Annotated in this window: 52 protein-coding genes and 1 pseudogene (1 of these 53 running past the window's edge); 28 read left to right on the top strand and 25 right to left on the bottom strand. The window is 56.1% G+C overall.

The annotated features are described in order from the left end of the window. Both dtpD and lysS read left to right on the top strand, forming a co-directional pair. Positions 1 to 1,390, top strand: the 3' portion of a protein-coding gene (gene dtpD / locus PGS10_RS11335; protein WP_045393424.1) for a dipeptide permease DtpD. Its footprint begins 86 nt before the window's first position; only the last 1,390 of its 1,476 coding nucleotides appear in the window; the start codon falls outside the window, past its left edge; it ends in the stop codon at positions 1,388 to 1,390. A gap of 330 nt (positions 1,391 to 1,720) precedes the next feature. Continuing rightward, positions 1,721 to 3,238, top strand: coding sequence for a lysine--tRNA ligase (gene lysS / locus PGS10_RS11330; protein WP_015704650.1), 1,518 nt, complete (start codon positions 1,721 to 1,723; stop codon positions 3,236 to 3,238). Positions 3,239 to 3,296: 58 nt separating this feature from the next. Here lysS and PGS10_RS11325 read toward each other — a convergent pair whose 3' ends face one another. From PGS10_RS11325 to PGS10_RS11300, 6 genes are all read right to left on the bottom strand, one after another. After that, a complete protein-coding gene (locus PGS10_RS11325; protein ID WP_316422898.1) occupies positions 3,297 to 4,685 on the bottom strand; it encodes an amidohydrolase family protein in 1,389 nt (462 codons plus the stop codon). Between the two features lie 17 nt (positions 4,686 to 4,702). Beyond that, positions 4,703 to 5,653: a carbamate kinase family protein gene (locus tag PGS10_RS11320; protein WP_316422897.1), complete on the bottom strand. Its 951-nt coding sequence runs from the start codon at positions 5,651 to 5,653 to the stop codon at positions 4,703 to 4,705. A gap of 127 nt (positions 5,654 to 5,780) precedes the next feature. After that, a complete protein-coding gene (locus tag PGS10_RS11315; protein WP_316422896.1) occupies positions 5,781 to 7,199 on the bottom strand; it encodes a DUF1116 domain-containing protein in 1,419 nt (472 codons plus the stop codon). Then, complete coding sequence (gene fdrA / locus PGS10_RS11310) at positions 7,199 to 8,746, bottom strand: acyl-CoA synthetase FdrA (RefSeq protein ID WP_316422895.1); 1,548 nt, start codon at positions 8,744 to 8,746, stop codon at positions 7,199 to 7,201. The genes PGS10_RS11315 and fdrA overlap by 1 nt, the downstream gene beginning before the upstream one ends. Beyond that, positions 8,736 to 9,599: a DUF2877 domain-containing protein gene (locus tag PGS10_RS11305; protein ID WP_316422893.1), complete on the bottom strand. Its 864-nt coding sequence runs from the start codon at positions 9,597 to 9,599 to the stop codon at positions 8,736 to 8,738. Before PGS10_RS11305 ends, fdrA begins: the two co-directional genes overlap by 11 nt. A 39-nt stretch (positions 9,600 to 9,638) precedes the next feature. Further along, entirely contained in the window at positions 9,639 to 10,244 is a 606-nt protein-coding gene (locus PGS10_RS11300; protein ID WP_316422892.1) for an ankyrin repeat domain-containing protein, read from the bottom strand. 259 nt (positions 10,245 to 10,503) lie between these two features. Here PGS10_RS11300 and PGS10_RS11295 point away from each other — a divergent pair, with 259 nt between their 5' ends. Together PGS10_RS11295 and PGS10_RS11290 are read left to right on the top strand one after the other, a co-directional pair. Beyond that, positions 10,504 to 10,998 carry a DUF1097 domain-containing protein gene (locus PGS10_RS11295; RefSeq protein WP_047049449.1) on the top strand — a complete coding sequence of 165 codons (495 nt, stop codon included), beginning with the start codon at positions 10,504 to 10,506 and terminating at the stop codon, positions 10,996 to 10,998. 101 nt (positions 10,999 to 11,099) lie between these two features. Beyond that, the gene (locus PGS10_RS11290) at positions 11,100 to 12,038 is read left to right on the top strand and encodes a LysR substrate-binding domain-containing protein (protein ID WP_049060204.1); all 939 of its coding nucleotides are present in this window, start codon (positions 11,100 to 11,102) and stop codon (positions 12,036 to 12,038) included. A 78-nt stretch (positions 12,039 to 12,116) separates the two neighbouring features. Here PGS10_RS11290 and PGS10_RS11285 read toward each other — a convergent pair whose 3' ends face one another. Continuing rightward, positions 12,117 to 13,127, bottom strand: coding sequence for an acyltransferase family protein (locus PGS10_RS11285; RefSeq protein WP_047078623.1), 1,011 nt, complete (start codon positions 13,125 to 13,127; stop codon positions 12,117 to 12,119). A gap of 436 nt (positions 13,128 to 13,563) precedes the next feature. On the opposite strand from PGS10_RS11285, the gene PGS10_RS11280 reads away from it, so the two are divergent. The 5 genes from PGS10_RS11280 (at position 13,564) to PGS10_RS11260 (ending at position 16,957) form a co-directional block, all read left to right on the top strand. Further along, positions 13,564 to 14,205, top strand: coding sequence for a helix-turn-helix domain-containing protein (locus tag PGS10_RS11280; protein ID WP_410477089.1), 642 nt, complete (start codon positions 13,564 to 13,566; stop codon positions 14,203 to 14,205). Between the two features lie 93 nt (positions 14,206 to 14,298). Beyond that, a complete protein-coding gene (locus PGS10_RS11275) occupies positions 14,299 to 14,634 on the top strand; it encodes a DUF3302 domain-containing protein (RefSeq protein ID WP_020079414.1) in 336 nt (111 codons plus the stop codon). Further along, entirely contained in the window at positions 14,634 to 15,776 is a 1,143-nt protein-coding gene (locus PGS10_RS11270; protein WP_020079413.1) for an HlyD family secretion protein, read from the top strand. Before PGS10_RS11275 ends, PGS10_RS11270 begins: the two co-directional genes overlap by 1 nt. Positions 15,777 to 15,891: 115 nt before the next feature. Then, positions 15,892 to 16,317 (top strand): hypothetical protein, encoded by a 426-nt coding sequence (locus PGS10_RS11265; RefSeq protein WP_015367842.1) that lies wholly within the window; start codon positions 15,892 to 15,894, stop codon positions 16,315 to 16,317. A 175-nt stretch (positions 16,318 to 16,492) separates the two neighbouring features. Then, positions 16,493 to 16,957 (top strand): RcnB family protein, encoded by a 465-nt coding sequence (locus tag PGS10_RS11260; protein WP_015367841.1) that lies wholly within the window; start codon positions 16,493 to 16,495, stop codon positions 16,955 to 16,957. A gap of 89 nt (positions 16,958 to 17,046) precedes the next feature. On the opposite strand, the gene PGS10_RS11255 is transcribed toward PGS10_RS11260, so the two are convergent. Beyond that, positions 17,047 to 17,637 (bottom strand): YSC84-related protein, encoded by a 591-nt coding sequence (locus PGS10_RS11255; protein WP_015704661.1) that lies wholly within the window; start codon positions 17,635 to 17,637, stop codon positions 17,047 to 17,049. 236 nt (positions 17,638 to 17,873) lie between these two features. Between PGS10_RS11255 and PGS10_RS11250 the strand changes: the two genes are divergently transcribed. The 3 genes from PGS10_RS11250 (at position 17,874) to PGS10_RS11240 (ending at position 20,932) form a co-directional block, all read left to right on the top strand. Further along, on the top strand, positions 17,874 to 19,052 hold the full coding sequence (locus PGS10_RS11250; protein WP_108684432.1) for a M20 aminoacylase family protein: 1,179 nt from the start codon (positions 17,874 to 17,876) through the stop codon (positions 19,050 to 19,052). Between the two features lie 19 nt (positions 19,053 to 19,071). After that, entirely contained in the window at positions 19,072 to 19,848 is a 777-nt protein-coding gene (locus tag PGS10_RS11245; protein ID WP_015367838.1) for an ABC transporter substrate-binding protein, read from the top strand. 130 nt (positions 19,849 to 19,978) lie between these two features. Then, the gene (locus PGS10_RS11240) at positions 19,979 to 20,932 is read left to right on the top strand and encodes an aldo/keto reductase (protein WP_316422888.1); all 954 of its coding nucleotides are present in this window, start codon (positions 19,979 to 19,981) and stop codon (positions 20,930 to 20,932) included. A 397-nt stretch (positions 20,933 to 21,329) separates the two neighbouring features. On the opposite strand, the gene PGS10_RS11235 is transcribed toward PGS10_RS11240, so the two are convergent. The 4 genes from PGS10_RS11235 to PGS10_RS11220 form a co-directional block, all read right to left on the bottom strand. Continuing rightward, entirely contained in the window at positions 21,330 to 22,121 is a 792-nt protein-coding gene (locus PGS10_RS11235; RefSeq protein ID WP_316422887.1) for a MoaF C-terminal domain-containing protein, read from the bottom strand. A gap of 25 nt (positions 22,122 to 22,146) precedes the next feature. Further along, positions 22,147 to 22,923: an SDR family NAD(P)-dependent oxidoreductase gene (locus PGS10_RS11230; protein WP_182940720.1), complete on the bottom strand. Its 777-nt coding sequence runs from the start codon at positions 22,921 to 22,923 to the stop codon at positions 22,147 to 22,149. Between the two features lie 88 nt (positions 22,924 to 23,011). Further along, complete coding sequence (locus tag PGS10_RS11225) at positions 23,012 to 24,745, bottom strand: arylsulfatase (RefSeq protein ID WP_126338293.1); 1,734 nt, start codon at positions 24,743 to 24,745, stop codon at positions 23,012 to 23,014. Positions 24,746 to 24,790: 45 nt separating this feature from the next. Continuing rightward, positions 24,791 to 25,978 carry an anaerobic sulfatase maturase gene (locus PGS10_RS11220; RefSeq protein WP_316422884.1) on the bottom strand — a complete coding sequence of 396 codons (1,188 nt, stop codon included), beginning with the start codon at positions 25,976 to 25,978 and terminating at the stop codon, positions 24,791 to 24,793. 425 nt (positions 25,979 to 26,403) lie between these two features. On the opposite strand from PGS10_RS11220, the gene PGS10_RS11215 reads away from it, so the two are divergent. The 5 genes from PGS10_RS11215 (at position 26,404) to PGS10_RS11195 (ending at position 30,292) form a co-directional block, all read left to right on the top strand. Continuing rightward, a complete protein-coding gene (locus PGS10_RS11215) occupies positions 26,404 to 27,087 on the top strand; it encodes a helix-turn-helix transcriptional regulator (RefSeq protein WP_045393597.1) in 684 nt (227 codons plus the stop codon). Between the two features lie 117 nt (positions 27,088 to 27,204). Beyond that, a complete protein-coding gene (locus tag PGS10_RS11210) occupies positions 27,205 to 28,398 on the top strand; it encodes an MFS transporter (RefSeq protein ID WP_045393369.1) in 1,194 nt (397 codons plus the stop codon). Further along, positions 28,395 to 29,510, top strand: coding sequence for a class II histone deacetylase (locus tag PGS10_RS11205; RefSeq protein ID WP_316422882.1), 1,116 nt, complete (start codon positions 28,395 to 28,397; stop codon positions 29,508 to 29,510). The genes PGS10_RS11210 and PGS10_RS11205 overlap by 4 nt, the downstream gene beginning before the upstream one ends. Before the next feature lie 116 nt (positions 29,511 to 29,626). Continuing rightward, positions 29,627 to 29,929, top strand: coding sequence for a type II toxin-antitoxin system HigB family toxin (locus tag PGS10_RS11200; protein WP_045393363.1), 303 nt, complete (start codon positions 29,627 to 29,629; stop codon positions 29,927 to 29,929). After that, a complete protein-coding gene (locus PGS10_RS11195) occupies positions 29,930 to 30,292 on the top strand; it encodes a helix-turn-helix domain-containing protein (protein ID WP_172408062.1) in 363 nt (120 codons plus the stop codon). Positions 30,293 to 30,310: 18 nt separating this feature from the next. Here PGS10_RS11195 and PGS10_RS11190 read toward each other — a convergent pair whose 3' ends face one another. The 4 genes from PGS10_RS11190 to PGS10_RS11175 form a co-directional block, all read right to left on the bottom strand. After that, complete coding sequence (locus PGS10_RS11190) at positions 30,311 to 30,865, bottom strand: DUF3156 family protein (RefSeq protein ID WP_316422880.1); 555 nt, start codon at positions 30,863 to 30,865, stop codon at positions 30,311 to 30,313. Then, positions 30,843 to 32,342: an APC family permease gene (locus PGS10_RS11185; protein WP_316422879.1), complete on the bottom strand. Its 1,500-nt coding sequence runs from the start codon at positions 32,340 to 32,342 to the stop codon at positions 30,843 to 30,845. Before PGS10_RS11185 ends, PGS10_RS11190 begins: the two co-directional genes overlap by 23 nt. A gap of 373 nt (positions 32,343 to 32,715) precedes the next feature. Beyond that, complete coding sequence (locus PGS10_RS11180) at positions 32,716 to 33,081, bottom strand: cupin domain-containing protein (protein ID WP_025714914.1); 366 nt, start codon at positions 33,079 to 33,081, stop codon at positions 32,716 to 32,718. A gap of 13 nt (positions 33,082 to 33,094) precedes the next feature. After that, complete coding sequence (locus tag PGS10_RS11175) at positions 33,095 to 34,396, bottom strand: NAD(P)/FAD-dependent oxidoreductase (protein ID WP_015367823.1); 1,302 nt, start codon at positions 34,394 to 34,396, stop codon at positions 33,095 to 33,097. A 158-nt stretch (positions 34,397 to 34,554) separates the two neighbouring features. On the opposite strand from PGS10_RS11175, the gene PGS10_RS11170 reads away from it, so the two are divergent. The 5 genes from PGS10_RS11170 (at position 34,555) to pheP (ending at position 42,859) form a co-directional block, all read left to right on the top strand. Further along, a complete protein-coding gene (locus PGS10_RS11170; RefSeq protein WP_316422878.1) occupies positions 34,555 to 36,039 on the top strand; it encodes an aldehyde dehydrogenase family protein in 1,485 nt (494 codons plus the stop codon). A gap of 323 nt (positions 36,040 to 36,362) precedes the next feature. Continuing rightward, positions 36,363 to 37,667 (top strand): NAD(P)/FAD-dependent oxidoreductase, encoded by a 1,305-nt coding sequence (locus PGS10_RS11165; RefSeq protein WP_316422877.1) that lies wholly within the window; start codon positions 36,363 to 36,365, stop codon positions 37,665 to 37,667. Between the two features lie 368 nt (positions 37,668 to 38,035). Beyond that, positions 38,036 to 39,118, top strand: coding sequence for a YncE family protein (locus PGS10_RS11160; protein WP_316422876.1), 1,083 nt, complete (start codon positions 38,036 to 38,038; stop codon positions 39,116 to 39,118). Positions 39,119 to 39,177: 59 nt separating this feature from the next. After that, complete coding sequence (locus tag PGS10_RS11155; RefSeq protein ID WP_063414682.1) at positions 39,178 to 41,376, top strand: TonB-dependent receptor; 2,199 nt, start codon at positions 39,178 to 39,180, stop codon at positions 41,374 to 41,376. 106 nt (positions 41,377 to 41,482) lie between these two features. Beyond that, entirely contained in the window at positions 41,483 to 42,859 is a 1,377-nt protein-coding gene (pheP, locus tag PGS10_RS11150; protein WP_015367815.1) for a phenylalanine transporter, read from the top strand. Positions 42,860 to 42,895: 36 nt separating this feature from the next. Here the strand turns inward: pheP and PGS10_RS11145 are convergent, their stop codons facing one another. The 3 genes from PGS10_RS11145 to PGS10_RS11135 all read right to left on the bottom strand — a co-directional run bounded on the left by PGS10_RS11145 (position 42,896) and on the right by PGS10_RS11135 (position 46,193). Then, a complete protein-coding gene (locus tag PGS10_RS11145; RefSeq protein WP_316422874.1) occupies positions 42,896 to 43,312 on the bottom strand; it encodes an Exc2 family lipoprotein in 417 nt (138 codons plus the stop codon). Between the two features lie 131 nt (positions 43,313 to 43,443). Continuing rightward, entirely contained in the window at positions 43,444 to 44,688 is a 1,245-nt protein-coding gene (locus PGS10_RS11140; protein WP_047049418.1) for a mechanosensitive ion channel family protein, read from the bottom strand. Positions 44,689 to 44,765: 77 nt separating this feature from the next. Further along, a complete protein-coding gene (locus PGS10_RS11135; protein ID WP_045393346.1) occupies positions 44,766 to 46,193 on the bottom strand; it encodes an MFS transporter in 1,428 nt (475 codons plus the stop codon). Between the two features lie 109 nt (positions 46,194 to 46,302). Between PGS10_RS11135 and PGS10_RS11130 the strand changes: the two genes are divergently transcribed. Next, positions 46,303 to 47,172: a helix-turn-helix transcriptional regulator gene (locus PGS10_RS11130; protein WP_047078603.1), complete on the top strand. Its 870-nt coding sequence runs from the start codon at positions 46,303 to 46,305 to the stop codon at positions 47,170 to 47,172. Between the two features lie 24 nt (positions 47,173 to 47,196). Then, on the top strand, positions 47,197 to 48,234 hold the full coding sequence (locus tag PGS10_RS11125; protein ID WP_047078602.1) for a DUF2157 domain-containing protein: 1,038 nt from the start codon (positions 47,197 to 47,199) through the stop codon (positions 48,232 to 48,234). A gap of 142 nt (positions 48,235 to 48,376) precedes the next feature. Here PGS10_RS11125 and nfsB read toward each other — a convergent pair whose 3' ends face one another. The 3 genes from nfsB to PGS10_RS11110 all read right to left on the bottom strand — a co-directional run bounded on the left by nfsB (position 48,377) and on the right by PGS10_RS11110 (position 50,100). Next, complete coding sequence (gene nfsB, locus PGS10_RS11120; RefSeq protein ID WP_015367810.1) at positions 48,377 to 49,030, bottom strand: oxygen-insensitive NAD(P)H nitroreductase; 654 nt, start codon at positions 49,028 to 49,030, stop codon at positions 48,377 to 48,379. Between the two features lie 120 nt (positions 49,031 to 49,150). Continuing rightward, entirely contained in the window at positions 49,151 to 49,519 is a 369-nt protein-coding gene (locus tag PGS10_RS11115; RefSeq protein ID WP_015367809.1) for an MmcQ/YjbR family DNA-binding protein, read from the bottom strand. After that, positions 49,519 to 50,100: a TetR/AcrR family transcriptional regulator gene (locus PGS10_RS11110; protein WP_047049409.1), complete on the bottom strand. Its 582-nt coding sequence runs from the start codon at positions 50,098 to 50,100 to the stop codon at positions 49,519 to 49,521. Before PGS10_RS11110 ends, PGS10_RS11115 begins: the two co-directional genes overlap by 1 nt. Positions 50,101 to 50,273: 173 nt before the next feature. Here PGS10_RS11110 and PGS10_RS11105 point away from each other — a divergent pair, with 173 nt between their 5' ends. Next, the gene (locus PGS10_RS11105; RefSeq protein ID WP_196796509.1) at positions 50,274 to 51,389 is read left to right on the top strand and encodes an MBL fold metallo-hydrolase; all 1,116 of its coding nucleotides are present in this window, start codon (positions 50,274 to 50,276) and stop codon (positions 51,387 to 51,389) included. A 32-nt stretch (positions 51,390 to 51,421) separates the two neighbouring features. Continuing rightward, complete coding sequence (locus PGS10_RS11100) at positions 51,422 to 51,763, top strand: RamA family antibiotic efflux transcriptional regulator (RefSeq protein WP_015367806.1); 342 nt, start codon at positions 51,422 to 51,424, stop codon at positions 51,761 to 51,763. Between the two features lie 57 nt (positions 51,764 to 51,820). Here the strand turns inward: PGS10_RS11100 and PGS10_RS11095 are convergent, their stop codons facing one another. Further along, entirely contained in the window at positions 51,821 to 52,069 is a 249-nt protein-coding gene (locus PGS10_RS11095) for a DUF1158 domain-containing protein (RefSeq protein ID WP_015704686.1), read from the bottom strand. A gap of 500 nt (positions 52,070 to 52,569) precedes the next feature. Between PGS10_RS11095 and PGS10_RS11090 the strand changes: the two genes are divergently transcribed. Continuing rightward, positions 52,570 to 55,293 (top strand): cation-transporting P-type ATPase, encoded by a 2,724-nt coding sequence (locus PGS10_RS11090; RefSeq protein ID WP_047078600.1) that lies wholly within the window; start codon positions 52,570 to 52,572, stop codon positions 55,291 to 55,293. A gap of 44 nt (positions 55,294 to 55,337) precedes the next feature. Here PGS10_RS11090 and PGS10_RS11085 read toward each other — a convergent pair whose 3' ends face one another. Next, positions 55,338 to 56,066 (bottom strand): phosphodiester glycosidase family protein, encoded by a 729-nt coding sequence (locus PGS10_RS11085; protein ID WP_047078599.1) that lies wholly within the window; start codon positions 56,064 to 56,066, stop codon positions 55,338 to 55,340. Between the two features lie 48 nt (positions 56,067 to 56,114). After that, positions 56,115 to 57,230, bottom strand: a complete 1,116-nt coding sequence (locus PGS10_RS11080; protein ID WP_047068208.1) for a YbdK family carboxylate-amine ligase — start codon at positions 57,228 to 57,230, stop codon at positions 56,115 to 56,117. Positions 57,231 to 57,481: 251 nt separating this feature from the next. On the opposite strand from PGS10_RS11080, the pseudogene PGS10_RS11075 reads away from it, so the two are divergent. After that, a pseudogene (locus tag PGS10_RS11075) lies at positions 57,482 to 57,671 on the top strand (hypothetical protein); the annotation flags it as partial.

The raw sequence follows: 57,671 nt of genomic DNA, 5'->3' as shown, positions 1-57,671 counted from the left end.
CTTACTCATCCTTTATCTCACCCACCAACTTGGCTTTGACGATAGCCACGCCATCAGTCTGTTCAGCGCCTACGCATCTTTAGTTTACGTAACCCCCATTCTCGGCGGCTGGCTTGCCGACCGCCTGCTCGGCAACCGCACGGCGGTGATTGCCGGGGCGTTGTTAATGACCCTCGGCCACGTGGTGCTGGGCGTCGAATCTGATTCCACCTGGAGCCTCTATCTGGCGCTGGCGATCATTATCTGCGGCTATGGCCTGTTCAAATCCAATATCAGCTGCCTGCTCGGCGAACTGTACGCCGCTGACGACCATCGTCGCGATGGCGGTTTCTCGCTGCTGTATGCCGCCGGTAACGTCGGTTCGATCGCCGCGCCGATTGCCTGTGGACTGGCGGCGCAGTGGTACGGCTGGCATATCGGCTTTGCGCTGGCGGGGATCGGCATGTTTATCGGCCTGATGATTTTCTTAAGCGGTAGCCGCTATTTCCGCGACACCCGCGGCGTCGATAAACAGGCGCTGTGCGCGGTGAAATTCGCGCTGCCGACCTGGGGCTGGCTGGTGGTGATGCTGTGCCTGGCGCCGGTGTTCTTCACCTTGCTGTTGGAAAACAACTGGTCCGGTTATCTGCTGGCGATTGTCTGCCTGTTCGCCGCGCAAATGGTGGCGCGGATCATGATCAAATCACCGCAGCATCGCCGCGCGCTGTGGCAAATCGTTCTGCTGATGTTGACCGGGACACTGTTCTGGGTGCTGGCGCAGCAGGGCGGAAGCTCAATTAGCCTGTTTATCGACCACTTTGTTGATCGTCGACTGTTCAATATTGAAGTGCCGACCGCGCTGTTCCAGTCGGTTAATGCGGTAGCGGTAATGGCGGCAGGCGTGATCCTGGCGTGGCTGATCCGCCCGGAAGGGCGAACCCGCTCGGTGTTAAAAGTGTGGCTGAAATTCGCATTCGGCCTGCTGCTGATGGGCGGCGGATTTATGCTGCTGGCGCTGAATGCCCGCCACGGCGCGGCTGACGGTCAGGCCTCGATGGGCATGATGGTCGCCGGGCTGGCGATGATGGGCTTTGCCGAGCTGTTTATTGATCCGGTGGCGATGGCGCAGATAACCCGTCTGAACATGCCCGGCGTCACCGGCGTATTGACCGGCATTTATATGCTGGCCACCGGCGCGGTCGCCAACTGGCTGGCCGGGGTGGTGGCGCAGCAAACTACCGAGTCGCAAATCAGCGACACGGCGATTGCCGCCTATCAGCATTTCTTCTCGCAGATGGGCGAATGGACCATCGGCTGCGTGGCGGTGATTGTCGTTATCGCCTTTGCCGCAGCCTGTAGCGTGGGCAAACGCCGTGCGGCTGCGGGTGAAGTTCCCGGCGGCGGCGCCTGATGCTCATCCCGGCTCGTGGCGTAAACGCCTTATCCGGGCCGCGATTCGTAGCCCGGTAAGCGCAGCGCGACCGGGGGGATTACATCAACAGCGGAGCGCGAAGTCGTTCCTTGCAAAGCCAAGTGAACAGGAGGTGGATATTCTGGCAGGCGCGGAGGCCAACGATAAAAAATACCGTTAGTGAAGCCATAGCTGAGTGAGATCAGCTTGTAGTGAATCCAGAGTCGTTAAGATTGTTCTCTGGTGTGTTACCAGAGACAGGCCGCGCTGAATGGTGACCTGGTTCAATTTATCGAAGCTAGTTTGAAAGCAGGGTTATGAGGAACCAACATGTCTGAACAACAAGCACAAGGTGCCGATGAGGCAATTGACCTTAATAATGAACTGAAAACTCGTCGCGAAAAATTGGCTGCGCTGCGTGAGCAGGGCGTCGCTTTCCCGAACGATTTCCGTCGCGATCATACCTCTGACCAATTGCACGCTGAATTCGATGCGAAGGATAACGATGAACTCGCTTCCCTGAACGTTGAAGTCTCTGTTGCTGGCCGTATGATGACCCGCCGCATCATGGGTAAAGCCTCTTTCGTTACCCTTCAGGACGTCGGCGGCCGCATTCAGCTGTACGTCGCGCGCGATGACCTGCCGGAAGGCGTCTATAACGAACAGTTTAAAAAATGGGATCTCGGCGACATCATCGCCGCCCGCGGCAAGCTGTTCAAAACGCAAACCGGCGAACTCTCCATTCACTGCACCGAACTGCGTCTGCTGACCAAAGCCCTGCGCCCGCTGCCGGATAAATTCCACGGCCTGCAGGATCAGGAAGTCCGCTATCGCCAGCGTTATCTGGATCTGATCGCCAACGAAGAGTCGCGTCATACGTTCCGTATCCGTTCGCAGATCCTTGCCACCATGCGTCAGTTCATGGTTGCCCGCGGCTTTATGGAAGTCGAAACCCCGATGATGCAGGTGATCCCAGGTGGCGCTTCCGCCCGTCCATTCATCACCCATCACAACGCGCTGGATCTGGATATGTACCTGCGCATCGCGCCGGAACTGTATCTGAAACGTCTGGTAGTCGGCGGCTTCGAACGCGTGTTCGAAATCAACCGTAACTTCCGTAACGAAGGGATCTCCGTACGCCATAACCCAGAGTTCACCATGATGGAACTGTATATGGCGTATGCGGATTACAAAGACCTGATCGAACTGACCGAGTCGCTGTTCCGCACTCTGGCGCAGACGGTGCTGGGCAAAACCGAAGTGCCGTATGGCGACCAGGTGTTTGACTTCGGCAAGCCGTTTGAAAAACTGACCATGCGTGAAGCTATCAAGAAACACCGCCCGGAAACCAATATGGCGGATCTGGATAACTTCGACGCGGCGAAAGCGCTGGCGGAATCTATCGGTATTCAGGTAGAGAAAAGCTGGGGTCTGGGACGTATCGTCACGGAGATCTTCGATGAAGTGGCGGAAGCGCATCTGATCCAGCCGACCTTCATCACCGAATATCCGGCGGAAGTTTCCCCGCTGGCGCGTCGCAACGACGTGAACCCGGAAATTACCGACCGCTTCGAGTTCTTCATCGGCGGCCGTGAAATCGGTAACGGTTTCAGCGAGCTGAACGATGCGGAAGATCAGGCGCAGCGTTTCCAGGATCAGGTCAACGCCAAAGCGGCGGGCGACGACGAAGCGATGTTCTATGACGAAGACTACGTTACCGCGCTGGAGTACGGCCTGCCGCCGACCGCCGGTCTGGGTATCGGTATCGACCGCATGGTGATGCTGTTCACCAACAGCCACACCATCCGCGACGTTATTCTGTTCCCGGCCATGCGTCCGCAGAAGTAATCGCGTCTGATAAATGACAAAACCCCGGCTTGCCGGGGTTTTTTACATGACGCTGGCATCAGGCGCCGACGCTGCCCCAGACCATCTTACCGTTATGGAAAGTGGCGGTGCGCGGCGAAATTCGCGCCACGGCTTCGGCGGAGCAGGAGGCATCAACCAGCACAAAGCTGGCGTCGTCCTGCACTTTTGGCCATACGCGCTCGCCTTTGTCATTCAGCGGCAGCACGTCGCCGGTGGCGATGGCCAGCGCGCGCGACAGGGTCTGCTCATTGGGGCGGATATACAGCTGCGCGTAGAGATTGGCTTTCTCCAGCATGTCGCCCAGCCCGTATGGCGACCAGTGGTCAATCACGCTATCGGTACCGGTCATCGCGAAGACGCCTTTTTCGCGCAGTTGCTTGAGCGGCATGTGCAGAGTGCCGATCGGCACGGTGGAGGCGATGGTGATCTGCTGCGCCGCCATGCGGCTCGCGATGGCATCTACCTGCTGTTCATTGAGCGTCGCCAGCGCGAAAGCGTGGCTGATGGTCAGCTTGCCTTTCAGCGCCGGCGTCTTCTCCACGGTTTCCACCATATAGTTCACCGCCGCCACGCCCGCCGGGCTGGTTTCATGCAGATGAATATCCACCCCTTTGTCATAATCGAGCGCAATCTGGAACATGGTATCGAGCGATTTCTCCATCGCGCCATCGACGTTAGTCGGGTCGAGGCCGCCTACGTAGTGGGCGCCGGCCTGCATCGCTTCGCGTACCAGTGATTCCGATTTCGACAGCAGCAGCCCGTGCTGCGGAAAAGCGACGATTTCGCAATCGAAGCCTGGTTTACGCCGCGCCAGCACTTCCTGCAGATTCTCCAGGTTCTTCAGCCCGGACACCGGCTCAATATTGCAGTGGCTGCGGGCGATAGTGGAGCCTTTGGATTGAATCAGGTCGATAAGCTTCTCGGCGTGCGCCTGCGTATAAGGCTGGAGTTCCGGCAGCAGTTTCTGCTCAAGCTTGATCATATCCTGAATGGTGGTGCCCGCCGGGCGGTTCAGCGAGCGCCACGGGCCGCCGTAAAACGTTTTGTCCAGATGGATATGCATGTCGCGCATGGCAGGCAACATCAGTTTACCGCCCGCATCGTAGCGCGGCAGCGTGGTGTCCGGGTGGCTCAGATTGCTGCGCAGGGCGACGATTTTGCCGTCTTTTATTTCCAGCGTTTGCAGCTCGGTCCGGGTGTGAACCACTACGCCGTTTTCATATTCGAAGCCGCTTTCCAGCAGGACGTTATCAAGGTAGTAGTGCTTATCGGCGACCCTGGCCGCGCCTTTATTATCGCAGGCGGCCGCGGACGGCTGGCCTCCGACGGCATACGCCGCAGGCGCGCCCGCCGCCAGCAGGGCGGCGGCGGTGACCATTTTGCCGCTTTGGGTAAGAAATTCGCGACGGCTGTTGTCTTTATTCATTCTTTTTTCCTTTTGTGTCAGTCATGCACAATATGGGTTCCCGTTTCGCCGCGTAGCGCGGCTGGCAGACATTCCGGCGTAGTGATGATCACCCGCTTGCCGCCGTGTTGCAGGAACGCGAGGCTGGCGACGATTTTTGGCAGCATGCTGCCAGCCGGGAAATGTCCTTCTTGCATATAGCGGCTCATCTCGCTGATGCCGACGCGACCCAGCGCCTGCTGATCAGGCTTGCCGAAATTAACGCACACTTTCTCCACCCCGGTGGTGATCACCAGAATATCAGCATCAATTTCGCGGGCCAGCAGGGCGGTTGAGAGATCTTTGTCGATCACCGCGTCCACGCTCTGGTAGTCGCCCTGCGGGCTGCGCACCACCGGGATCCCGCCGCCGCCGGCGCCGATCACCACAAAGTCTTGCCGGGTCAGCGCCTTGATGGCTTCTGCTTCGACAATGCGTTTCGGCTCCGGCGAGGCGACTACCCGGCGATAGCCACGGCCCGAATCTTCCACAAAGCGCCACTCAGGATGCGCCTGCTGCAGTTCATCGCGCTGGCTTTCGCTGAAGAACGCGCCGATAGGCTTAGTCGGATGGGTAAAGCCGGGATCGTTTTTATCGACTTCAACCTGCGTGACGACGGTAACCGCCTTTTGCTCGCCGCGCTGGGCGAGGCGGTTATTTAGCGCCTGCTGAATGAGGTAGCCGATGCCGCCCTGGGTATCGGCGACGCAGTTGGCCAGCGGCGTCAGCGGCAGACCTTCACGCTCGTGGGCTATCTCCGAGCGGCGTAAATCCAGCCCAACCTGCGGGCCGTTACCGTGGGTTAGTACCACGTTATAGTCCGATGCCAGCATCTCCAGCACCGTACTGGCCACCGCTTTGACCGCCTCGGCCTGATGCTCGATCGACTGGCTGGCGTTATCTTTGATAATGCTGTTGCCGCCAATGGCAACGACGATGAGTTCTTTCATATCTGACTTCCGCTACAGAAGGTGATGTAGTTATTGTTATTGTGTGGTCGTGGTAGTCGCCCGGCCAGGCGTAGGGCTGCCGGGGATTTCCCGGGGTCGGCGCAAACGCCTCGCCCGGGCTACAACGTTAAACGTCGTAACGATCGCACCAGCTGAGGATCGCTTTTTCGAAACAGGCGAACGGCGGGTGGACGATCCCGGCGCCGATCATGCCGATCCCGGCGTCTTTATGGGCGATAGCGGTGTTGATCACCGGTAAAATACCGCTGCTGCTGACGCGGGTGATGTCGATAGCGGTCGGGATCCCCATAAAGCCGAGCAGCGGAATGGTGACGTTCGGGTTTTCGCCAAGGGTGATTTCACGCATCTGGCGCGAGAAATCGACCGCTTCTTCTACCGTTCCGCCGACCAGCGCGACGATAGCCGGCGCCGTCGCCATGGCGAAACCGCCGATGCCATAGGTTTCGGTAATCGCGCTGTCGCCGATATCAAGGCCGGAGTCTTCCGGTTTAAAACCGGCAAACATCGGGCCTATCACCTGCTGCGCCGGGCCGGTAAACCACTGTCCCGGCAGGCCGCTGACCCGCAGTCCGAACTCGACGCCGTTGCGCGCCATGGTGGTGACCACGGTGCTGTATTCTATGCCGTGGGCCGCGTCCATCGCCGCTTTACACATCGCCATCCACGTCGGGCCGGAGAAGTAATCGCTGCTGGCGACAAATTCGAACAACTCGCGCTGCTGCTCTACCGGATAACCGGCCTGAATAATCCCCGGCGTAAGCGCCTGAATCAGCAGGGTGGTACCGGCGTTGTTGCGGTTATGGCACTCATCGCCCATGTGTAGCGCCTGCGCCAGCATTAAGCGCAGATCGATTTCGCCGATGATCTTCATGGCGTCGCGCAGCATGGGGCCCTGCACGTCGCGCATCCAGTTCAGACGATCGATCACGCTCTTGTCGTTAGCCCCCATGCGCAGGATCTTCGCCATCTGCTCGCTCATGTTGGTATAAGCGATATTGCCGTAGGTTTTGTTCTCGACGATATGCATGAACATCGACGCCGACGTCACGCCCGCCATCGAACCCACGCAGTCGTGTTCGTGACAGGGTGAGAAGGTAATTTCACCGGAGGCGGCAAGCTCGGCCGCTTCATCCAGATCTTTCGCCAGCCCTTCAAAGACCAGCGCGCCGGTGACCGCGCCTTTCATGGCGCCGCACATGTTTTGCCATTCCACCGGCGGGCCGGCATGCAGAATGGTTTTTGGCGTCATGCCCGGCACGACGTTAATGGCCTGATCAAAACCGATCAGCACCGGGTGCGATTGAATAATACGCTCCAGCGCCTGCTGGTTGGCGGCGGCGATTTTATCCGCCAGCGGCGAGCCGGCGATGCGATCCAGCGCCTCAACCAGCTGCAAATTGCCCTGGCCCGGCGGCGTCCAGTCGAGCTGGGTGACGGCGGTGTGCTGCTTTTTCAAATCGTCGCTGAACATGGCGATACCGACGTTAATCACGTTCAACGGCTGGTTAAATAGCGACTGGCTCATCAGGCTTGCTCCCCTTTGCAGATAAATTCACGCGCCAGCAAACCGGTATTGGTGCTGCTGCTGGCCAGAATGACTCCAGCGTCAAGCAGCATCTGGCGCTGTTGCTCCAGCGACGGCGTATCGATGTCGGTACCTAACACGTAAGCGAGGATCGTCAATGGGCGGCCATCGGCGGCGGCAATGGCTTTGGCCTCTTCGATCGCCGCGATCGTCGAACCCACCGGATCTTCATGCGCCCCGAAGCCCAGCACGAAGTCCATGACGATGACCGCCACTTCGGGATCGCGCGCTTCCTGCAACAGGCGGCTGATACGGTTGGTCGGGTCGATCATCGGGTGCGGCTTACCGTTGGTGAAATCGTCATCGCCGAAATCGAGGAAGGTGTGTTTGATGCTGCGATTGATATCGCTCAGGCGATAAGCCGGATCCGGCTGAATGTTGCTATAAACATCCGCGTGTTTTTCCAGTACCGCGAACATGGTTTCATCGCACAGGGTACCGCCGCAGAACAGGCCGCGAATGTATTTCTGCTGCGGCGTGAGCTGCGCGCGCACTTCGGCGATAAGCGCTTGATTTAGCGGATGCAGATCGAGGTTCTCTTGCTTAATACCGCTCAGCAGAACGGCCTTCAGCGCCGCTTCTTTGGTGCCGCGGGCGAACTGCAGACCTTGCTCATCGGCGGGGGGCTCGGCGCGGCCGAGGAAGCACGCCACCACCGGTTTACGGCAGGCGCGGGCGCGTTCGAGCACTTTTTTCGCCACCGTCGGCGCCGGCGGTTTGGAAACAAGGACGATAATTTCCGTTTGCGGATCGGCTTCCAGCATCTGAATGGCGTCGAGCATCATCAGGCCGCCGATTTTCTCACTCAGATCGCGACCGCCGGTACCGATTAGCTGCGAGATCCCGCCGCCGAAATCATGGATACGGACGCTCAGCTCCTGGCTACCGGTGCCGGAGGCGCCGATAATGCCGATGTTGCCGCGGCGAACCGCGTTACCGAAGCACAGCGCCGCGCCGTTAATAATGGCGGTGCCGCAGTCTGGCCCCATCATCAACAATCCCTTTTCGTGGGCCAGCTGTTTCAGCGCCAGTTCGTCGTCAATAGAGACGTTATCGGAAAACAACATCACGTTAAGATCGTTTTGCAGCGCCTGGCGCGCTTCGCGAGCGGCAAACAGGCCGTTGACCGAAATAATCGCGAGGTTACTTTGCGGAAGATGTTTTTTGGCGCTGGCGAGGGTGGCGTAGCGCGCTTCGTGCTGGCCGCTTTCGGCCTTTTTGCTGAACAGCGCTTCTATTTCACTGAGTATCTGTTCGCTATCGGCGCCGTCTTTGCCCTTGATGACGATCATCAGGTCGCCGTTTTTCGCCGCTTCCAGCTCCGGCGTCAGCAGCCCCAGGTTATTCAGCACCCCTTTGTTCATTTCCGTCGCCATCGCCACAAATGCCTGCTCTACGCCATCGAGCTTATTAGCGCGGGTGGAAATCGACATTAATGAGACCGAATCAAAATAGGTATTCTTCTTCACCACTATTTTAACTGACATTATTCCCTCCATACGTTTGGCTCAGCGCGCAGGCATCCGCCATGCCCAATAGCATGTCGCTGCCGGAACTTGAGCCAATATTTTTAATATCGGCAATAGCCTCAATAGAAAAGGTTGTCGGTTGATTAACCATCAGGTTAATCAACACGGCGATACTTTCTCGATAATGCTGATTAATCGCCGCCTCCAGCGTAATCGCGCTGAGCGGCGTAGTATTTTGTTGGGCGCTCTGCAGCGCGGTTATAAAAGCATTCCGGTATTGGTTAGCCGGGTGTCCCTTTATGAATAAAATAACGCTTAGACCTAGCAAATAATCATCCGCCGATGGCGTCAGGCCAATGCCTAATCCGATCATGTTCGCCACGGCGGCGCTGATATTTTTATTTTCGTGAAGTGCTTTAAATAATATTTCCCGTCGCTGCTGTAATTCACGACTCATTGCGTGATAAAAGGGATTGTCGCCGCGATAGAGAAATAACGTATCATCCTCATGTAACTGCGTAACGATAATGTTGTACCATCGTCGCCAGGCTATCTGGTTGAATGTTGCCGCGTTTAATACCGCTCGCGGCGTTTGCCAGCGCTTACACCGGTGGATCTCTATCCATTTATTATCGCCAATGTAAATTCCTGAATCGGTAAACCGGACGCTTTCCCCTGGCCGGAACAGGTTGTCAAAGTGGGTGAGTGCTAACCTACAGCTATTGGGCGCATTGTCAGAGGTTTCGCACAGCAGCGTCAGAAGCCCTGGTTTGCCCGGGGTAAGCAGGTTTACCGCATGGGTGAAAACCTGCCCGACCCGTCCACCGCCGCGCTGTGCGAGAAAGCGGGTATCCGCAGTTAGCGCTTGCACACACCACCGCGAGGAGGTGTTAATGGCGATTCTCCTTCCTCAGGCTCCGACGGCGACCAGCAGGTGGGCGATTTCACTGAATCCCTTATCCCATGCCAGCTCCAGCGGCGATTTACCATACTTATCGGTCATATGCGGGTTGGCGCCGTGATCCAGCAGCAGTTTGACGATCTCCTGCTGCGTCGCGCCGCCGTCGTTTAAGACAATCGCTTCCAGCAGCGGCGTCCAGCCGACGAAATTGGTGTGGTTCACGTTAATATCCGTTTCCGTCAGCAATATTTTCACGATTTCAAGATGGCCTTTTTCACAGGCCGGCGTCAGACCAACGCCGCCGAAACGCGTTAATCGTTCGAGGTCGGGATTTGCCGGCAAAATTAAGCGCAGTAGTTCGGCGTCGTTATTCAGACAGCTGATTAAAAACGGGTTAAAACAGGTCTGGTCCTGCTTATTAATATCTACGCCAGCGGCAATAAGAATAGAAACACAAGCATAATGTTTATTCAGGCTGGCGAGGGTAATGGCGGTTCGCCCCTGGCGATTACTGGCATTAATATCGATGCCGCTTGCTAAGCAGGCTTTTAATTTCGCGATATTTCCCTGCTCTGCAGCCAAAAGATAGTCAGCAATAATATTTTCCGTCGCCATCACCTTGCTCCTGTTGTTGCGGCTGAGACTTTCTTGATGGCTTGAGCATAGCAACCAGAAATAGATAAAAGAACCCGCTTAAATTTTATTCGCCATAATCCGGGGGATTATTGAATAAATTTCAATAATTGATGCAGACTGTGCGGCAGAGCAATGTTTACTTCTTTTATGCCTTTGTCCTTTAACGCAATCGGGTTTTCTTTCGATATAGTTGCCGTCAGAAAGCAATATCATCGATCTTTTTTCAGAGGGGAAAGAGATGAACGGACTCACCGCTACGGGGATCACCGTCGGTATTTGCGCAGGCGTTTGGCAGCTAATTTCCTCGCACGTCGGGCTGCAGCACGGTTGGGAATTATTGGGAACCATCGGCTTCGTCGCGTTCTGTAGTTTCTATGCGGCAGGGGGCGGTAAAAGCGGTTTTGTGAAAAGCCTGTGCGTTAACTATTCCGGGGCGGTGTGGGCGTGGCTGGCGGCGCTGGCCGCCGGCGCTCTCGCCTCGGCCAGCGGTATGTCGGGGTTCTGGGCAAGTGTCATTACCACGGTGCCATTTTCGGCAGTCATCGTCTGGCAGGGGCGTTTCACGCTAACCTCGTTTATTCCCGGCGGCTTCCTCGGCATGACGCTCTTTTTCGCCACCGGTCTGAACTGGACGGTGACTCTGTTGGGATTTCTGGCGGGCAACTGCGTCGGCTTTATTTCAGAATATAGCGGGCGCAAACTCAGCGAGGCGACCAGTAAGGAGCGAGCCTGAATTCACTACGGGTGTTAAGCATTGTTCAAAAATGATTGCCCCTCGCCACAGTAACCAATACATTCAGCTTACGTATGGTTTAGCGGAAGCGGGAAGGGCGCATGAACTCGATTTTTACTGAAGAAAATCTGCTGGCATTCACCACCGCGGCGCGTTTTGGCAGCTTCAGCAAGGCGGCCGACGAGCTGGGGTTAACCACCTCAGCCATCAGCTATACCATCAAACGGATGGAAGCCGGGCTGGACGTAGTGCTGTTTACCCGCAACACCCGCAGCATTGAACTGACGGAATCCGGCTACTATCTGTTTCGCAAGGCCACCGATCTGCTTAATGATTTCCACGCGATAAAGCGCAGCATAGATACTATCTCGCAAGGCATCGAAGCGCGGGTGCGGATCTGCATTAACCAACTGCTATACACGCCTCGCCATACCGCCCGCCTGCTGCAGGTGCTGAAAAAACAGTTTCCCACCTGTCAGATAACCGTCACCACCGAGGTGTACAACGGCGTCTGGGATTCGATCATCAATAACCAGGCGAATATTGCCATCGGTGCGCCGGACACGCTGCTCGACGGCGGCGGTATCGATTATACCGAGATCGGCGCGATCCGCTGGGTGTTTGCTATTGCCCCGGATCATCCGCTGGCGTTTATGCCCGAGCCTATCTCGGAAAGCCAGCTGCGCCTTTACCCCAATATCATGGTTGAGGACACCGCCAGCACGATCAATAAAAAGGTCGGTTGGCTGCTGCATGGCCAGGAGGCGATCCTGGTTCCTGACTTCAATACTAAATGCCAGTGTCAGATCCTCGGTGAGGGGATCGGTTTTTTACCGGACTATATGGTGAACGAAGCGATAGCCGAGAAACTGCTGGTGATTCGTCAGATCCACAATCCGCGTCAGGATTCCGGCATGCTGCTGGCGACGCAGCATGCCGCAACCGGCCAGGTGACGCAGTGGATTAAAAAGCAATTTCGCCCCGGCGGGATTTTAACGGCGATATATGCTGATTTATTGCATCGCGGAGAGGGAAAGTAAGTACCATTCAACGATGATCATTTATCATTTTGATATTACTGCATAAGTTGTCGCCATTAATAAATGGCGACAACTTGGTTAGTGATGAATTTTCTTTTCAATTAACTTATATAATATTAGTCCGAATGGAATGCATATTGCGATTGTAATAGCTCCGCCAATGGTACAACCCCAAGGGTTTGGGAATTTTTTGACAAATATCCCATATGCCATCACGATAAAATTATGCGTTAAATATATAGTATAAGAAGCATCACCGATTTTTAAAAGTAAGTTGTGTTTTTTTCTTACGGGTAATACAAATATTAAAATAGCTGCGCTTATTAAACAATCGATATATACAGGTTTTTCGATATAAATAGCTATACAAACAAGAAAAGCAGCCAAGGCCCAACATATTGTATCACTGAGTTTTGATGTTAAGTTTTGTAAGATGTTTTCGTTTCGCTCAATAAACACGCCAATTATAAATAGGAATATAATCCATTTGGAAAAGAATGCATTGGCTTCAGCAGTTGGTAGAGCATTCAGTGATGAGGTAATAAACAGTAAAGTGAAAATAAAAATTAGGCTTGCTATAATTCTTTCTTTTTTAATGCGTATAGAAATTAACAGAGCAAAAGTGAAATAGAAAAACATTTCATACGATAATGTCCAGCTTTGTGACATTACGGGGGTGTCGATCTTATTATCAGTTGCACCAAAAGGAATTAGTAGATATGAGAAGAATATTTTTTCTGCATTGATATCTTGTGATCTTAGCGCTATACCTGCAGCCCATAATATAACTAGTAAAGTAAAAAATATCCAATAAATAGGATAGATTCGGAGGAGGCGTTTTTTTATGAAGGTTGATGCATATTCAACCCCAAAATCTTTGTTTTTAGTGGTGTAAGACATTATGTATCCACTAATGACAAAGAAAACATAAACCCCAAGGTCACCTAAATGTGTCGTTCTCCGTATTATTTCATCAAATAATTTATTACCTGTGGTGCTATACATGTAAAATTGATTAACAGTATGAGCTATTATGACAAATATAGCGGCAAATGCTCTCGCATATTGTAATGAATCAAGCTTTTTCATTCATAACCCTGTTAAATTATTGAGCCCATATAATCGTTAAAATATTAAATTTGCTAATTTGCATAATAGCTTACTAGCATACTCAAGGTTTGAGTATATAACATAAAATTCACAAAAGAAATCAACTTGCAAGCTTTGTTTCTGAGTCAGAAAAATCCTTCAATCTATTTATGTAATTGGATTCTTCTGATTTAGTGCTTGAGTATGGAATAGAACTAGTCACTACGTCATATCCATTGCAATGTTGTGGTTTTTTGCGAGTACATACTATTTAGTTATAGCTAACCAGCATCAGGCAGTCGTCCGGTTAAGTTTACGACCCTCAAATGTTAAAAAAACGCCAAAACTCCAGCTGTGGACTTTTCCCCTCGCTTTGCCTTATATATATTTGATGACGTCGGTGATACGGGAAAGTACGGCAATGGATACGGGGAAGTTGAATAGCAGTTTTGGTCGTATTCATGCGTGCTACCAGAAGCTGCAGTTAAATGCGCATCTCCCACACGTCATCGCCTGTAGCGAAAACGTCGAGTGCGCCGCCGGCGAGCGTTTTCATCCGCAGGATGGGTTCATTTACTTTCTGCTGTCCGGGCAAATCACCCTCGCAGTCAACGACCCTGATAACCTGTTGGGGATTGTGATCGAGCATATGCCGCTGGGGCTGCTTGAGCACTACTGTCCGGCGGTAGAGCTGCTATATCAATGTCTCGATCGCTGCTGTTTTGCCAGAATCAGCGTGGAGGATTTCGAGCGTATCTTCTTTTACTCTTCGCCGGAGTATATGAAAGAGCTGACGACTATTCTGGCCTACATGGGCATTTTTGCTCTCGATGCGCACAACGAGCGCGGCAACCTGTCCGGTTTTCAGACCATAAAATCGATGCTATCGCGTTATCTGTACCGTAACGAGATCGATTGTGGAAAACGTGAAAGCCTGTCCGCTTTTATTATTAAACGGACCAATCTTTCGCGCAGCTATGTTTATCAGGTTTTAGCGGCGTTAAAAGAAGGCGGTTATATCACGGTGAAAAAAGGTCAACTGATTTCTATCAACCGAAAAATACCGGATAAATTCTGATTAATATGGTCAGTTGTCAGGGCGATTATGCCCGGCTTGCTGACGCCTGTATAAAGTGAATGTGAAATACGTCACACATTCTGGAGTTATTTTATGACCCTGGATTATATTGCTTTAGCCATCCTGATTGCGGTGGTGCTGATTTTATTTTATGGAATTATCGTGATCCACGATATTCCTTATGAAATAGCCAAAAAAAGAAATCATCCGCACCAGGATGCGATTCATTACGCTGGCTGGGTGAGCTTGTTCACCCTGCACGTGCTGTGGCCGCTGCTGTGGATCTGGGCCACGCTGTGGCGAGAAGACCGCGGCTGGGGAATGCAGCAGTTAAAGACCGACCAGCACGATTTACATCAGCGTCTGGATGCGATGCAGGCGGAATTAAACCGTCTGAAAAATAGCGCCGTCAATCAGGAGGGGAAATAATGGAAACGTTATTACTGCTGTGTTATGCCGCCTTGTGTATCGTGATATTTAAAGTATTCCGTATTCCATTAAATAAATGGACGGTTCCCACTGCGGTATTAGGTGGCGTGATACTGATTGGCATGTTAATCCTCGGTATGAATTATAACTTCCCCTATAGCGAAGTCGGGAAGCAGGTTTATCGCACGGTGCCCATTGTTTCGCAAACCCGCGGTCGAGTCACCAGCGTGCCGGTGAAACCAAATCAGATGCTGCATGAAGGCGACATCTTGTTCACCATCGACCCAACCCCGTTCCAGGCGAAGGTGGACGACCTGACCGCACAAGTGAAAGCGGCCAGCCAGGATGCGTTGTCGCTGGATGCGGGGTTAACCAGCGCGCAGGCTGATTTAAGCAAAGCGGTCGCCGAGCGCGACCGGGCCCAGCGTGAATACGCCCGCTTCCAGGCCGGTCATGATAAAGGGGCTTTTTCCGATCAGATGGTCGATACGCGTCGCCAGAACTGGAAAGCGACGCAGGCGGCGGTTGACGCCGCCCGGGCAAAGGTCGCACAGGCGCGTAACGATCTCAATTCGGTGGTGCACGGTGAGAACACCAAAGTCGCTTCGCTGCTGGCGCAGCTGCGCGAGGCGCAATTTAAGCTCGATAACACGGTGGTACGCGCGCCGTCTGACGGCTATGTCAGTACCGTCGGCCTGCGTCCTGGGACCATGTCCACCGCGTTGGGGCTGAAGCCGGTAATGACGTTTGTGCCAACGGATAATGCGAATTCACGTGAATACGTCGCCGCATTCCGTCAGAACGCGCTGCAGCGTTTGCAAAAAGGTGAACAGGCTGAATTACTGTTCCCCTCTATTCCGGGAACCGTATTTAAAGCGCAGGTCGCGGAAGTGCTGCCGGCGATTGGCGAAAGCCAGTTTCAGGGTCAGGGGACGTTGCTGACGGCCACCGATCTGGCGGCGCGCGGCCGAGCGCTGGTGGTATTAAAAGTGACCGACGATCGTCTGGCAAATTATCAGCTGCCGCAGGGCGCGGATGTCGAAGCCGCCGTCTATTCGGAACATTTTGAGCACCTGTCGCTGATAAGAAAGATCCTCATCCGTATGAAAAGCTGGGAAAGCTATCTCTATCTCGATCACTAAAACGACGGAATAGCGGTCAGGCAGTTTTAAGAACTTTTCCTAATGCCAAGCGCAGAAGCTTATGCCATGCTGAATGTGACTCGTAACATAAAGCACGCGTTAAGAGAGGAAAAATATGAAAAAAGCAATGATTGCACTATCCGCTATTCTGGTCGCTTCTCCGGTATTCGCGGCAACCACTACACATGCAACCGATGATACCGTGGCCGCAGCCCACGAAAATGCCAACACGGCAAAAGAAAAACTGCATCAGGCGCAGAATCAGGGCGAAGAGATGAAGCTCAAGTCCAAACATGCTGCTGAAGGGAAAAGCGATAGCGTCGGCAGCCAGATAAGCGAAGGCACGCAGAAAACCTGGAATAAAACCAAAGAAGGCGCCGAGAAGGGCTGGGATAAGACCAAAGAAGGCACTGAGAAAGGCTGGAACGCCACTAAAGAAGGCGCCAGCAAAGGTTGGGATAAAACCAAAGAAGTCAGCGAGAAAGGCTGGGATAAAACCAAGCAAGGCGCTGAAGAGTTAAAGAATAAAGTCTCTGAGTAATACTGACTCGCTGAGAACAAAAAAGGTCGCGTTAGCGGCCTTTTTTACGTCTGGCGCTCGCTGAAATTATTGTTTGCTGTCCTCCTGAATTAGCCAGGAATAGTCCTGGATAGGTTGCTAATCACTATTTCTCCACATTTGCAGGGTAAAAAAGAGATATATCAGGAGGTGTACTATGAAAAAGATTATTTCTCTGGCGGTTATTTTATCTTGCGTGCTGAGCGCTCAGGCTTTTGCCGATGGCCCAAATGACGGTCATCGTCCGGGGCAACAGCAGGTATGGCAGAATGGCCCGAAGCAGGGTGACCAGAATGGACACCACCAGTCGGGCGGTCCTGGAGATAACCATCAGGGCAACAATGATAGCCGCGGCCCGGACCGAAGAGGTCATGACGATCGTCGCCAGGAACGCCATGAACAGGACCATTTCGCCTGGAGGGGTAACGATTTCCGTAAAGGCCATCCGGCGCCGGAGCATTATCGCGGTGATGAATATCGCGTCAGTAACTGGAACGAGCGTGGCCTGCCGCGCCCGCCGGAGGGTCATCACTGGTCTTATATCGATGGCAATTACGTGCTGATCGCCGCAGCGACCGGAATTATTACTTCAATTCTGGTAAGCGGCGCCCTCGGTCATTAAATAATGATACTTGCGGCATGGCATTCGCGCCGGGTCAGGCTAACGTCTGACCCGGCTTATGGATGCTAACTTGTACGGACCGCAGTGGATCACCTTTTATTCAGCTCGTCATCCGGCCAGTATTTATAACCGTTGACCATTGCCTGAGCCGCCAAACCTTTCTCGGTGATTTCATAAACGTTGACTTTTGACGGCAGCGAAGAGGTATCTTTCGCCACGCCGTTGGCTGACGCGCCTATCGGGGCGATGCCGTTGTCGTCATATTTCGCTGCCGCGTTGGCATCCGCGCCGACCATATAGCCTTTAGTAATGAAAGTATTCAATGCGTCTTTATCGTGGAATACCAGTACGGTACGCAACTGTTTCACGCCCATACCCACACCGGCGCCGCCCTGGGCCATTTTCATATAGGTATCTTTGCCGGTGGCGCTATTTTTCACCACGCCGTAACCGCTACCGAATCCAAAGACTAATATCTTGCTGCTGTTACTGGCGAAGACCGCGTAGCCCTTTGAATGCTGGATATCGCTACGCGCTTCCGGGTACAGGCTATAGAGTTTACTGAGCGTGTTGGTACGCATCTTTTGGATGCTGGCGCGTTGCTGGCTGGCGGTGTCGCCCTCAGCGCTGCAGCCTGTTAGCGTCAGCGCGCAGGCAAGTAAAAGTAAATGATATTTCATGGCTGTTTATTTTTATTTAAAACTGAATTAAAGCGGGGATAGTAGAGTAAGTGTTGGTGTGTAACCCATAAAATAAACGTTTATATTTAAATTTTGCCAATTTTAATGGCTATTGTTCTGCGATTTGTCTGTATTAAAAATATGATGGATGGCGTTCCAGCAATTAGAAATGCTACTTGCATAAACTTTGCGCCAGGATAACTTGTTAAGTTCTTAATCTATTCCCGGAGAACGGCATGTCTGATTGTGTAATTCCAGAAATTAAAGCCACGGAAGATGAAATGATTTCTATCCGTCATTATTTACATGCCAATCCGGAATTAAGTCTGGAAGAGTTTAATACCAGCGAGCTGGTTGCCGGTAAGCTGACAGAATGGGGCTATCAGGTGACCCGCGGCCTCGGTAAAACCGGCGTCGTCGGCAGCCTGAGCAAAGGCGACTCGCCGCGCACTATTGGCCTGCGCGCCGATATGGACGCATTACCGATTTATGAAACCACCGATTTACCCTGGGCCAGTACCGTACCCGGAAAAATGCACGCCTGCGGCCATGATGGCCACACCACGATTTTGCTCGCGGCGGCGAAATATATCGCCTCGCCGGTCTGCCAGTTCAACGGCACGGTGCATCTGATTTTCCAGCCCGCGGAAGAAGCCATCGGCGGCGCGGATCTGATGATTAAAGATGGCCTGTTTGAGCAGTTCCCCTGCGAACGCATCTTCGGCCTGCACAATATGCCGGGGCTACCGGTTGGCAAGCTGGGCTTCTATGCCGGCAACTTTATGGCCTCGGCGGACACGGTCAAAATCACGATTACCGGCTACGGCGGCCACGGCGCGCATCCGGAACGCACCGTCGACCCTATCGTGGCCGGCGCGGCGCTGGTGATGGCATTGCAGAGCATCGTCGCGCGCAACGTGCCGCCGGGTGAAACGGCGGTCGTCAGCGTGGGGACTTTCCAGGCCGGCATCGCCTCGAACGTGATTCCTGAGAGCGTGGTGATGGAGCTCAGCGTGCGGGCGATGAAACCGGAAATTCGCGATCTGCTGATTAAGCGTATTCAAGAGCTGACCGAGTTTACTGCCAAAAGCTATGGCGCCAGCAGCGAAGTCGAGATTTACGACTCTTACCCGGTATTAACCAACAGTAGTGAAGAGACCGATTTCGCCCAGGCGCTGGCACTGGAAGTCTTTGGCCGCGAAGGGGTGCTGGAGTCGGTATCGCCAATGAACGCCAGCGAAGATTTCGCTTTTATGCTGCGCGAGCGTCCGGGCTGTTACTTCCTGCTCGGCAACGGTGAAAAAGGTGAGAAGGGCGGCTGCATGGTGCATAACCCCGGTTATGACTTTAACGATGACATTATCAGCACCGGCGCGACGCTGTTCGCGCGTTTAGTGCAAGCGCACTGCCGTTAATCCCTGGAGAAAATCTCGAATGAAAAAATCACTGTTGTTGTGTTTGGCATTAATGGCGTCGACGTCGGCGCTGGCCGCCGGGGCGAAAGAGATCCGTTTTGGCGTTGACCCGACCTTCGCGCCGTTTGAATGGAAAGATCCGCAGGGCAAGCTGGCGGGATTTGATATCGATTTGGGCAACGCGATTTGCCAGCAGCTGCAGGCGAAGTGCGTGTGGGTGGAAAGCAACTTCGACGGCATCATTCCGGCGCTGAAGGCACGTAAATTCGACGCGATCCTCTCAGGGATGTATATGACCGAGAAGCGTAAAGAGCAGATTGCCTTTAGCGATAAGCTCTACAACGGGCCGGTATTTCTGGTGGCGCGTAAAAATACCCTCAAAGGCAATACGCCGGAGCAGCTGAAGGGGAAAACCATCGGCGTCGAGCAGGGGTCGGCACAGGAAACTTATGTGAACCAGTACTGGCGACCGCAGGGTATCAACATTGTCGCCTATCAGGGCGCCGATAGCGTGGTGCGCGACCTTGAATCAGGCCGCCTCGATGGCGCGGTGCTCTCCGGCATGATGGCCGATTACAGTTTCCTGCAGCAGCCGCAGGGCAAGGATTTCGCCTTTGTTGGCGGACAGCTGCAGGATAATAAACTGTTCGGCGCCGGGGCGGCGATTGGCCTGCGTCAAGGCGACGATGCGCTGCGCGAAGAGATAAATGGCGCGATTGCGAAAATGCTTGCCGACGGCACCTACAAAAAACTGGCCGGGAAATATTTTAGCTTTGACGTTTATTCCGGGACATAATGTCAGAGTGTACCCTGCGGGCATGGACTGCCCGCCGCAAGATTCCTTTTCTGATTATCCACTCGACATCCTCTTCAGACCCCCTGCGGTTATCTGAGGGAAACAGAATATAAGCTAAGGAGTAATCGGCATGATGACACGTCCATTGGGCAAAAGCGGATTTTCCATCGCCCCATTAGTATTTGGCGGCAACGTCTTTGGCTGGACCATCGATGAGAAAACCAGTTTTGCCATTCTTGATGCTTTTGTTGACCACGGTTTTGATGCTATCGATACGGCGGATGTTTATTCCCGCTGGGCGGAGGGCAATCAGGGCGGCGAATCCGAAACCATTATTGGCCGCTGGCTACAGGCGCGCCCTGGCATACGCGATAAAGTCAAAATCTTCACTAAAGTTGGCTCTGATATGGGGCTACCCGGCCATAAAGGATTGAAAAAAGCCTGGATCCAGCAGGCGATTGACGACTCGTTGCGCCGCCTGAATACGGATTACGTCGACCTCTATTTCTCCCACTGGCCGGATCCTGAAACGCCAATCGATGAAACGTTAGAAGAATTCCAGGCGCTGCAGCAGGCCGGCAAGGTGCGGGCGATTGGCGCTTCAAATCTTGATGCCGGACAGCTGTCATCGGCGCTGGAAGTGGCGCGTAAAGGCGGCCTTCCTGCCTGGCAGGTGCTGCAGCCGGAATACAACCTCTATCACCGCACCGCCTTTGAAGGGGCGCTACGCGATCTCTGCGTCAGCCGCGATATAGGCGTAGTGACCTACTACAGTCTGGCTTCCGGCTTCCTGAGCGGCAAGTATCGCCAGCCGTCCGATTTAGCGCAAAGCCAGCGCGGTAGCGGCATCGCTAAATATCTCAATCCACGCGGAATGCGGATTATTGACACGCTGGTCGCGGTGGCGGAAGAACAGCAGGCGAAGCCCGCAGAAGTGGCGTTAGCGTGGTTGATGAGCCGGGAAGGCGTTACCGCGCCGATTGCCAGCGCCACCAGCCTGGCGCAGGTGGAAAGCTTCGCCCGCGCGGCGGCGCTGAGCCTTAGCAGCGAGCAGTTGGCGCGGCTCGACAGCGCCAGCGCCTGAATCAGTCGCTCATCCCCGGAGGCGGCGCGTTGCGCCTTGTCCGGGCTACCAAATCGCACAGTGCCGTAGCCCCGGTAAGCGGTAGCGCCACCGGGGATTTTGCGGCCCCCAACCTCGGCAGTTTCAGCCACCATGGTGAATAAATTAACGGCGGGCCCCACGAACGGTAGGCCGGATAAGGCGCAGCCGCCATCCGGCGCAAAGCTGCTCCTTATCCGCGGATGTTGCCCGGCGTAGCGACACATGACCCCCTTTACTCATCAGGCTCACCCGCCGTTTCTGCTCCTGAACATGCATTTCCGTCAGTGCCTGATGCCGAAGCACCCGCGCCCGCAGCGCCCGTTCAACCGGATGGGGCGCTTCCGGTTGAACGGGCGCGTCTCCCGGCCACGCAATATTATTCCTGATGGCGGGTGACGTTGAGGATCTTCGCGCTCGCGCCGACCGGGAAATTACTCAAGGCGCCAAAATCACTGCCCTGATAACCCATGATCTTACCGTCGGTGCGCATCTGCTGAAGATCGATCAAGATAACCCCCAGGGTGGGAATGATTTTCTCCCGCCAGACGAACAAATAGAGATCCTCCGCCACCTGTACGTAATGGCAGCGGTCGACATCCGCCAGCCCCTTTTCCACGCCGTCCAGACACTGCCAGGCGTAAAAATTATCGTTGAGATAGATGTGTTCATAACGCTCGGTCGGGCTATAGGTGTACTGATTGCGCATGCCGACCAGCGCGGTGGTAAAGTCCGGCAGCGGTCCCGGCTGGGTATCCAGGCGGGCGAAGACAAATCGCGCCTCGACGGCGGTCAGCGGCAACCCTTGCTCTACCCGGCTGAAGGCGTCCAGCCGCGCGGCGGCTTCGTCCGGTAGCTGGCCGTATACCAGCGTGGCGTTGCGCTGCGTCAGGTTGCATACCGCGCTGATACTGGCGTTATCGCGCTCCGGGTCAAGAAAATCGATAAACAGAATATCGGGGCGCAGGGCGGTTGCCCGCCAGGGCGCGCGGTTGCCGTTCCAGAGCAGTGTCTGGTCATTTTCGATAACCAACTGCTGCAGCTCGCTCCCGTCGGCATAAAAGGTAAAGCGTTCGCCTGCGGGCAGACTGGCGGTGGCCAGCAGGTTGCCGTGCGGGGCGAAACCATCGGCCAGCGCGCCGACCTGGATAAATACGGCTTCTGAAGTCATGTGAGCTCCTGAGTAGAGTAGGGCGTTAAGTAAACGCCAGCGTTGGAACATCGACGATGCTGGAACCGCCATCGGCGACCAGCGTCGCGCCGCTGATGATGGCGGCCTGCGGAGAGCAGAGAAACTGACAGGCCTGGGCTATCTCCTCGGGGCTGGCGGGGCGGCGTAGCGGAACGTCGCGGCACACCCGTTGATAGGCCTCGGCAAGCGACAGCCCGTGTTCCTGCATCAGTGGGATCATCTCTTCATCCGCCATCGGGGTGGTGACCCAGCCGGGACAAATCGCATTGGCGCGGACGCCTTGTGGGCCGTAATCACGGGCGATGGAGCGCATCAGGCCAATTAACGCGTGTTTGGCGGTGACATAGCCACAGGCCTGCGGCCCGGCAGCGAGCGAGGCGATGGAAGCGACAAACAGCACATTGCCGCGGCAGGCAATCAGTGAAGGCAGGCAGGCACGCACGCTGACGAAAGCGCTGTTCAGGTTCGCGTCCAGCGCCTCGCGCCATTGGCGATCGCTGGTGTCGGCGGCGGCGCTATTGCCCATGCCGCCGGCGCTGCAGATGAGTACATCAATACCGTGAGTCTGGTCGAGAATCGGCGGTAGCAGCCGTTCCCGCCAGACGTCGCCGTCGGCGGCATCGCCCACCAGCGCCGTCGCACCGGTTTCAACGGCGATCTTGTGTAGCGGCGCTTCACGTCTGCCGGTAATAAACACCCGATCTCCCGCCGCGCTCATCAACCGAGCGCAGGCGGCGCCGATCCCGCTTCCGCCGCCGGTAATCACCACGACTCTCGCCATCCGCTCTCTCCTGTAATGGGGTTCAGGATTACCTTAGAAAGCGAGTCTACTTCCGGCTATCGCCCGGAAGAACGATAACCGGGTTCGTTTATTTGCCCTCGCTCACAGGAATGGCTTGCGGCGCGGGCACCGGCTTCATGGTCGCCGGATCGACCGCCAGGTAGCGTCCGGTTTTGCTATCGATGCCGACATAATCGATCATCTTGCCCTGCGCTTTGGTAACCATGGTGCGCTTAGCAAATGCCTCGTAGGCGTCGCTCATGGCTTTGACCCTGTCGGCATGTTGGGCCGCGATATCGTGCGTTTCCAGCGGATCGTCATGCAGGTTAAACAGCTGCCACGGCGCGTCGCCGGCGCTGAGGCCGAGCTTGACTAAGCGCCGCAGCTTCCAGTCGCCATCGACCCAGGCCGCCTGATTATGCAATTCGACCCCGTACTTCGAGCGCGGTGGCGTCTGCGTTTCACCGGTCAGATAGCGCTTAAAGCTGACGCCAATCATCGGCAATACGGGTTTCTTAGCCAGCGATTTGTTGGGATCGATGCCGGCGAATTCATATAGCGTCGGCGCCACGTCGTACACCGCCATCGTTGAGGCGTCGATTTTACCGCGCCGGGTAATGCCGGGGCCGGAGATCATAAAGTCGGTATTGATGCCGCCCTGGGCGCTGGTGGTTTTGTGATAATTGGCGTAGGGGGCGTTGCTGACGTTGGCCCAGTGGGGACCGTAGGAGACAAAGGATCCTTTGCGGCCCACGTTGTCATAGCTGTTATCGAACTGCTTCCAGAATTCGGGGGTAGATTCGTAATAAAAACCCTGTGCCGGGTTGGCGCCGTTATCGGTTAAAAACACCAGCAGGGTATTTTTATCGCGCCCGGTTTGTTTCAGCGTCTCCATCAGCGTGCCGATTTGCGCGTCCATATTGGCGATCATCGCCGCATATACCTGCATCACTTTCGCCGTATATTTCTGCTGCTCTGGCGTTAGCGCTTCCCACTCTTTATCCAGCTCCAGATGCGGCAGCGGGGTGTCGTCATGAATAATTCCCAACGCTTTCAGGCGGGCGATGCGCTGGCGATAGACCTCGGCGTAACCCTGCTCATACTGGCCTTTAAAGCGCTTAATCCACTCGTCCGGCGCCTGCAGGGGGTCATGAGGGGCGGTGAAGGCGAGCCAGGCGAAGACCGGCTGCTCCTTTGGCGTCGCTTTAATCCAGCTATTCATCTGGCGGGCGTAAGCTTCGCTGGAGTAAAAATCATCCGGCAGGGAGATGCGCTCGCCATCGCGGGTATAGTAAGTGTGGAACGCCTCGACGGTTCCGAGCGGAATCGCATCGTTAAAGTGGCTGGTGCCGCCGCCCATAAAGGCGAAGGAGTGGTTAAAACCGCGGTCCTTCGGCGTGGCGCCGGGAACAAAACCGAGATGCCATTTGCCGGCCATCAGCGTGTTATAGCCGGCATCTTTAAAGCGTTCGGCCATGGTGGTGACGCGGTCGGTCAGCCGCAGTTCGTAACCCTCTTTGCCAATGGTGCTGTCGTACCACCACATGCCGCCCATCCCGGCCTGCTGGTTACTGTTGCCGGTCAACAGCATCGAACGCGCCGGGGCCGACATCGGTGAGGTGTAATACTGGCTCATGCGGATACTTTGCTCCGCCATGGCCTGCAGGTTGGGGGTGGGGATCTCACCGCCGAAGGGGCTAATATCGGAATAACCCATATCATCGGCGATAATCACGATGACGTTTGGATGCTCATTCTGTGCGCCGTGCGCGCCGCCGGCGAGGATCATGCTGACCGCCGCGGCCATGGCTTTTTTGTTCACGACTGACTCTCCTGTTCATAGTGGGACAACCATCAGGGCAAAGGGCTACGCGGGATGCGCGGCCCCAACAAACGCGGCCCGCCAGGCTTTCAGGCCGTTAAGGTCGCGGGAAAAGGGACGTAATGGCGCGAGGATTTCGCTAAAGAAACGGTAATAACCGCCGCATAGCCGATTGTTGCCAGCGGCGTTGAGATGCGCGGGGCAGCCGCCCTGGCAGACCATTTTTACGGAGCAAGTCTGACATTCGCGGCGCAGGCTTTTTTGCTGGCCGAAAGGGAGCTGAACGGATGCGTCGACCGCGGCGGCGAGCGTCTGCTCGTCAAGGCGGCCCAGACGGTGTTCGGCGTTGATCAGATGATCGCAGGCGTAAAGCTGGCCGTCAGACTCCATCACCAGATTGCTGCCGCAGCGGGCGCTATGCACGCAGCTGCCGCTGGTATGGGTAAAGTACTGCGCCCACGCCTGTTCGATATTGATGACGAACACCCGCCCCATATCGCAGCGCTTTTGCCACTGTCGCCAGATTCCGACCATAAAACGCCCCCAGTTTTCGGCGCTGAGCTGATAACCCTCGCGCAGCGCCGCTCCTTCGCTCATTAGCGGCTGGAACTGCAGATAACGTGCGCCAAGCGTGACCACCCGGTCATAAATCGCCGCCGCGTGGGCGGCCATCTCGTTATGCACCACCACCAGCAGATTAAACTCCACCTGATGCTGGTGGAGCAGGGCGATACCGCGTAGCGCCGCCGACCAGGAAGCCTGCCCGCGTTTATCCGGTCGATGGTGGTTTTGCAGCGCTTCGCTACCTTCGAGGCTGACGCCGATAATAAAGCGATGTTCGCGAAACAGCCGGCACCAGGCGTCGTTGATAAGCGTCCCGTTGGTCTGCAGGCTATTGCTGATGGTTACGCCGTCAGGGGCGTAGCGCTGCTGCAGGGCGAGCGCTTTTTTATAAAAACGTAGCCCGGCCAGTAGCGGCTCGCCGCCCTGCCAGACAAAGTTGATTTCCCGCGCGCTGGCGGGCTGGGCGGCAATATAGCGGCGGATAAACTGCTCCAGTCGCGCCTCGTCCATCTTCCTGACCGGCGTTTCATCCTGCGGGTAGTAGCAGTAGCGGCAGGCGAGGTTGCAGGCGGGGCCAATCGGTTTCATCAGAATATGAAACGGCAGCGATGAGCGCGGTTCGACGGCCAGCGGAATTTGCTGCTGGCGTAAGGCGGCGATATTCAGCATCGGCTTATCCTCTATTAATTGCTGGCCTGGGGCGGCATATTTGGGCAATAGCAAGTCAGGCGTAATCCGTTGATTAAGCCGCGGCGTTAAATTATCGACATCCTTTTTAGGGTATAAATGAAAAAATGCAAAAAACTATCGTTCTTAAGGATGAGATCGGACCTGCCAATATAAGGGTTTTTAATCCTCACGAGAAAATAACGCGTGATGTTAATAACTTTTGTTTATGTTTTAACACCGCTACGTTAACAGATAGCAGGGTGATTTTTAAATGCTTTAAATAACAATGTATTGATGAAAAGTTTGTAATGGATATCACATTGTTAACATGTTAATGATTGTGTTACTTAAATGTGAAATGTATGCTTCATCTTACTCTGGTAATCCGCGTGTTACGCACCACCACCTTGACGGGGGAAAATATCATGTCTGCTTTATTAAAAGCCAGTCGTAATGATGCGATAATAGCCCGTTGTTTACAGACTATTTCACAGTTAATTCCACTGTCTTCAGCGGTTTTTTATCGAGTAAATAATCGTTTAAAACCTGAAAACTATATATTGCATAATATTTCGGATAATACACACCAACAATATCTGGAAAGCTTCCAGCCGTTGGATCCGCACCTGCCGGCGCACTTTAGCCACCAGAGTACGACCATGGCAGCGATGACGCCGCGACTCTGTGACCGCAACCGCCACTACTATCATGAATTTATGTTGCCGAATAACGTACGCGACATGACCGAAATCTTTATTCGCCGCGAACGGCGGATCGTTGCCGGTATCTCGCTGATGCGCGACGTGCCTTTTTCCAGCGAGGAACGCCTCCGGGCCCAGGCGGTACTGCCGCTGGTGGAGCTGGCTATTCGCGATTTCCTGCAGGAAGAGGATCAACTCCCTGCCATCCTGACGGCCAAAGAGCGCGAAATCGTCGGCATGGTGCGTGAAGGCGCCAGCAACAAGCTGATTGCCCGCCAGCTGGATATCTCGCTCTCGACGGTGAAAACCCATCTGCGCAATATTTTCGCCAAGACTGAAGTCGTCAACCGGACTGAACTCGTTTCCCGAACCTGGATGCCTGCCGCTCAGCGTACGCTGCATCTGTAATCTGACTATCGCATCCCGCGCGCGCCGTGGCAGCACGGCGTTTTCCTGATGCCTGTGGGTATCACTCCCTGGATAACCGTCCGGGGGGAGGCTTTTTTGACTGGAGCACGCCCTACGATGTCGAGTACACCTCTTTCTGAAAATAGCCTTTCCCGGCCTGGCGGGCTGGTGGTGTCGCTGCGTTTGCTGGCGGCGATTGTTATTTTCGCCGCCATTGCGCCGGGGATATTAATGACCGCGCCGGCGGTGGCGGCGCAGCTGGCCAGCGAATGGCACCTTAAACCCGGACAGATCGGCTGGCTATTTTCGGCGGAGCTCGGCGCGATGAGCCTGGCGACGCTCCCGGCGTGGTGGTGGATGAACCGCCTCGACTGGCGGCGGGTGGCACTCGTCGCCTGCGCGGTATTTCTGCTCGCTAACCTTGCTTCGGCGGTAGTCACCCAGTATGCGTCGCTGCTGGCGGTACGCTTTATTGCTTCCCTGGCGGGCGGCACGCTAATGATTTTGTGCATCAGCTGCGCGGCGGGAACGCCGAATCCATCGCGGGTGTACGCATTTTGGGTACTGGGGCAGCTGCTGTTAGGTATGCTTGGCCTGCTGGTGTTGCCCGGCCTGTTCGTGACCTTTGGCCTGAAGGTCGTTTATCTGCTCCTCGCCGCCATCATGCTCTGCTGTTTGCCGCTGGTTTCTGCCTTCCCGTCGCGTTTTCAAGCGCAATCGGCTTCCCATCGCCAGCCACCTGCGGCGTCGTGGCGTAAGGCGCTGGCGGTACTGGCGGTTCTCACCTTCTATATCAGCCTCAGCGCGGTATGGACCTTTATCGGCACCATCGGCAGCGGGGCAGGGTTGAGTCCGACAGAGGTCGGTCTGGTGCTAGCGGCGGCGACGGTGTTCGGCATTATCGGCGCCGGCGGCGCGGCTCTACGCGGTACCCAACGTCCGGACCGGCTGGCGGTGTGGCTGGGATACGCGCTGCTGATCGCCAGCGTGCTGTTACTGACGGGCCATCCGCTGCTGGTGCGTTACGCCATCGCGGCGCTGCTGTTTAAGTTCACCTGGACTTTCGTGCTGCCTTTTATCCTCGCTCGCGTGGCCGCGCTCGATAACAGCGGCCGGTTGATGAACAGCATCAATCTGGTGATCGGCGGCGGAATGGCAGCCGGCCCGGCGCTCGCGGGGGCCTTACTGCAACATTTCGCCAGCGCCAATCCGCTGCTGGCGGCGGCAGGCGCCTGCGCGCTGCTGTCTCTGATTTTGATTGCGGCGGCGTCGTCCGCCGGAAAAGGTTTAGCCAACGGGAGGATAGAGTGAAAAGAAAAACCGGTTTCTTCTTTGATGAACGTTGTTTCTGGCACAGTACCGGCCTGCACGCGGTAACGCTGCCGGTCGGTGGCTGGGTACAGCCGCCCGCCGGCGGCGGCCATGCCGAGTCGCCGGAGACCAAACGGCGGATGAAAAACCTGATGGACGTCTCCGGGCTGACGCCGCAGCTGGAACTACGCAGCGCGGCGGCGGCGAGCTTTGAGGACCTGCGGCGGATCCATCCTGATAGCTATCTTGAGCGTTTTAAGACAATCAGCGATAACGGCGGCGGCATGCTCGGCAAAGAGGCGCCGCTGGGACCGGGGAGTTATGAAATCGCCTGCCTTTCCGCCGGACTGGCCTGTGCCGCCGTCGAGGCGGTGCTTAAGGGCGAACTGGATAACGCTTATTCGCTGTCGCGGCCGCCAGGACACCACTGCCTGCCGGACCAGTCGATGGGGTTTTGTTTCCTCGCCAATATTCCCATTGCCGTTGAACGGGCGAAAGCGTTGCTGGGGCTCGGCAAGGTGGCGATTATTGACTGGGACGTTCACCACGGTAACGGTACGCAGCATATCTATCTGCAGCGCGATGACGTGCTGACTATCTCATTGCATCAGGACGGCTGCTTCCCGCCGGGCTACTCCGGCGAGGACGATCGCGGCGTTGGCGCGGGCGAAGGTTACAACATCAATATTCCGATGCTGGCCGGGGCGGGCGACGACAGCTGGCGCTATGCGCTGGAAACTATCGTCATTCCCGCGCTGGCGCGTTTTGAGCCGGAACTGATTATTATCGCCTGCGGCTATGATGCCAACGCGATGGATCCATTAGCGCGGATGCAGCTACATAGCGACAGCTTCCGGGCGATGACCGAACAGGTCCAGCAGGCGGCGGATCGCCTGTGCGGCGGGAAACTGGTGATGGTGCACGAAGGCGGCTACGCCGAGTCCTACGTGCCGTTCTGCGGCCTGGCGGTGATGGAAACGCTGAGCGGCGTGCGCACCGAGGTTCAGGATCCGCTGCTGGAATTTATTCAGCAGCAGCAGCCGCGCGCCGCATTCGCGCAGTTCCAGCGCCAGGCCATCGATCGGCTGGCGCAGCAGTTCGGTCTGCTATAAAACGCCTCAGCTTCCCCGCTGTGATGGCGGGGAAGGGCAAGACGCAATGTGACTCAAAAGTCCCGTTTTGGGACTTTTTTCTTTACCTGGTCCCGAATTGGGACTAATATCCGTCCATGAAGATAATCTCAGTGAAAGTACTCAGGGATTTCTGGGCGGAGAATCCCGACGCGGAACAACCGCTAAAGGCTTGGGTGGACGAGGCAATAAAGGCTGACTGGAAAACCCCGGCGGAGATTAAGGACCAATACCGCAGCGCAAGCATATTGAAAAATAAGCGGGTGGTATTCAACATAAAGGGAAATGATTATCGGTTAATTGTAGCTGTTGCTTATCTGCGGGGATGGATGTTCGTTAAGTTTATCGGAACGCATAAGGAATATGACGTGATAAACGCTGAGACGATAGAGAGGAAGTAAATGATGAATGTTAAGCCTATCCGCACTGAACAAGATTACGAAGCCGCGTTAAGCGCGGTTGAACCTTTTTTTGATAATGAACCAGCGCCTGATACGCCAGAGGGCGATTTTTTTGAGGTGATGTGCTTGCTCATTGAAGAGTATGAGAAAAGGCACTATCCCATCGAGCCGCCCACCCCCATTGAAGCCATAAAATTTCGCATGGAGCAGCAGGGGCTTACCGTAAAAGATCTGGAACCAGCGATTGGTAAATCTAATCGCGTTTATGAAATTCTCAATGGCACGCGTAACCTGACGCTCCCGATGATTCGCCGGCTTCATGCACAGTTCGGCATTCCTCTGGAGAGTCTGATCGGCGCGTGATGTCATGGCAATATGGTCTTAATCATTGGTTTTCTCAGCCATCCACTGACTTACCGCCTGATTAATCATCGCCAGCACGCTGAGCAGCAGCATCCGCTGCTGCGCTTCGAGCTTCAGATAACGGCGCAGCGGCGGCATTTTACAGACCACTTCGCTGGCGGCCCAGGGTTCAATGCAACAGCGCCAGCCGCTATCGTCAAAGGTCAACGAAAAGCGGCGGTAGTCCAGCTCGCTTAAGGTGTGCTGGAGATTAGGAAAACCGTTGAGATAGCCGGCGAGTTCCGCGCTCTCTTTACTGCCGATAAAGCGGATGGGCTGACGTTTCAGCCAGCCGGATTGGTGGGCGCGGATCTTGCCGCGAGCGGGCCGGGTAACCGGCCCCTCGACGACAAACTCGCAGCTGTGAATGCTGGCCATAAATAGCCGCTTCTGGCGCACGCTGAAGGTGACGGCGGTGACGTCGTTCAACCGCAACATCGCGCTGCGTTCGCTGAGTTTTTCGCTCGGCCAGCCCGCTAAGTCACGCTGCACCGCGTTCATTAATGGCGTTTCAAACCAGGGGACGGAGGACATCAGGCGTCATCTCCCCGCGGGTCTGTTTCTCATAATTGCCGATAGCGCGCTCGACCACCTCTTCCACCTCCAGCGGCTTGAACGGATTAACGCGCTGTACGCATAGCGTCCAGAACAGGGCATAGGCGGCGGTCAGGCCGAGCATAATCCCGAACGGCACCAGCACCTCGCGGCTGTCCATCCCCGGTGGGGTAATATTCACAATCGCGATGATAATCCCGACGCTGGAGATAATCTGCGGTAGCGGGAACCACGGCGAGCGGTAGGCGCGCGGCAGGTCAGGGCGGCGAATGCGCAGCATCACCACCGACAGCGTGACCAGCAGATAGGCCACGCCCCAGGCGCAGACCGCGGCGAGGATCAGCGGTACGATACGGTCCAGATCGCCGTTCAGGTACCAGGCGTGCAGGCAGGGGATGGCCACGCCGATGGCAATTGCGATCACCGGCGTTTTGAAGCGTGGATGCAGCCAGGTAAGAAAACGCGGCAGCGCGCCGTCCAGCGCCATACCGTAAATAATACGCGGCACCGCGGCCATCAAGGTATTAATCGTGGCGCAGCCCGCCAGCAGCAGGCCGACCCCGAGCCAGTACTGGCCGGCGTGGCCCATCACCCGCTCGGCGAAGGCCGGGATCGCCATCGGCGTGTCCAGCAAATGGACGTTATTCGCCGCATCGATCACCACGTTTTCCACCTGGCGGTTAATCGCCGCGCCATAGATAAACATGCAGCTGGCGACCACCAGCAGACCCAACGCCATCGCCCGCGGAATGGTGCGATGGGCTTTTTTGATTTCCGGCGCCATCGGCGTCACCAGTTCGCAGCCGACGAACATAAACATCGCCATGCCGATATAGCCGAACAGGCCGGAGATATCGCTAACGTTCAGCGGCGTGCCGAACCAGCCGGAAAGATGAGTCACCGGCGCCATAAAAATGCCGCACAGGCCGAAAATGGTCAGCGTTGTCCACATGCCAAAGGTAAGCACCACTTCGACCTTGCCGAAAATTTCCACGCCAATGGCGTTGAGCAGGCCGAAAATGACCACCATACCGACGCCCACCATCCAGGTGTTTTGATGGGCGGCCATCTGCGCGTTGACCGATTCGAAGTTCACCAGCGCCATAATGCCGGCGAGAATGGTCTCCGCGGTGCCGGCGAAGATATGGACGATAAGATAGGCGCACAGCGCGCCGGTAATGGCGAAGAAGCGGCCCATACCGCAGGATATATAGTCGTACACCGAGCCGGTGGTAGGGATTAACGTTGCGGCTTCGGCGAAGGTAGTGACCTGTGCTTGCATCATAATAAAAGCCAGCAGTACCGCCAGCGCGAAGGTGTCGCCGCCCATGCCGAATCCGCTGGTGACCGTCAGGATCACCGGGCTTGCCATAATCAGCCCAACCGAGCTGGCGAGGGTCGTCGGAAAGCCGACGACGCCGCGTTCAAGATGGCTGGCGAGTCTGTTACTAAACATAGTCAACCTCTGCACAATGTAGGGGAGGGCAGGGAATAGCCAGCGCCACTCCCGGATAGTCATAATTTAGGCGGGCATCCTGCTCAACGAATATCGTCCGGAAGGTGGAGAGCAACGGGTGAATCTGTGACGTAGTCCATGAATGTGGCGGTTGATAAACAAGATGGCCCCGGAAAGCGGGGCCATCTGTCTTGCCACGTTGCGCGTATTTCTACCGGGTGGCGGCTAGCGCCTTACCCGGCCTACGGTCCGTGCGGCCTGCCTTTAATTTGGCCTCAAAACCCCGGTAGCGCCGACGCTTATCGGGGCGACAGCGCTGTGCGATTTGGTAGCCCGGAGAAGGCGTAATGCGCCGCCGGGCATTATCAGCGTGTTAGCGCGTCTCGACGTTCGCCAGATAGTGTTTGACGAAACGTGGGGTGAGGATTTTCCACTCCACTTCGGTGCCCTGTTTGACAAACCAGCTGTCCCCCGGCGCGAAGCGCTGCGGCTCGCCGCCGGCGACGGTCAGTTCAACTTCGCCCTCCAGCACGGTGGCGTGTTCGGTAAACGGGTAGGTCATGGTGAAGCTCCCTTCGGTGGACGAAAACAGTCCGCAGGTAAAGGCGTCCTGCGGCTCGCCGTATATCATCGCGCCCGCTACCTGCGGGTCGCCGGCGGTCGGCGTCGCGCCGAGCAGGCTGACGCTGCCGATCGGCTGTAGTTCAGGTACCGGGTGTTTGAGTTTAAAAGCGTGCATAGCGTTCTCCTGATTAACTCCGGCCTTTCCAGAAACCGGCGGTTTGATGCATCAGTTTTCCGGCGGTGACTAATAGCAAGCGCAGGCTGTCACGGCCGTGGATGGTCGCGTGGGGAATGCTGCTTAGCAGACGATAGCGGTCGGAACCGCCATTGATCCCTTCGGCGAGGATTTTGCACACGATGTGCGAGGGGGTGACGCCGAAGCCGGAGTACCCCTGGACGTAAAAGACGTTGTTATGGTCGCGTAAGGTGCCAATCTGCGGGAACAGGTTGGCGCTACAGGCCATCGGCCCGCCCCAGGCGAAATCGATCTTCACATCTTTCAGGTATGGGAAGACCTCCGCCAGCAGCGTACGGTTCCAGGCGGCGAAATCGTTCGGCGTATACTCCACGAAGCGGGTAGCGCTGCCGAACAGCAGGCGGTTTTCGCGGGTGACGCGGTAGTAGTTAATCACCGGGCGAATATCGCTGAAGGCGCCGCGCAGCGGGCTGATACGCTCGATCAGTTCATCGGAGAGCGGCTCGGTCGACACCTGATAGGAGTAGGTGACCAGCGTTTTGTTGTAGATCTCCGGCTCCATATTGTTGAGGAAGCTGTCGCAGGCCCACAGTAGTTTGGCGGCTTTAACGCTGCCCATCGCGGTGCGCACCCGTACCTGTTTGCCGTAATTCACCTCCACCACCGGCGAGGATTCGAAAATCTTCACCCCCAGCGAATGCGCGGCCTGCGCCGAACCAAGCAGCATATTGAGTGAATGGATCTGCCCGCCGCCCATATGTTTCAGCGCGCCGCAGTAAACTTCGGAGCCGACCACCTGCTGCACCTCTTTCCCGGTATACAGTTCGATTTCTTCATCGGGGGTGGCGGCTTTAAACTCCTTCTCCCACTGGCGTAGCGTTTTAAGCTGCCGCTGGTTATAGGCCAGGTAGCCGTAGCCGGGGACGAAATCGGCGTCGATGTTGTATTTGCGGATGCGTTCGCGAATGATACCCGCGCCGAGGTTGGCGATTTTAAATAGCGTCTCCAGCCCCTCTTTGCCGACGTGTTTTTTCACCGCTTCGATATCGTGGCCGATCCCAGCCATCACCTGACCGCCGTTGCGCCCGGTGCCGCCATAGCCAAGATGGCGCGCTTCCAGCACCACCACGTTGGTGATCCCCTGTTCCGCGAGTTCGAGCGCGGTGTTAATGCCGGAAAAGCCGCCGCCGATAATTACCACATCGGCTTCGATATCTTCCCGCAGCGCCGGAAAATGGAGCTGGTATTTCTTCGTCGCGCCGTAGTAGTTCAGCGCATCGATTTTAATATTCATCGCGTTACCCTGTCGTCTTGCCTGGCTCAATGTCCTCATCACAGCACGCCGCGCGGGCGCTGAATATCGTCCGGAAGAATGACGTTCTTTAGAACGATGGGCGGTGCGGCGCAACCGTGCTGTGATGGGCTAACTTTGCTAAAAAACGGGTGCTGACGATGAGCGAGATAACCTTACTGGCGGAAGTGACCGCCTTTTTACGCCAGCCGCACGGGCAGTTTATTGCCGGTCATCGGGAGGCGGGCCACGGCGCGCCGTTCGCGGTGATAAACCCAGCGACCGGACAGGCGATTGCCGAGGTCACGGCGGCGGATGTCGGCCAGGCGGACCGCGCGATGGAGAGCGCCCGCCTGGCGTTTAATCAGTGGCACGAGATACCGACGCTGGCGCGCGGCGCGCTGCTGCTGAAACTGGCGGACACGCTGGCAGAGCATCGCGAAGAGCTGGCGCAGCTGGAAAGCCTCTGCTCCGGTAAGACCATCACCCTGGCGCGGATGCTGGAACTGGATCAATCGGTAGCGTTTTTGCGCTACTTCGCCGGCTGGGCGGGAAAAATCACCGGGGAAACCCTGGATGTGTCGCTGCCGTCGATGGCCGGGGAGAAATATACCGCCTTTACCCGCCGCCAGCCGTTGGGCGTGGTGGTCGGCATCGTACCGTGGAACTTCTCGATTATGATTGCCATCTGGAAGATGGCGGCGGCGCTGGTCTGCGGCTGCACTATCGTCCTCAAGCCGAGCGAGTATACGCCGCTGACGCTGCTGCGGGTGGCGGAACTGGCGAAAGCGGCGGGTATCCCGGATGGCGTCATTAACGTGGTCAACGGCGCCGGAGGCGAAATCGCCCAACGGCTCATCACGCATCCGGCCTGCGCCAAAGTGAGCTTCACCGGCTCGGTGGCGACCGGGGAAAAAGTCCAGCAGTCGGCCAGCGGGTCAGGTAAACGGGTTACGCTGGAGCTGGGCGGTAAAAACGCCGCGCTGTTCCTCGATGATCTGACGCCGGAGGCCATGGTGAACGGCATCATTGAAGCCGGTTACCTCAACCAGGGGCAGATTTGCGCCGCCGCTGAGCGCTTTTATCTGCCGCAGGGCAAGCTGGATGCGGTACTGGCGCTGCTGAAAGACAAGCTCAGCGCTTTCGCGCCGGGGTCGCCGCTGGATGAACAAACGCTGATGGGGCCGCTGGCCAACCGCCAGCAGTATGACAAAGTCTTGCGGCTCATTCAGACCGCGCGCGATGAGGGCGATACCATCGTTTGCGGCGGCGAAGCGCTGCCCGGCGAGGGCTATTTCCTGCAGCCGACGGCGGTTAAAGTGCGCAGCGAAGAGAGCACCCTGATGCGCGAAGAGACCTTCGGCCCGGTATGCAGCTTTATTGGCTATCGCAGCGAAGAAGAGGCGCTGGCCCGAATTAATGCTTCGCCGTATGGGCTGGCGGCCAGCGTCTGGTCGGATAATATCCGCCAGGCGCTGCGCTACTCGCAGGCTATTGACGCCGGGATCGTATGGGTCAACATGCATACCTTCCTCGACCCGGCGGTGCCGTTCGGCGGCATGAAAGGATCGGGTATTGGCCGTGAGTTTGGTAGCGCGTTTATTGATGATTATACTGAACTTAAATCGGTGATGATGCGTTATTAAACCGCGGTAATACGTTGCTGCCGCTAATCCCCCTTCATTAAATATAAGACTTAATAGTTATTATTATCTAATCCTTACCCTGGCCGCTAAATAATAATTTAGTGGCCTTTTTGTTTACCTCGAATATGCGTGCAAGGAAATTGCCTGAAAACTTGTACAATAATATCCCGATTAAAAATTGCCGCCAATTAAATTTGCGATTACCAATATGCATCCCGTAATCATCTAATGGATGACTGGCATTTTATTGTTTGAATTATTGTTAACTAAAAATTATCTGAGAGTTTTTAATTAACATTTAATTAATTATTTTGGAGTTCACCTTGACTACGCCATTAAAAGAGATCGTTATTGTCGGCGGCGGCGCCGGCGGGCTGGAGCTAGCGACCCAACTGGGACGTAAATTAGGGCGTCGGCGGAAAGCGAATATTACCCTTGTCGACCGCAGCCAGAGTCATCTGTGGAAACCGCTATTGCATGAAGTCGCCACCGGTTCGCTGGATGAAGGCGTCGATGCGCTGAGCTTTCTCGCGCATGCCAGCAAGCATCATTTTTCCTTTCAGCACGGTTCGGTGATGGATATCGATCGGCAGAATAAAACCATTACTATCGCCGCACTGCTGGATGAGCAGGGTGAAGTGCTGGTGCCGGAGCGTAAGCTGAGCTGGGATACGCTGGTGATGGCGTTGGGCAGTACGTCTAACGATTTCAATACGCCGGGCGTTAAAGAGCACTGTATTTTCCTCGATAGCTCCGAGCAGGCAAAATTATTCCATCAGCAAATGCTTAACCAATTCCTGCGTTATTCAGCCGATCCAGATGCCACCGGTAAAGTTAATATTGCTATCGTCGGCGGCGGCGCGACCGGCGTTGAATTATCTGCCGAATTGCATAATGCGGTGAAAGAACTGCACAGCTATGGCTATAAAGATCTGACTAACGATGCGTTAAATGTCAGCCTGATTGAAGCCGGCGATGGTATTTTACCCGCGCTACCAAAACGAATTTCCAGCGCCGTCCACGATAAGTTGAGCAAGCTTGGCGTTAATGTAATGACCAACACCATGATCACCGGCGTTGAGGAAAATGGTCTGCATACCAAAGACGGCCAGTTTATCGAGGCGAATTTAATCGTTTGGGCGGCCGGGATTAAAGCGCCGGACTTCATGAAAGAGATTGCCGGACTGGAGACCAACCGTATCAATCAGCTGGTGGTGGAGCCTACGCTGCAAACGACGCGCGATGCCGATATTTTCGCCTTTGGCGACTGTGCGGCGTGCCCGCGTCCGGAAGGCGGATTTATCCCGCCGCGCGGCCAGGCGGCCCATCAGATGGCGCTGTTCACCGCCGATAATATTATCGCCCGCATGAAGGGGCATAAGCTGAAAGCGTTCTCCTATCGCGATCGCGGTTCGCTGGTTTCACTGTCCAGCTATACCACCTTCGGTAGCATTATGGGGCATCTGCCGATCGGCCCGCTGATGGTCGAAGGCCGTATTGCGCGCATGGTTTACGATTCGCTGTATCGGATGCATCAGGTGACGCTGCACGGTTATTTCAAAACCGGCCTGATGATGCTGTCCGGCGGGATTAACCGTATTATTCGCCCGCGCCTGAAATTGCATTAAACGTGCTAAGCCGCCCTTCGCCAGAAGCGTGCGGCTTAGCCTCCTGTCGCCCGGATAAGGCGTAATGCGCCGCTTTCCGGGTATGTATCGATCCCGCAGTTCTTTTCTCCCCCTATCAATCCGCCATCCCACGTTAAAAAATCAGCAGATAATCTTTTTTGCCCGCCGAGGCTTGTTTGACATTCGATAATGAGTATAGTTCTCATTCTCTTTTTTGTTCGCAGACTAAGCAGGGATCGATCTGCGCCAGTGAGTCGTTCACAAGGAACAGCGAAGGCGTAGGGTGACGCAAAGACAGCAGGCCGGAAACACACAATATCGGCCGCTGCGCGACCACCGGGTCATTGATTTTTTATAGGGTTGTTCCAATGAAATACACTCTTCCGGCGTTGGCGCTGGCCATCAGCGCGACGTTAGGCGGCTGCGCGACCCACCATTCCGCTGCCGTCGCTCAACCGGTTGTTAACTCTCCTGCGGCTAACGTGGCGCAACCTCTGCAGCGCCAGCTAGCGGAAGGGTTGTACGAGATGGCGCTAAGCCCGCAGGGCGATGCGCTGTACGTCGCCAGCGCCGAGGGCTTTAAAGATGTGCAGGGCGGAGCGGTTTACAAGCTGGATCCGCAAACCCTTAATACCATCGGCCTGACGCATACCGATCTGAAAAACTTCGCTTTACAGCTCTCTGCGGATGGTAAAACGCTATACGTCAGCAATTCGCTCGACGGCGGCATCAGCGCTATTGACACCGCCACCGGCAAGGTAAAAAACCGCCTGCTGTTCAGCGAGCGCAATGAAAAAGGGCTCCCCTATGGGGCGCGTCAGCTGCTGCTGTTAAATAATACCCTCTACGTTGGGGCGGTCGCCGACCCGGCGCAAATCTGGGTGGTTGACGCCACTACCCTGAAGCTGAAAACGCGGATTAAAAACACCGGTAAATGGATGACCGGCCTGCACTATTCTGCACAAACCGGGCGCGTATACGCCGCCAACGGCAGCGGTGAAATTCTGGTGATCAACCCGCGCAACCAACGCATTGAACAGCGCTGGAAGCCGCTGGGCGACAAGCCGGCGCTGCTGCTTAATATGGCCGAAGATAGCGAAACCGGTCGTCTGTTCGTGACCGATAACTCGAAAGCGAAAACCACCCTGGTGTTGGATATCCACAGCGGCAAACTGCTTAAACAGCTCGATGTCGGCGATTCGCTGGCGGTGCAGTTCAATGGGAAACGCCACGAGATTTATATTTCACAGCGTGAATCCGGCAAGGTTATCAGCCTTGACGCCAGCCGCTACACGCTGAAGAAAAGCTGGGCGCTGCCGGCCAATCCCAACAGCCTGCTGCTTTCCGCCGATGGTCAGACGCTGTTTGTCACCGTCAAACAGCCCTTCAATAAAGACCACTCCACTAAAGGCCCGGACAGCATCGTACGTATCGACCTGAACGCGCAATAAAAATAACTGGCCCGGCGACGGGCCCTTTGATCCATTTATCCTCATCCATGGGGCAAATTATGCACACCACGCACTATTCATCCTTCCCGCTGCGTAAAACGCTGCTGGCCTTAGCCATCAGCGCCGCCAGTCAAACGGCGATGGCCGCGGACGCTGCCGCCGCGAAGCAGCCTGGCGAAGAGACCATCATCGTCGAGGCTAACGAAAACAGCGATTTTAAATCCGGCGGCGACCTGGTAGTTCCGGCATTCCTCGACGGCCAGATCGCCCACGGCGGCCGTCTGGGAATGCTTGGCGAACAAAAAGCGATGGACGTCCCGTTTAACGTCATCGGCTATACCTCGAAGCTGATTCAGGACCAGCAGGCGAAAACTATCGCCGATGTCGTCAGCAACGACGCTGGCGTGCAGGCCGTACAGGGCTACGGCAACTTCGCCGAGACCTATCGAATCCGCGGGTTTAAGCTCGATGGCGATGACATGACCATGGGCGGACTGGCGGGCGTGGTGCCGCGTCAGGTGATGGATACCCAGATGCTGGAGCGCGTTGAAATTTTCAAAGGGGCTAACAGCCTGCTTAACGGCGCGGCCAGCAGCGGCGTCGGCGGGATGATTAACCTCGAGCCGAAGCGGGCGGAAGATCTGCCGACCGCACGCGTTGGCGTCGACTATACCTCTGATTCCCAGGTTGGCGGTACCCTCGACCTGGGGCGCCGTTTCGGCGATAACAACCAGTTCGGCGCCCGGGTCAACCTGGTGCATCGCGAGGGCGAAGGCGCTATCGATAACGATAAACGCCGTACCACGCTGGCTTCGCTGGGGCTTGATTACCGCGGCGATCGTTTCCGCTCCTCGCTCGATTTCGGCTATCAGAAGAAAACGTTCCACGGCGGTACGATGGGCGTCAATATCAGCGGCGTGGATTTCGTCCCGGCGCTGCCGGACAACAGCAAAAACTACAGCCAGAAGTGGGGCTATAGCGATATCGAAAGCGAGTTCGGCATGGCGAAGGCGGAATATGACCTGACCGATAGCTGGACGGTATACAGCGCCCTCGGCGGTCAGCATTCGCATGAAATCGGCACCTACAGCGCGCCGAAGCTGCTCAATAAAAACGGCGATGCGACGGTTGGCCGCCTTGATACTAACCGCATCATCGACGCGATCAGCGGCATGGGCGGGGTACGCGGCGATTTCAATACCGGCGCGATTTCGCATAAGGTGAATCTCGGCTATGCGGCGCAGGTGCATACCGATGCGACCGCCTGGCGGATGTCGGCGAAGAACCCGACCACCAATATCTATGACAACCGCGATGTGGCAATGCCGGATAACGCCTATTTTGGCGGCAACTACCACGATCCGCTGGTCACCTCGCGCAGCCGTACGCAGGGCTGGCTGCTGAGCGACACCCTCGGCTTCTTTAACGATAAGGTGCTGTTTACCGCGGCTGCTCGTCATCAGAAAGTGGTCGTGCGCAACTACAGCAACGCCACCGGACTGGAAGATACCTCGTCGCGTTATACCCAAAGCCGCTGGATGCCGACGTTTGGCCTGGTGTACAAGCCGTGGGAGCAGCTGTCGCTGTATGCTAACCATACCGAAGCGCTGCAGCCGGGCTCTGTGGCGCCGACTACGGCGGCCAATGCCGGGCAGAGTACCGGGATCGCGCACTCGAAGCAGGACGAAGTGGGCGTCAAGATCGACTACGGTACGATCGGCGGATCGCTGGCGCTGTTTGAAATCAAAAAACCGAACGCCATTTCCGATACCGCTGGCAATTACGGCCTCGACGGCGAGCAGCGTAACCGCGGCGTAGAGATGAACGTCTTCGGCGAGCCGATGCTGGGGCTGCGTCTTAACGCCAGTACGGTGTGGCTGGATGCCAAACAGACTAAAACCGCTAAAGGCGCAACCGACGGTAAAGATGCCATTGGGGTGGCTAACTTCTACGCGGTGCTTGGCGCCGAGTATGATATCAAGCCGGTGGAAGGCCTGACCGCGACCGCGCGTGTCAATCATAGCGGCTCGCAGTATGCCGATGCGGCCAACACCAAGAAGCTGGATAGCTACACCACCCTGGATTTAGGCCTGCGCTATCGTATGCGCCTGAACGCCGACCAGAACGAAATGACCTGGCGCATCGGGGTGACCAACGTGACCAACGAGAAGTACTGGTCCGGCATTGACGATACCGGAACCTATCTGTTCGAAGGCGATCCGCGTACCGTTCGCGTCTCAATGAGCTACGACTTCTAACGCTAAAAAAGCGGGGCGGGCGGCTGATGCTTGCCCCGCGCAACTTGCGACAATCCCCCCTAAGTGATAAAAGGTGCCCCTTCACAAAAACACACAGGGGAACGACGTGAAAGACGCGTCAACGTCGTCGGATGCCGTGGAAGAGAGCGGCCCGACGCTTCATCGCGGTTTACAAAACCGACATATTCAACTTATCGCCCTTGGCGGCGCGATTGGTACCGGCCTGTTTCTCGGCATTGGTCCCGCGATTCAAATGGCTGGCCCGGCGGTATTACTGGGTTACGCCGTGGCCGGTATTGTCGCTTTTTTGATTATGCGCCAGCTTGGCGAGATGGTGGTGGAAGAGCCGGTATCCGGTTCCTTTGCCCACTTTGCCTATAAATACTGGGGCCCGTTCGCCGGCTTTCTCTCCGGCTGGAACTACTGGGTCATGTTCGTGCTGGTAGGGATGGCGGAACTGACCGCCGCCGGGATTTATATGCAGTACTGGCTCCCGGACGTGCCCACCTGGGTTTGGGCGGCGGCCTTCTTCATCATTATTAACGCCGTCAACCTGGTCAATGTACGCCTGTATGGCGAAGCAGAATTCTGGTTCGCGCTGATTAAAGTGCTGGCGATTATCGGCATGATCGCCTTTGGCCTGTGGATGCTGTTTGGCGGCCACGGCGGCAGCAAAGCCGGTTTTGATAACCTGTGGAAGCATGGCGGTTTCCTTGCCACCGGCTGGCATGGCCTGGTGCTGTCGCTGGCGGTGATTATGTTTTCTTTCGGCGGGCTGGAGCTTATCGGCATTACCGCCGCGGAAGCGCAAAATCCGGAAAAGAGCATTCCGAAAGCGGTCAACCAGGTGGTTTACCGTATCCTGCTGTTTTACATCGGCTCGCTGGTGGTGCTGCTGGCGCTCTATCCGTGGGTGGAGATCAAATCCGATAGCAGCCCGTTTGTGATGATTTTCCATAATCTTGACAGCAACGTGGTGGCTTCCGCGCTGAATTTCGTCATTCTGGTGGCATCGCTGTCGGTCTATAACAGCGGCGTCTATTCCAATAGCCGGATGCTGTTCGGCCTGTCGGTACAGGGCAATGCGCCGAAGTTTCTCGCCCGCGTCAGCAAACGCGGCGTGCCGGTGAATTCGCTGCTGCTGTCAGGCGTCATTACCTCGCTGGTGGTGGTGCTGAACTATCTCCTGCCGCATGAAGCGCTGGGGCTGCTGATGGCGCTGGTAGTGGCGACGCTGCTGCTGAACTGGATAATGATCTGTATGGCGCACCTGAAGTTTCGCGCCGCGCAGCGTCGTAAAGGCCGCGAATCGAAGTTCAAAGCGTTACTGGCGCCAGCCAGCAACTACTTCTGCATCGCTTTTCTCGGTTTGATTCTGGTACTGATGTGCACCATTGACGGGATGCGTCTGTCGGCGATATTGCTGCCGGTGTGGATTATCTTCCTGTTTGCCGCCTTCAAACTGCTGCGCCGCCCGGCGTAAGGCTTATCGCCCCGCGGACTGGCGGGGCGACACAACTTATTTTATCCCGTGGAAGCCGTCCAGATAGGCGCCAGCCAGCTCATTACCAAACAGACGAGCATCTTTCGCTTCCATCGTTTCGCTCCACCGATCGCTCGCATTACCGTTGAAGGAGTGTTGTGACTTCACCCCTTCCAGCGCCTGTTGCTTAATGGCGTCGGCAACCCGCTGCGCATCGCTTTCACCCACCCCTTTTTTCCGATCTTCTTGCCCGCGGGCATAAATATCGCGGAAGTTAGGCAGGTTCATCTGATAATTTTGCTGACGGTTAACGGTGAAATTACCGCCGACGAAATCTGAACGGTGAGACACGAAGCTATAAGCATGGCGTTCTGGCGAGGTCTTCGATGAGGTGCAACCGGAAAGGAGTGCTAAAGCGCAGCCAAGCGCGACAAACGTTGTGGTTAATTTCATTATGCAGAGCGTCCTTTGGCGATAATCCATGTTGGTGAAAAGATCATCTGCTTAAACTGTGTCGACGGCTAGCCCTGAGAAATGATAGTGGAGTGAGAGTACGCTGGCGCGCAATGCGCGCCAGCCGGGAATCAGGACGACAGCGCGCCCGACAGTGAACGAATGTCGTTGCCGGTTGGCGTCTGGTGTATACGCAGGCCGAACTCGTCAACCACGGCAAAGATATGGTCGAAGATATCCGCCTGAATGCCTTCATACTCCGCCCACACCACGGTATTGGTAAAGCAGTAGATCTCAATCGGCAGGCCGTTAGCGTCCGGCGCTAACTGGCGCACCATCATGGTCATATCCTTGCGTAGCCGCGGATGGTTACGCAGATACTCCTGCAGATAGGCGCGGAAGGTGCCGATATTGGTCATTTTGCGCAGGTTGAGCACCGATGGCGCATTGGCGTGCTGTTGGTTCCACTCGTTAATTTCCTGATGGCGCGAGTCCATATAGGGCTTCAGCAATTTGGCCTGAATCAGGCGCTGTTGCTCCTGCTCGTCAAGAAAATGGATGCTGGTGGTATCGATGTTCAGGCTGCGCTTAATGCGACGACCGCCGGAGGCCGACATCCCGCTCCAGTTTTTAAACGAATCCGAGACCAGCGACCAGGTGGGGATTGTAGTGATGGTGTTATCCCAGTTGCGCACTTTTACCGTGGTCAGACCGATATCAATAACCGCGCCATCGGCGCCATATTTCGGCATCTCCAGCCAGTCGCCGAGTTTGAGCATGTCGTTGGCGGAAAGCTGGATCCCGGCCACCAGGCCAAGAATCGGGTCTTTAAATACTAACATCAGCACGGCGGCCATCGCGCCAAGGCCGCTAATCAGAATCGCCGGCGACTGGCCAATTAGCAGCGATATGATCAGAATGCCGATAATAATCGCCGTAACCAGCTTAATGCCCTGGAAGATGCCTTTTAACGGCAGCTGCGAGGCGGTGGGGAATTTTTGCGCCAGATTGAAAATCACGTCCAGCAGTGAGAAGAAGGAAAGCATGGCGTAAACCATTACCCACAGCTGCGCGCAGGTGGATAAAATTTCCGCCGCTTCGCTGCCTTTCTGCAGCCAGAGCACGGCCTGAACGTTGACGATAATTCCCTGTAGGGTGAACGCCAGGCGGTGAAAGAGTTTATTTTGCGTGATGATTTGCAGCCATAAATGGCTGCTGGCCTGCGCCCGCTTTTCGAAGGTGCGCAGTACCACTTTGTGCAGAATGAGATGAACGACAATCGCCGTCAGAAAAATAATGCCAAAGGTAATGATGAGCGAGGTGGTAGGGGTGATTTTGATGCCTAATGCGGCGATTTGCGATATTAATTCCTGCATAACGTCTCCTGTACATCCAGCGGTTATGATGACCGCTGGATGACTATTATGCAAATCAGAGGTTACACAGTTGTGAATCAGGACGCCGTCGCCGCCGGCTGCAGGTTCAGGTGATGGCGCAGCCAGAGGGCTATAGCGCCCAGCAGCAGCATCATCGCCACCTCGACCAGCAGGAAGACGATCAGCGCCTGCGCATAGTCGCCACCGCCGCGCTGGGCCAGGGTCAAGAACAGCGAGCCAAGAATGGCCGGCCCCAGGCCCAGCGTCGCCTGCTGCAGGGTACTGAGGATGGCGCTACCGGCTCCGGCGTCGCAGGCGCGAATGTCCCGCATCCCGATACGATAGAAACTGTTGACGATTAACGCCTGACCATAGCCGACTAGCGCGGTGGAGGGCACCAGCGCCAGCGTCGTGGTCCGCAGGCCAAGTTGATAAAAGGTGGCGCTCAGCAGCAGCAGGCCGCTAATCTGTACCGCCAGGCCTATCAGCAAAATGCGCCCCATGCTGTAGCGGGCGATAAGCTTCGGCGCGTACAACGCGGAGATAAAATAGGCCACCCCGAGAGCGATAAAACTGTTGCCGGACTGCCACGGCGCCATCCCAAGCCCGGCCTGCATGGTCAGCGCCATACAGAACATAAAGCCGGACCAGGCGCTGAAGAACAGCAGCGCGATAGCCATCCCAAAGCGGATACTGGTGAGCTTTAACAGCCGCGGCGGTAGCAGCGGTTGCTCGCCGCGCTGCTGTTTACGCAGCGCGCTCAGGCGCATCCAGCCGAGCAGGGGGAGTACGGCCAGCAAAAGCAGCTGTAGCTCCCATGGCCAGTGCAGTTCCGGCCCCAGCGCCATCGGGAACAGCAGGCAGCAGAGGATTAACGCCAGGCTGAAAGTTCCCTGCCAGTCGATGCTGGAATGGCTTTCGCGGCGGGTTTCCGGCACATAGCGGCGGCTAAAGGCCAACACCAGCAGGCAGATAGGCACGTTGATAAAGAAGGCGTTGCGCCAGCCGAGCCCGGCGATATCGGCGGAGACCAGCCAGCCGCCGCCCATCTGGCCGACGATAAACGCGATGCCGCCGATACCGCCGTAGAGGCTGATCGCCCTGGCGTGAGCGGTGCCTTTCAGGGTGACGTGCAGGGTGGCGAGGATCTGCGGCACGATCAGCGCCGCGCCGGCGCCTTGCAACGTTCGTGCGGCGAGTAGGGCGTTAATGGAGTTAGCCATTCCGCATAGCAGCGAGGCGATGCCGAATACCGCCACGCCCCAAAGAAACAGGCGGCGGCGCCCATAGTTATCGCCCAGTTTGCTGCCCATCGCCAGGCAGACGGCAAAGGCCACGCCGTACAGCGCGACGATAAGCTCCAGTTGGGTGGCGCTGGCGTCGAGGGAGTGGGTGATCGAATCCAGCGCCACGTTGGTTATCGAGGTATCAATTAACGGCAGCATCTGGCCGGTCAGTAACAGCAGTAAGCCGGCGCGGCCGGGTGAAACAGCAGACGAATTCATCGGATCTCTCCATTGCGTCATTCAGCGGATGGCCGTAGCATCTCCGATTAATTAAACGGGTACCAGTTCCTGTCTATACTGGTATTGGTACTACCATGTTGGAGGAATAATGACGCTAATACTGCAACGTGAGGCGCTGAATCTCGCGCCCGATGATAGCCGTAAACAGCTGGGGGCATTTCTGCGCGCCCGCCGCGAAAGCCTTGACCCGCAGCGTCTCGGCCTGCCGCGCGTCGGGCGGCGGCGGACGCCGGGGCTGCGCCGGGAGGAAGTGGCGATGCTGGCGGACGTCGGCGTGACCTGGTACACCTGGCTTGAGCAGGGGCGGGAAGTGAATCCGTCGGCGGCGGTATTAAGCGGCGTGGCCAGCGCGCTTCAGTGCAGCCCGCTGGAGACCCGTCATCTGTTCGTTCTGGCAGGCTTAACGCCCCCAGAGAATACGCAGGCCACGGTCTGCGAGGGGATAAGCCCCGGAACCCGACGCATGCTTGATAGCCTGATGCCGCAGCCCGCCAGCATTCAGAAACCGAACTTTGATATCGTCGCCTGGAATGACAGCTTTTGCCGTCTGATGGGCGTTGATTTCGCGACGATTGCCGAAGAAGACCGCAATTGTATCTATCTCTATCTCACCTGCGAAGCCTGGCGTAGCCGCATTGAAAATCGCGACGTGTTGCCGACTTTTGTTTCCTATTTTCGCGCGGCGATGGCTGAGCATCGCGGCTCGCCAGAGTGGGAAGATAAGCTGGCGCGTTTTTTCGCCGCCTCGTCGGAGTTTGAAGCGCTATGGCACCAGCGCTACGAGGTGCGCGGCGTCGAAAACCAGGTGAAAAATTTTAACCATCCGCAGCTCGGGCGCTTTAGTCTGCAGCAAATGTACTGGTATTCCGCGCCGCGCAACGGTTCGCGTCTGCTGGTCTATTTACCGCTGGATGAAACCGGAGAACAGGCGCTGGCCTGGCTGGATCAACAGGGCTAAGCCCGCAATGGACAAGGAACGCTTATGAACGTCACCCGCAAGCAGCAGCGGATTATTCAACGTGCTATCGAGCAATGGCAGCAGGAGGGGATCCTGAACAGCAGCGACGGCCAACGGCTGTCAGCGTCGCTATCTGTCCGTGCTTTCGACTGGCAGCGCCTGAGCCGCTATGCCTTCTGGACCGCGATAGCCTGCGTACTGATTGCGCTGGGCAGCCTGTTCGCCGATGCCGAACTGATTGCCGCGATTATCAATCTGTTCAGCGACTCCGCTGTCGCGCGCATTATCCTGCCGACGCTGCTGGCCATCGCATTTTATTATTGGGGGTTCCGCCGTCAGCGTCGCGAAGCGCAGTGGCACTATAGCACCGAGGCGATTTTGTTCCTCGGCGTGATTTGCACCGCCATTGCCTTGTGGCAGCTAGGCGATCGGCTGGACGACGGCAGCGGCCACGTGGCGCCGCTGATACTGCTCGGCTGCGCGATTTACGGCCTGATAGGGTATTTCGCCCGTTCCGGGCTGGTGTGGCTGTTCTTTCTGCTGGCGCTGGGGAACTGGTTTGGCGCGGAAACCGGCTACGTATCAGGCTGGGGGGCCTACTGGCTAGGGATGAGCTTCCCGATTCGTTTCGTGCTGTTCGGCGGCGTGCTGCTGGCGCTGTGCTACTTGATGCAAAATGTATTACACCAGCGGCAGTTGTTTACCGTCAGTAAGGCGATGGGGCTGACCTGGCTGTTTGTCGCGCTGTGGATCCTGTCGATATTCGGCAACTACGATTCCGAGAGCTGGTATGGGGTCAGTCAGGCGCAACTGCTGCCGTGGGGACTGCTGTTTGCGCTGGCGGCGGTGATCTGTATTTATATCAGCCTGAAAACCGACGATGGCATGCTGCGTGGATTTGGCCTGACGTTTCTCGCCATCAACCTTTACACTCGCTTTTTCGAATTCTTCTGGTACAGCCTGCACAAGGTGGTGTTTTTCCTGATCCTGGCGGCATCGCTGGCGATGATTGGCCGCTACGCCGAGCGGATCTGGCACGCCGGCGAGGGGGAGAAAAAGTAACGGTTTTTCCCTGCTAAGCGTAAGCGATCGCCGCCGTCCTCCCCGGATGGCGGCGCGTTGCGCCTTATCCGGGCTACGATCCGGCACTCGGTTGGTAGCCCCGGTAAGCGTCAGCGCCACCGGGGAGGGCAGTGCGCGGAGATTAGATCTCGGTGATGGTTGTGGACTGCGGCAGGCGGGATTTCGGCAGTGCGGCGTTGAAGTCCTCCACGCTGTGATGACCGACCGGCACCACAACTACGCTGGTATAACCTTGCGCTTTCAGGCCAAACTCTTCGTCGAGGATAGCGAAATCGACGCCTTCGATCGGCACCGCATCCAGCCCCATTGCCGCCACGCCGAGCAGGAAGTTGCCCACGTTAAGATAAACCTGTTTCGCCATCCACTGATCGTCATCTTTCAGCTCTTTGCGGTGCATATCAGCAAAGAAGGTGCGGCCTTTGTGGTTGCCGGCTTTGGCTTCCGGAGTGGCAAAACGGCCATCAGCGTCTTCCTGATCAACGACTTTTTCCAGCCACGCATCGTCCATCGCGGTTTTCGCACAGAACACGACAACGTGGGAAGCGTCGAGGATTTTACGTTCGTTGAACACGTAGGTGCCGCTGGCCGCTTTCGCGACGCGGGCTTTGCCTTCATCGCTGCTGGCGACGATAAAGTGCCACGGCTGGGAGTTGGTGCTCGACGGGCTATATTGCAGCAGCGTTTTCAGGTTTTCCGCCTGTTCGGCCGTCAGCTTTTTCGCCGGATCAAAGGCCTTAGTGGAGTAACGTTTTAAGGCAACTGAGATAATATCCATGACTCTTCCTCACAATTTTCAGCCCCTTACGGGCACATTTCGTGGGAGGAAGAGTACAGCGATGCGCGGGAAATGATAAGAGTGAAAAATGCGATAACACTTATCGCATTTATTTGAAAATCAGCCGGGACGCAGCCGACGTTGGTCTTTTTTCGCCAGCTTATCCACCACCAGATTCCACGAGTCGTCAATAAGCTCGGCAAGTAAATCCTCGCTGATATCCTCGCCCGGCACGACGGTGATCCAGTGCTTTTTGTTCATGTGATAGCCCGGCTCGATACTGCGGTAAATTTGCTGATTGAGCAGCGATTTTTGCGGATCGGCCTTCAGGTTGACGATTGCCCGCCCGCGAAGGGTCATGGTTAGCATGAAGATACGCCCGCCGACTTTAAACACGTCATACTCCGGGCCAAACGGCCAGCAGTGCTCAGTGAAAGGGTAGGTCAGCGCGATACGCTGCGCGTGATGGTGTAGCGCTTCGTTATCCATTAATGCTCACTCTCATGCAGCGCATTCCACATCGCCTCAAAACCGAGAGCGATAAGCTCACGGGCGCGCTGCGGATCGTGGCTGGCGAACTCGATGGTGGTCTCGGCCAGCGACAGGAACAGGGCATCGCCGAAAGCGCGATAGGCGTCGCTAAGGAAAACCGCTTTCACCGATAGTTGGCACATCTCGTTAAGCTCGGGAAAACTCTCTTTGACCAGGCTGCGGGTTTCATCGGTGATGCGTTCGCTCAATGCCATACGGCGAATGGCGCGATATTCCATAGGGTTACGCATCCCCCAGTCGATATAGCTGTTCCAGATATTGCGCGCGTTTTCCTTTGGGCGTTTTTCGTCAGGGTTGAGCCCGGCGATCATCGTCTGCACCAGGCGCAGCTTAATAGCGAGGTATAACTCGTTGAGCAACTCATCTTTGGTGGCGAAATAGCGAAACAGCGTCCCCTCGGCAACCCCCGCGCTGCGGGCTATCGCCGATGTTGAAGCGGCAATGCCGGACTGGGCGAAAGCGGCCGTAGCGGCTTCCAGTAACGCTTGTTTTTTATCTTCACTCTTAGGACGAGCCACTACATTTTACCTCGCTGAAAGTTAAACCCCGATCTAATCACGGCGGACCGCGCAACTGCAACGGCAGATGTCAAAAATTGAAAATAGGCTTGACGATTTTCTACTCCTTCCTAATAATGAGTGCTTACTCACTCATAATCAAGTTATATCATAAAGTCCCCTGGATGGGGCTTTTGTCTGGTCAGGATATGAACCGTGTCACCTTTAGCGTGGTCGCCATTATGTTATTAGCAGCAACAACGACATTGCCGTTTGTTCTCAATGCCGGTTTTGGCAAAGCGCCAAAGGGTGCGCAGCTTAGTCTTGTCGAACAGTCGCCGAATTACCGTGACGGCCAGTTCCATAATCAACTGCCGACGCCAGGATTCACCGGCCAGAAAAACATGCTGGCCGCGTGGTGGGATTTCCTGGTGACTAAGCGAGAAAACGCACGCCCGCTGCAGCCGTTGCCGCTGGTGAATACCGATCTTGCCAGCCTGCCGTCTGGCGAAGACGTGATGGTCTGGCTTGGCCACTCATCGTGGTATCTGCAGCTGGCGGGGAAACGTATCCTGATCGATCCGGTATTTAGCGATTATGCCGCGCCGTTCTCTTTCATCAATAAGGCCTTCCCCGGCGACTACCCGTGGAACGCGCAGCGGATGCCTGAGATCGATGTGCTGATAATTTCCCACGATCACTATGACCATCTCGACTACGCCACCATCAAAGCGCTGATGCCGAAAGTTAAACGCGTGGTGACGCCGCTCGGCGTCGGCTCGCATCTGCGCTACTGGGGAATGGATGCGGCGATTATCAACGAAGTGGACTGGAACCAGACGGTGATAATCAGCGATGAACTGACCGTACACGCGCTGCCGGCTCGCCATTTTTCCGGCCGCGGGCTGAAACGCAACCAGACCTTGTGGGCCAGCTTCCTGTTCGTCACCCCGCAGCAAAAGATTTATTACAGCGGCGATAGCGGCTATGGCCCGCATTTTAAGGCCATTGGCGAGCAGTTTGGTCCTATCGACCTGGCGATCATGGAAAACGGTCAATATGACCAGGACTGGAAGTACATCCACATGATGCCGGAAGAAACGGCGCAGGCCGCCGATGATTTACGCGCCCGGTCGGTATTACCGGGGCATGCCGGACGCTTTGTGCTGGCAAAACACAGCTGGGACGATCCGTACCAGCGGCTGGCGGCAGCCAGTGAAGGACGTGAGTGGCGTTTAGTCACGCCAATGCTGGGCGAACCGGTGTGGGTCGCTGATAAGACACAATCATTTAACGCCTGGTGGCGCTAACCGCCAGAGTGGTTCAGGAGGAGAGAAGAGATATGAATATATCCGCTCAGGTGATTGACACTATCGTGGAATGGATTGATGACAATCTGCATCAACCGCTGCGAATTGATGATATTGCGCGCCATGCCGGGTATTCGAAATGGCATCTGCAACGGCTGTTTTTACAGTACAAAGGGGAAAGTCTCGGGCGCTACATTCGCGAGCGTAAACTGCTGCTGGCGGCGCGCGACCTGCGAGATACCGACCAGCGGGTTTATGATATCTGCCTGAAATACGGCTTTGATTCGCAGCAAACCTTCACCCGTATCTTTACCCGTACCTTCAATCAGCCGCCGGGCGCGTATCGCAAAGAGAACCACAGCCGTGCGCACTGAGCGCCGGCCGCATACCAGTCCGCCTTTATCGGCGGGCTTTTTTTTCTCTCTTACTGCTTAATCTGCCAGTGAGAACCAGCGGCGCCATACCCAGCGTAATACCAGGTACTCGACGACTCCCAGCGCTAAGAACCACAGGCAGAAGATCAAGGTATAGAGCTGGTTGAGATCCATCAGGTGGAAGGATGTGACTAGCTTTTGCGCCAGCGTCAGGCCGAGCGAGGGCGCCGGCAATAGCAAGCAAGAAATCAGGGCTAACAGCAAAATGCCGGCGGCGGATAATAGCGTTTCCAGCGGGTGTTTCATTATGATGTTAATCTTCAGTTAAAAAACATATTGTCCGGTAAAAAGTCCGTTAACGCAATATGCTTTATCCGCTGATTAATTTACGTCATTCATATTATTTCTAATACTATTAATTAAAACCCCTCTGTTAATTTATTGAGTAATATTTGTGATTAAGTTAATTGCATCGTGATGTAAATTACCGTCATTTATTACCCCAGCATTTTTACAAAAGTATAAGTACTATATCCCACAATTGTGGCGATAATGATTGCCAGTACGACATACAGCGCCAGACGGCGCCCGCGGTAGATTCCAAACATGTTTTACCTCGTTTAGAAATGGTTTAGAAATACTCTGTAATATTTGTTTTCAGAACCAACTTACCATGTATTTTTAAATTTGCGAGTAAATAAATGTTGTGGCTGGATAATTTGATCTTGCTCGCAAAACGCATTAATTCATTGGCCAGAAATGATTTCAGGCTTTCCGATTCACGGAATTTAAAAGGAAACTTTATTTTGACCAGCATGATTAATCCCCACAACATCACGCCCTCGGGCGACGTCGCGCCGCAGCAGGCTTATCAGCAAACAGTCGAGGCGGTACTGGCGCAAAAAAAGAGCCATGCCGACGGTCTCAGCACCGCTGAAGCCGCCGGTCGCCTGAAATCATACGGCCCTAACGCGCTGCCGGAAAAGAAAGGCAAACCGGCATGGCTGCGTTTTCTCGCCCACTTCAACGATGTCCTGATTTACGTCCTGCTGGCCGCTGCCGCGCTCACCGCGGTGATGGGCCACTGGGTCGATACTCTGGTTATTCTCGGCGTTACCGTCATTAATGCGTTGATCGGTCATATTCAGGAGAGCAATGCCGAAAAATCGCTGCAGGGGATCCGCAACATGCTCTCCAGCGATGCCCGCGTGCTGCGCAACGGCAAGCATGAAACCATCCCCACCCGTGACCTGGTGCCGGGCGATATTGTTATTTTGCGCGCCGGCGACCGCGTTCCGGCGGATCTGCGCCTGATTGAAAGCCACAATCTACGGGTCGAAGAGGCGATCCTCACCGGCGAGTCGACGGTGGTGGATAAAACCACCGTGACGCTACAGGGCGAACTGCCGTTGGGCGACCGCACCAATATGGTCTTCTCCGGCACCACTATCAGCGCCGGCAGCGGCGTCGGTGTGGTTACCGCTACTGGTCAAGAGACCGAGCTAGGCCACATCAATCAGATGATGGCGGCTATTGAAAAGCACCGTACTCCGCTGCTGGTGCAGATGGATAAACTGGGGAAAGCGATTTTTGTCATCATCCTCGCGATGATGGTGGCGCTGTTCTTCTTTAGCCTCGCACTGCGCGACATCCCGCTTGGCGAGCTGCTGCTGTCGCTGATTAGCCTCGCGGTGGCGGCAGTACCGGAAGGACTGCCGGCGATTATCTCGATTATCCTGTCGCTCGGCGTACAGACGATGGCGCGTAAGCGGGCGATTATCCGCAAGCTGCCGACGGTTGAAACGCTTGGCGCGATGACCGTGGTGTGTTCGGATAAGACCGGCACCCTGACCATGAACGAGATGACGGTGAAAGCGATCATCACCGCCGACTGCTGCTACCGCGTTGAAGGCGACAGCTATGAGCCGCAGGGGCACATTTTCCAGGAGGGCAGCGACGAGCCGGTGGTGGTCCAGCCGGGCAGCGTGCTGGAAACCTACCTGCGCACCATCGATCTGTGCAATGACAGCCAGATCGTTCAGGACGAACGTGGTCTGTGGAGCATCACCGGCGGCCCGACCGAAGGGGCGCTGAAGGTATTAGCGGCGAAAGCCCAGTTAGCGCCGGTCGTCACCCGGCTGGTGGCGAAAATTCCGTTCGACTCGCAGTACAAATACATGGCCACCCATCAGCAGATTGGCGATGAGGAGCGGGTACTGATTACCGGCGCGCCGGATGTCATCTTCGCCCTGTGCGGCCAGCAGATGAGCAAGCAGGGGCCAATGCCGTTTGACCGTCAGTACTGGGAAGACGAAATGGCGCGCTTTGCCCGCCAGGGGTTACGGATGGTTGCCGCCGCCTGCAAACCGGCAGCCGTCGGCAGCGCCGCGTTGACCCACGATGACCTGAGGGAAGGGCTGGTGTTCCTCGGCATCGCCGGAATGATGGATCCGCCGCGTCCGGAGGCGATTGACGCGATCCACGCCTGCCAGGCCGCCGGGATCCGCGTGAAGATGATCACCGGCGACCACCCGCAGACGGCGATGAGCATCGGTCAGATGCTGGGGATCGCCAACAGCCGCCAGGCGATGACCGGCTATCAGCTTGAGCATATGGATGATGCCGAGCTGGCGAAGGCGGCGGTGGAGTTTGATATTTTCGCCCGTACCAGTCCGGAGCATAAGCTGCGTCTGGTAAAGGCGCTGCAGGATAGCGGCGAAGTGGTCGGCATGACCGGTGACGGCGTTAACGACGCCCCGGCGCTGCGCCAGGCCGACGTGGGCATCGCCATGGGCATTAAAGGGACCGAGGTGACCAAAGAGGCCGCCGATATGGTGCTCACCGACGACAACTTCGCCACCATCGCCAGTTCGGTGAAGGAGGGGCGTCGCGTCTACGACAACTTGAAAAAGACCATCCTGTTCATCATGCCGACCAACCTCGCGCAGGGGCTGTTGATCATCATCGCGCTGCTGGCGGGCAATATTATTCCGCTGACGCCGGTGCTGATTTTGTGGATGAACATGGCGACCTCGGCCACGCTCTCCTTCGGCCTGGCCTTTGAAGCCGCCGAGCGCAACGTGATGAACCGTCCGCCGCGTAAGACCGGCCAGCACGTGATGGATGGGTTCGCCGTCTGGCGCGTCGCTTTTGTCGGTTCGATGATTGCCGTCGCTGCTTTTATTCTCGAAGCCTGGCTGGCGCCGCGCGGCCACAGCGCCGAGTTCATCCGCACCGTGCTGCTGCAGATGCTGGTGACCGCGCAGTGGGTCTATATGATTAACTGCCGCAGCAGCGACAGTTTCTCCCTGAACAAAGGGTTGCTGCGCAACAAAGGTATCTGGCTGGTGACCGGCGTCCTGTTGCTGATGCAGCTGGTCATCATCTATGTACCGCTGATGCAGAACATGTTCGGCACTGAGGCGCTGCCGCTGCGCTACTGGTTCGTGACTCTGGTGATTGGTGTGGCTATGTTCCTGGTGGTTGAAATTGAGAAGCGGCTGACCCGCCGTTTCCGTAAAGCTGCCTGATCCCCTCCGGCGCCCCTTCAGGATTGAGCGGGCGCCATTTTCCTTTAGCCTGGTTTTTTGATTTCCACCGCGATCATGGTGACGAACGGATGGTACTGCCACGGTATGCTGCCGCCCTTTTGATACATTTTTGAGATGGTGCCGTCGAGGTAGAGCATCTGGCGCACGTGGAGTTTGGACTGCGCGTAACAGGCGAAATCGTAGAAATTGGTTTCACGCTCGCTAAGCATAAATACCACCCGTCCCTGCTTATCAATGCCGACGCCGTTGCGCAGTTTGCGCGAGCTGGCGGAGGGCTTCAGCCGCCAGTTGATGGCGCCGTTTTCAATCAGCATTGGCCCGGACTGCACGGCGTAGGTTATCTCAGGCGATGGCTTAAAGTTGTTGATAGGCGTTATTCCCGCCCGCTGGCCCTTCAGCCAGAATACGCCGCCGGGGCGGATGAAAAAGTTGCCGCCGCCGGAGGCGCGGTTGATCGGCTTTAGCAGCTCGCCGTTTTCGATATACAAGCCCAGCGGTTCGTAGGCCTTATCGTATATCCCGCCGTTCATCGCCATCTGGACGCTGCCGTCTTTATCGATATCGGACAGCAGCGAGCGCAACGATCCCCAGGCTTTACCATTTTGCTTTTGCCAGTACATCACGATGCGCTCCTGCTGCGGATTAACCGTATAGCTTTGCAAGGTCAGCGTCGGGTCGGTGAGCGTACAGGCGGCATGGGTAAAAGCGGTGAAGGGAAGAAGCGCAAGAGGGATCAGGCGGCGTAATAACATGAACATTCCTTTTAAATATCCTGCGCCGAGTATACCCGTTTCGCTTCCTTATGCCGCCCAAATCTCGCAATGCTTTTGTACCAGACCAATCAGCGAACCGCCGTTGGCGATGAATTCGCGCATCTGCTGCGCTTCGCTGATGGGGGACCTGGCCTGGCGCACAACCGACTCCAGCGCCGCGCTGGCATGCACCTTGTGGGCAAAAGGCGCCAATCGGTCGGCCAACTGCAGAATGTTCGCGCGGATGCTCTGCTGTTCGCCGGACCAGACATCGGTTATCACCCCGTCGAGGCCGTAGCGACAGGCCTGATAGCGGTTGAAAGGGTAGAGGAGGTAATCCTCCGGCTGATGTTTAAATGGCCGTTCGCTTAACAGCCAGCAGGCCAGCGTCTGGATAAATCCGGCGATATTCACCGCCTGGCCTATCGTCAGCGGCGTATCCATTACCCGCACCTCGACGGTACCGAACACCGGGCTCGGGCGGATATCCCAGTGCAGATCCTTCATGCTGTCGATCATGCTGGTGTAGCTCAGGCGGCGGAATAAACGCTGAAAGGCCTGCCAGTTCTCAACCCACGGCATTGGCCCGTTATCGGGATAGGAAGAGAAACGATTCAGACGCGAACAGGCAAAGCGGCTGTCGGTGCTGTCGAACCACGGCGAGGCGGCGTTGAGGGCAATAAAGTGAGGTACAAAGCGTGACAGCCCGTGCAGCAAATAGATGGCGTCATCGCCGCTCTGACAGCCGACGTGAACGTGCTGGCCAAATACCGTCGCCTGCTTTGCCAGATAGCCGAAGTGCTCGACGGTTTTCACATAGCGCGGATTATCGCTGATTTGCTGGCGCTGCCAGGCGTGGAAAGGGTGCGATCCGCCGCCGCAGATCTGCAGATGGTGACGGAGAGCGGCGCGCTGTACCGCCTGATGGATGGCGCCGAGCTGTGCGGTGGCGTGGCTAATATCGCGACAGATGCCGGTGGCTATCTCCAGCATGCTTTCGGTGATGTCGTGTTTAGCCTCTCCCGTCGTTAGTTCACTTTGCACATCGGCAATCAGCGTGGAGGCATCCTGGCTGAGGTCGTATCCCGGCGGGTTGACGACCTGTAGCTCCAGCTCAATACCAAGCGTAAAAGGCGCTGAGACGTGAAAATCGGGTAGCGTCATCGTCTTTCTCCTGTCCCCGCTTAAACTGCAAGTATAGGTGAAGCGCAGAGAGTGCGGGCGGGATGAGAAAACCCCGGTGGCGCTGTCGCTTACCGGGGCTACAGCGTTGTGCGATTTGGTAGCCCGGATGAGCGTAGCGCAATCCGGGAAGGCCGGGTGGCGTATCGCTGACACCGGTGCTGGTGGCTTCAAAATCCCCGGTAGCGCTGTCGCTTACCGGGGCTACAGAGTTGTGTGATTTGGTAGCCCGGATGAGCGTAGCGCAATCCGGGGAGGGCGTATCGCTGACACCGGTGCTGGCGGCTTCAAAATCCCCGGTGGCGCAGTCGCTTACCGGGGCTACAACGTTGTGTGATTTGGTAGCCCGGATGAGCGTAGCGCAATCCGGGGAGGGCGTATCGCTGACACCGGTGCTGGCGGCTTCAAAATCCCCGGTGGCGC

This window comes from Klebsiella sp. 141153, from assembly GCF_032601995.1.
Lineage (GTDB): Bacteria > Pseudomonadota > Gammaproteobacteria > Enterobacterales > Enterobacteriaceae > Klebsiella > Klebsiella aerogenes.
This window is presented reverse-complemented; position numbering and strand designations above follow the sequence as displayed.

What these genes read in the sequence shown, in the direction of transcription:
- lysS (WP_015704650.1), top strand. Translation starts at nt 1,721, where the DNA reads ATGTCTGAACAACAAGCACAAGGTGCCGATGAGGCAATTGACCTTAAT.
- PGS10_RS11325 (WP_316422898.1), bottom strand. Translation starts at nt 4,685, where the DNA reads ATGAATAAAGACAACAGCCGTCGCGAATTTCTTACCCAAAGCGGCAAA.
- PGS10_RS11320 (WP_316422897.1), bottom strand. Translation starts at nt 5,653, where the DNA reads ATGAAAGAACTCATCGTCGTTGCCATTGGCGGCAACAGCATTATCAAA.
- PGS10_RS11315 (WP_316422896.1), bottom strand. Translation starts at nt 7,199, where the DNA reads ATGAGCCAGTCGCTATTTAACCAGCCGTTGAACGTGATTAACGTCGGT.
- fdrA (WP_316422895.1), bottom strand. Translation starts at nt 8,746, where the DNA reads ATGTCAGTTAAAATAGTGGTGAAGAAGAATACCTATTTTGATTCGGTC.
- PGS10_RS11300 (WP_316422892.1), bottom strand. Translation starts at nt 10,244, where the DNA reads ATGGCGACGGAAAATATTATTGCTGACTATCTTTTGGCTGCAGAGCAG.
- PGS10_RS11295 (WP_047049449.1), top strand. Translation starts at nt 10,504, where the DNA reads ATGAACGGACTCACCGCTACGGGGATCACCGTCGGTATTTGCGCAGGC.
- PGS10_RS11290 (WP_049060204.1), top strand. Translation starts at nt 11,100, where the DNA reads ATGAACTCGATTTTTACTGAAGAAAATCTGCTGGCATTCACCACCGCG.
- PGS10_RS11285 (WP_047078623.1), bottom strand. Translation starts at nt 13,127, where the DNA reads ATGAAAAAGCTTGATTCATTACAATATGCGAGAGCATTTGCCGCTATA.
- PGS10_RS11275 (WP_020079414.1), top strand. Translation starts at nt 14,299, where the DNA reads ATGACCCTGGATTATATTGCTTTAGCCATCCTGATTGCGGTGGTGCTG.
- PGS10_RS11270 (WP_020079413.1), top strand. Translation starts at nt 14,634, where the DNA reads ATGGAAACGTTATTACTGCTGTGTTATGCCGCCTTGTGTATCGTGATA.
- PGS10_RS11265 (WP_015367842.1), top strand. Translation starts at nt 15,892, where the DNA reads ATGAAAAAAGCAATGATTGCACTATCCGCTATTCTGGTCGCTTCTCCG.
- PGS10_RS11260 (WP_015367841.1), top strand. Translation starts at nt 16,493, where the DNA reads ATGAAAAAGATTATTTCTCTGGCGGTTATTTTATCTTGCGTGCTGAGC.
- PGS10_RS11255 (WP_015704661.1), bottom strand. Translation starts at nt 17,637, where the DNA reads ATGAAATATCATTTACTTTTACTTGCCTGCGCGCTGACGCTAACAGGC.
- PGS10_RS11250 (WP_108684432.1), top strand. Translation starts at nt 17,874, where the DNA reads ATGTCTGATTGTGTAATTCCAGAAATTAAAGCCACGGAAGATGAAATG.
- PGS10_RS11245 (WP_015367838.1), top strand. Translation starts at nt 19,072, where the DNA reads ATGAAAAAATCACTGTTGTTGTGTTTGGCATTAATGGCGTCGACGTCG.
- PGS10_RS11240 (WP_316422888.1), top strand. Translation starts at nt 19,979, where the DNA reads ATGATGACACGTCCATTGGGCAAAAGCGGATTTTCCATCGCCCCATTA.
- PGS10_RS11235 (WP_316422887.1), bottom strand. Translation starts at nt 22,121, where the DNA reads ATGACTTCAGAAGCCGTATTTATCCAGGTCGGCGCGCTGGCCGATGGT.
- PGS10_RS11230 (WP_182940720.1), bottom strand. Translation starts at nt 22,923, where the DNA reads ATGGCGAGAGTCGTGGTGATTACCGGCGGCGGAAGCGGGATCGGCGCC.
- PGS10_RS11220 (WP_316422884.1), bottom strand. Translation starts at nt 25,978, where the DNA reads ATGCTGAATATCGCCGCCTTACGCCAGCAGCAAATTCCGCTGGCCGTC.
- PGS10_RS11215 (WP_045393597.1), top strand. Translation starts at nt 26,404, where the DNA reads ATGTCTGCTTTATTAAAAGCCAGTCGTAATGATGCGATAATAGCCCGT.
- PGS10_RS11210 (WP_045393369.1), top strand. Translation starts at nt 27,205, where the DNA reads ATGTCGAGTACACCTCTTTCTGAAAATAGCCTTTCCCGGCCTGGCGGG.
- PGS10_RS11200 (WP_045393363.1), top strand. Translation starts at nt 29,627, where the DNA reads ATGAAGATAATCTCAGTGAAAGTACTCAGGGATTTCTGGGCGGAGAAT.
- PGS10_RS11195 (WP_172408062.1), top strand. Translation starts at nt 29,930, where the DNA reads ATGATGAATGTTAAGCCTATCCGCACTGAACAAGATTACGAAGCCGCG.
- PGS10_RS11190 (WP_316422880.1), bottom strand. Translation starts at nt 30,865, where the DNA reads ATGTCCTCCGTCCCCTGGTTTGAAACGCCATTAATGAACGCGGTGCAG.
- PGS10_RS11185 (WP_316422879.1), bottom strand. Translation starts at nt 32,342, where the DNA reads ATGTTTAGTAACAGACTCGCCAGCCATCTTGAACGCGGCGTCGTCGGC.
- PGS10_RS11180 (WP_025714914.1), bottom strand. Translation starts at nt 33,081, where the DNA reads ATGCACGCTTTTAAACTCAAACACCCGGTACCTGAACTACAGCCGATC.
- PGS10_RS11175 (WP_015367823.1), bottom strand. Translation starts at nt 34,396, where the DNA reads ATGAATATTAAAATCGATGCGCTGAACTACTACGGCGCGACGAAGAAA.
- PGS10_RS11170 (WP_316422878.1), top strand. Translation starts at nt 34,555, where the DNA reads ATGAGCGAGATAACCTTACTGGCGGAAGTGACCGCCTTTTTACGCCAG.
- PGS10_RS11160 (WP_316422876.1), top strand. Translation starts at nt 38,036, where the DNA reads ATGAAATACACTCTTCCGGCGTTGGCGCTGGCCATCAGCGCGACGTTA.
- PGS10_RS11155 (WP_063414682.1), top strand. Translation starts at nt 39,178, where the DNA reads ATGCACACCACGCACTATTCATCCTTCCCGCTGCGTAAAACGCTGCTG.
- PGS10_RS11145 (WP_316422874.1), bottom strand. Translation starts at nt 43,312, where the DNA reads ATGAAATTAACCACAACGTTTGTCGCGCTTGGCTGCGCTTTAGCACTC.
- PGS10_RS11140 (WP_047049418.1), bottom strand. Translation starts at nt 44,688, where the DNA reads ATGCAGGAATTAATATCGCAAATCGCCGCATTAGGCATCAAAATCACC.
- PGS10_RS11135 (WP_045393346.1), bottom strand. Translation starts at nt 46,193, where the DNA reads ATGAATTCGTCTGCTGTTTCACCCGGCCGCGCCGGCTTACTGCTGTTA.
- PGS10_RS11130 (WP_047078603.1), top strand. Translation starts at nt 46,303, where the DNA reads ATGACGCTAATACTGCAACGTGAGGCGCTGAATCTCGCGCCCGATGAT.
- PGS10_RS11125 (WP_047078602.1), top strand. Translation starts at nt 47,197, where the DNA reads ATGAACGTCACCCGCAAGCAGCAGCGGATTATTCAACGTGCTATCGAG.
- nfsB (WP_015367810.1), bottom strand. Translation starts at nt 49,030, where the DNA reads ATGGATATTATCTCAGTTGCCTTAAAACGTTACTCCACTAAGGCCTTT.
- PGS10_RS11115 (WP_015367809.1), bottom strand. Translation starts at nt 49,519, where the DNA reads ATGGATAACGAAGCGCTACACCATCACGCGCAGCGTATCGCGCTGACC.
- PGS10_RS11100 (WP_015367806.1), top strand. Translation starts at nt 51,422, where the DNA reads ATGAATATATCCGCTCAGGTGATTGACACTATCGTGGAATGGATTGAT.
- PGS10_RS11095 (WP_015704686.1), bottom strand. Translation starts at nt 52,069, where the DNA reads ATGAAACACCCGCTGGAAACGCTATTATCCGCCGCCGGCATTTTGCTG.
- PGS10_RS11085 (WP_047078599.1), bottom strand. Translation starts at nt 56,066, where the DNA reads ATGTTATTACGCCGCCTGATCCCTCTTGCGCTTCTTCCCTTCACCGCT.
- PGS10_RS11080 (WP_047068208.1), bottom strand. Translation starts at nt 57,230, where the DNA reads ATGACGCTACCCGATTTTCACGTCTCAGCGCCTTTTACGCTTGGTATT.